Raw genomic sequence first — 40,473 nt, 5'->3', positions numbered from 1 at the left:
AAGTTGAACTTCTAACTAATACAATAGGTAGAGACCCGTCACGACTGCGTTTATGGAATTGTTCGCACACCGTGACACATCTATGACACATAAGCTCTCTTAATAGCTCGCTAGGCGGGCTATTTTTTTCGTGGGTCTGGGTCACCGGTAGCGGCTTCCATTCCTTCAGTAGTCACAACCAGCTGGCGGCCAAACAAGCGCCAACTACCCGCAGGCCATTTGTCCGGCGTCTGGCGCAAGCTCGTTCTCACGTACGTTGGGTTCTTCCCCCAAATTTCTGCCGCTTCAGTCGCCGCCATCAAATCGGGATCGTTTAAATTAATTTTTACCATTACGTTCACCCCTAATCCAAAACACAACAGTAACGATTAACGCAAACGCGCACACGTCCGCAACATTCTTGAATACTTCGGACCAATTAACTACGTACTTTTATCTATTATAATAACTCTCCTAGGCGCTGCCGTCAGCTCCTAGGGGAGCTTTTTTTTCATTTTTACATACAAAAAAGCCCCACTCTCCGGAGAGGGTGAGGCTTAATTTAATGAGTTTTTACCAGGTTGTAATGAGCTAAAAGAGCTTGGCAGCCGTCCTAGGTCCAAAGATGCCATCAGCGGACAACCCATGTGCACGCTGGAATTTAGCAACCGCCGCACGGCAACCACTGCCGTATACCCCGTCAAAGCCGTCTGGGTCGTACCCCTTACAGATGAGGGCACCTTGCACAATGCGCGTGATGTTGCCTCGAGCTCCCTGCTTGACTACGATGCTGGCTTTTTGTGTTTTAGCTCCCCAGAGGCCATCAAGCGACAAGTGCGAGCCCGTCTGCTTATTGAGCTCGCGCTGGTATGCCTTCAGCAGTGCGCGGTCAGTCTTCGGACCATCGAAGCCGTCGACTGTGAGGCCGGCGCCATACGTACTGTTTAACCAGGTCTGCACTGACTTCACTTTGGCTGAACCACTCGGCTTCTTCGGCTTGGCCACTGGCTTCTTTGCTGCTGTCTTGCCCGCCTCAGTGCTCTTCCCGCCCGCTAGCTTCTGCCAGTCGCTCCGGTTACCGTAAAAGACGTCCAGGTCGAGGTTGCCGCCACCGTTTGGTAGCTTACCCGTGCTGGTATACTGAAACATTGCCATCTTGCCAAAGTGCTTGAGGGACCCAAGCAGAGGCCGCGGAGCGTAGCTGTAAACCGTGTTGTAGTTATTGTACTGAGCAATCCATGCGGGGTAGCCTGCCTTCGCAATCGCGGACAGGTCGCGCGTGTTTTCCCAGCTCCGCGACAAGTAGATGACCGGAGCCACACCCGTGGCCTTCTTAATGTAATCCAGAAACTCTTTAGCACCGGTTACACCTGGGGCGGACTTGTCCTCGTAGTCCAGTACCAAAATAGCCTCTCCGATATAGGCTTTGGCCACTGCCAGAAAGTGCTTGGCTTCAGCAGTTGGACTATTACCACGCATGTAGTGGTAAGCGCCGATAAGCTTGCCCGCCTTCTTCGCAGCAGCGATGTTAACTGCAAACCTTGGGTCAGTGTACGTCACGCCTTCAGTAGCCTTGACAATGACAAAGTCAGCTGACACTTTAGCCACATCAGTCGAATTGTGATGGCTGATGTCGATGCCGTTTAGTTGTGCCATTACTTGGCCTCCTTAGGCTTGGTATAACCTAGTGCTTCCTTGCTGTCGCTTGCGCCGGCAGTAGTCGGGTCTACAGCCCACACATAAAAATTAACCGCGGCAGTCATTAGTACATACGGGTTACCAATAGCTTTCAGCAGTGTGTCTCCCAGCACACTCCAAGAGGTGATGTCTGCGGAAGTAATCCCATAGTAGCCCAATACTGGCACAATCACAGCCACAAACAGCCGGCCGATGTTCTTTGGATCAGTGAAGCGTACCTTCCAGTTAATGGACGGCAGCGCCTTTGCAATAGTGCTCCATACTTCATTCATCGATTTCTATTCCTTTCCGTTCAAGCAGCCGCTTTAGCTGGTCGATTTGACCAGTTAGAGAACTGACTTGATTCTGCAACTGCTGGTTTTGCAGCTGAACATCAGTGAGCTGGCGTGATAGGCCATTACGCTCTTTGTTCAACTGCTTAATTTGCTCGATTAGTTCTGGCAACTCCTTAGCGTAGATACCCTCAGTGCCAGCGTTTGCTGACTTGACTGTGGCTCTACCACTGGCGAGAGCTACCGCAAACGAGGTGGCGCCACCAATCAGTGCGCTAATAATTGCTACGTTCACTTTTTGGTGCCTCCTCGTCTGTGTTGTGTGGGATCGTCATAGCGTAGCAGCGTGATGATACGCAGCATAATCACGCCGTAAAAAACTGTAGCTAGGCCAATAACCGGCGGCCTTGGGTCGTTCAAATCGCGCATAATCATCAGGGTAAAGTAAAAGCCCCACAGGAATGCCATGCAGTAAGCTGTTTCACGATTATAGTCGGGTACCACGTCGAAGACATTGTTAATAATCATGAACATGCCAAGCACTATCCAGACCAGGGCCGGCCACCAGTCATCCATAAAGCCGAAGGACATTTTCCACGGTGAGATGCCATGAATTGACCCAGGAACTGCAATAAAATAGACGCCCACCAGGAACGTCTCAAATCCGATAAATATCCAGCTATGATTTCGCTGCAGTTTGTAGAAAAACAAACGCATCAGGTTTCGCAAGCCTCTCACCTCCTTCACTGCGTGTCCATTTTACCTAGCCTACTTCTCTTTCCATGCCTGCCAATTGCCGTCGTTACAATTCCGCGTGTACATCCGATTACCGTCATCTAGCCAAATCTGGGTGCAGCTGGTGCCGGACCGTGAAAATACAATCAACAGCCCATAGTTATGTGTTGTATCCGTTCCGCCCGGCGCACCATCAGTAATCACGTACCATCCGGTGCTAGTGAGGTCGTTGTATCCCTGGGTCTTAGTCTTCTGGACTAGAAAAGACGCGAAGTTTGGCAGCGACGGCGTTATTTTCTTTCCTTGGAAGTATGCTCCCATAACTAACACACCAGCTTTCTATCACTGGCGCGGTGGTTATTTATAGCAAAATTACCCCCCCCGATAATTTCGGGGGAATACGTTATTTTATCCATTTTGAATCTCCTTATTAATCAATGGCCCAGGTCCCGCCGAGCGTCAACCATACTCCAGACTGAGCAGTCGCATTAGTGCCGCCCACCGCATAGCGAGACATGCCGAGCACACTACCTGTAGTAACACCCAAAAGCCAAGTTGCATTGCCCGAGCCATGCTGCATCATGTACTGGCCACCGCTCAAAGCAAACGGGAGCTTAGTAAAGATAGGTATAGCATCACTGCTGTAGGCAATATCTTTAGTTGTTTTTAGTGACCCAATCAGCTGAACCTCTTTGCGCGACTTGTTCAAGCGGAACTTTACGAATGAATCAGTTGTGAATCCTGACGCCAAATATGACTGGACATCGACCCAGTCACCGACCAAATCACCCGCAACTTTTTTACCTTGAAAATAGGCACCCATCTAAGCCACCCCCTTTGAGGTGGCTGATAAATCAGGCCAAAGCGAACGCTGCCCCACCAAGAGCAAGCCATTCGCCTGCCGCTGCTGTAGTCCAGCCAGACTTCCCTGGCGATGTGTGGCGGTTGAACGTGACTGTAGTGCCACTGGCGTTAGCAACCCATAGATTGCCCGTGCTCCCTGGCTGAGTAGAGTACTGATTTGTTTGCAGGCTGAACGGCAAGCCCGAAAGGATTGCGACTTCTGTTTCCCCGGCTTTGTCAGTGCCCGGCGTGACAATGCCGGCAAAGTAGACAATGCCGCCCCGAATCTTGTAGCGGAGGTAGCTACCTGAGTACACCTTGAACCCGTTAACCAGATACTTGCTTGCATCAATCCAGCCAGTATCAACGACGCCAGACACTTTTTTGCCACTAAAATAGGCGCCCATTTAGAGCACCCCACTTTCGGCAGAAACGCTGTTATATAGGGGGTTAAGTGCCCCCCCCCCGAATTTTTTCAGACAGTTTCAATTTCATGTTATTTATCCTCCTAGTTAGTTGATGAAGTAGTGGATTTCGTTCAACCAAACGCCCTTTTCGTATGTGCTGGCATAAATTAGCTGTAGCGTGCCATCAGTCTCAAGGTAGACATTAGCATTCTGCCCAGGTGTCGTAGAAAGTTGCGAGCAATTAAAGCCAAACTCATCAACTGGCTTATACGGTAATGTGGCAATTGTGCCAGGAGCAGTCATATTAATGGCTCCTTTAAGCTGTACTTCATTGCCAATTTTACGCATCATCGGAACTAGGATGGTGTGCTGCGTTACAGCACTTGTAAGTGTGATTTTTTGCCAGCCACTGTCATAGTCGCCGGCCACTTTTTTACCTTGCGTGTAAGCTCCCATAAGTTACCTCCTAAGATTCTGGGTACCAGTAGATTCGAGTTGGATCTGCGGCGCTCTTTGTTTTCGCATCTGCCTCGCTAGTGCACATCACAAACAGACTTATATCTGCCGTGCCATCAAAAGGCACACCGCTAATCTTACGGGCAGTCGCCAGCTTAGTGGCAGCTCCTGCGTTAGTCGCGTTAGTCGCACTCGTTGCTGATGTTGCACTATCGGCCTTCGTTGCATGGGCCGCGTTGGTTGCATTGGCAGCAGTCGTCGCTGATGTTGCGCTATCCGCTTTAGTGGCATGGTCTGCATTGGCAGCTGAAGATGCCTTACCATTCAACGTACCCGAAAATGTCGGTGCCGTGACTGTCCCAGGGAATTTGGTATTATTTGAAGAATCCAACAGAGTCGCCTCAGAGACCACCGCATTGTTGGTACCCCGTTTTCGGGCGTAAATAGTGGTATTAGCGTTATCAATTGCGCCCAGCTCAACATATCCGGCATCAGCACCAGTGTTGCCAACTGCGAGGTAACCACCATCCGTGGCAGAACTCTGCTGGATAAGCACTGTACGCTGGCCAACTGTATCGTTGCCTGCTATCGTAATCGGTTTAGAAAAAGTTAGCGTACCAGTCAGTGTTTTCGAGTCACCTGTATGCAAGATGCTGGAATCATTCGATGGCATTGCTGTGATGGTAACATCGCCTGTACCATCGAACGATACTCCATTAATTTTGCGAGCAGTTACTAACTTGGTAGCTGAGACTGCATTACCAGACTTAGCAAGATAACCATTGGCAACGTCGGACGTCTTCGCATACGGTGCTAGGTCAGACGTCAATGCAACTCGATTCCACCCGCCCCAGGTAGGGGGCCCAAAATACCCACGCACATAAATATCACCGATGTTGTAAAAAGTCTGCGTTACGTTTGTTATGCCACTAGTAGTAGAAAATGGGTCCTGGCCTGTTACAACTAACATGCCGTAATGTTTGCCAGAATTTGCTATTGGCCCGTTCGTAAGAGGAATTGAGTTAGCGCCGTAGTATCCATGTTGAGTAATCTTATTTAGGTCCTCACCGCTTGTCAGGTTTCTAACATACGGCATGACATCTGTTTTGCGTGGTGCACCGGCATCCACAATATTGATATCGGCCGTCCCGTCAAACGCCACACCGTTTACTTTTCGAGCCGTTGCCAGCTTTGTTGCAGTAGCAGCGTTACCAGTTGTCGTGGTGGCTTCACCAGCCTTAGCTGCATTGTCAGCAGTCGTCGCCTTGGTGGCCGAATCTGCACTTGTGGCATGGTCCGCATTAGTGGCCGAGTCAATCTTCCCTTTAATGGTGCTAGAGAATGTCTTAACCCCGGCCACAGTCTGGTCCCCAGTTAGGTGCACCGCAGAAGCATCGGTGATGGTCACATCCTTGCTACCATCCACGTCAACACCGTTAATCTTAATTGCCTTGGTCCACTTGGTCGCAGTGTCGGCCAGTGTCGCCTTAGCCGCATGCAGAGCCTCGGTGATGGTTCCTGTGACTTGCTTGGCAAAGGTAGCCAACCCGGCCCAAACGTTATCTTTGGATAGGTGGCCTAGGTCAGCATCGTTTGACGGGAACGCGTTGACAGTAAAGTCCTTACTTAAGTCCGTGGCCACGCCGTTAACTTTGATGCTGTGGTCCAATTTGCCTGCAGCATCCGCATTATCTGCGTGCTGCACCCTACCGATGATGGTTTTCGAGAAGGTCTTAACACCATCAACCGTCTCATCACCGTCTGTGTGCACCACGGTACCGCCAGCGACCGTTTTAACTGTCTCCGCTGTAATCTTCTGATGCAGAGCTTCAAGAGCCACCTGGTCCAAACCACCTGTATTATCACCATCAAGCTTGATAGACAGGTTGGCCACATCCCCAATAGCAGTAGTTAGTCGGAACGTTTGGCTTGATCCATTGTCATCAGGTGCCATAAATTGCGGGTCTTCCAGCGTGGTAATGCTGTATAAAATCTCTGCGCCGTCCTTGCTGCCATCAGTTGGGCAAGCATACAGGCCAAGTGTGTACATGTTAAATTCTTTGGTCGTCTTCGATTCATCAAAAACGACGTCAATTACAATCGAATCGGTCGACATCGTCCCATCTGACCGCGTGACAACCTCAGCTTTACCAATGGTCGTTTCTTGGGCGATATTTGTGAGCACGGTGGTTGCAGCCAATTCTTCTTTGGTCTTAGCAGACCAGTTATCAGTTGAAGCAGCACCACGTGTAAATTTGATTTGAGTTTGGCCTGATTGCACTTGTGCCATGAGGGCAAGTGCGGCGGCCGTAAAATATGATTTGGGCATCTTACACCTCCGTTGTGATACTCAAAACGCCTCTGTGCGGGCCAAGAGCAATGGCAACGTACAAAGGCGCTGCATCAGGATTAACCCGATGCGTATATATAAGATTAACCGGCAGATACCGGTTAAGTAGAACTTCCAGGCGCTGACTACTACCGCGGTCAGTAACACTAGCAGATACATCCGCTTGAAACTTATCGCCATCGACGTCAAGTGTGGCGTTGATGTTGAGCAAGCGAAGCACCTCACGCAGATACGGCTCAGTGAGCGGCTGTGGGGGCAGAAGCTCCATCAGCACATTATACCGTCGAGTTTCCAAATCCTCATTTTCCACGCCCGTAATGCCCAATAAGTCTTCAAAGACAGACAGCCCGTCCTCGTCCGCAATTGCGGCAAACTGATTAGTCTGGTACCGATTCATCAGCTCGCTCAGGGCGTCCATGGTCGGCTGCTCAACGGCTACTAGATGCTGCATCTCTACCACACCGTCATAGAAGTCCGGCAATAGTTCTTTAAGCGGTAGCAGCTGCGTCATTGATAGTCACCTCCCCAAGCTCGGCTAGCTGTGTCTCCTGACCAGTTAGCACCAGTTGCACATCTGCGTCTTTGCCCTCGAGTGTGAGTCCGGTCACGTTGATTACACCTGGCACCTTAAGTACAGCCGCAAAGACCTGAGAGCGATATACAGATTGGGCATAACTACGCGTCCCATTGTCCAGGTTGGCCCAGGCTTTGTGCACCGTAACGATGTAGTCAGCAATGGCCTGTTTAGCCGCATTAGCTGCCGTCGTGTAATCAGTCGTCTTATCAATCTCAATAGACAGGGACATATTAATTGTGCGTGCAGTTGGTGCAACCACCGTGACGGTGTGCCCAATTGGGGCAAGTCCGTAGCCGTTGCCGGTTGCATCCTGGGGGTCAATTGCTTGCTGGACCTGAGTGACTAGGTCATCAGATGGTATGTCGTAATCGTTGTCTAAGATTACCAACTTAACCGTACCGCCCCCGTTCCAGGTCGGATAAACCTGAACAGCGCCAACAGTCTCAAGCCCAGCAATCATCGCCTGGTAATCAGCGATATTGCCACCGTATGCGACTGAGGTTGATTGTTTGAGGATACGCGCCCGATAATCGTCATCCGTCTCCGTGTCCCGTGCGGGCACCGTGATATCAGTGATGACCGCATTAGCGACGTCATCATTAGGTGTAACGGGTAGTATCTGGCCCAAATAGTGATTTGGCCCTTCACCTGCAGTCTCACAAGTAAGTTGAGCCTTGCCACCATCTAGGACCTGGCTGACCGTGTAGTAATATGGCTGCGTTTCGATTGTCGCAAACCGGTCACCGTTGTCGACTCCAATCGGCTGACCCGCAACATCGGTAAATACGGCCGTCACAACCGCATTAGTCGCAGCGTATCGGGTCAAGCCTTTCTCCTGCCCACGGTAGTCCAAAAACTCGTTGTCGGCCGTCTGTGTGTAACTCTCGAGCACAAACTGCTTAAACTGCGTCACCAGGTCAACAATTGTCACCGCGGCGGGTGCAACGGCATCATAGATGATTGAGCCTTCTCGCTTATCCACAGTGTCTGGCACTCGGGACAAAATTTGTTCGATTACACCATCACGCGTCCAGCTATCAAGCTGTGCTGCGTATTCTTCTGGCGTCAAGTCGCCACCTCCGTTTCTACCTGCAGGTCGCCAAAGATAGTGGTCACTGTTGCTGTGACTGCCAGCGTATCACCAGATACTGCCTCGATGTCGGTGACATCTACATCAGTCACACGGTCATCAGCTTCCAGTGCCTCCGTCAGCATACGAGTAACTTCAGTCTCTGCGTATGGCATGTCCTTGCCAATTAACTCGATTAGGTCATTGCCATACTGCTCGGTGTAAATGGGCCACACAAAACGCTCAGTCGACAGAATCTTGCCGATTGCTTGGCGCATTGCCTCTTGACCATCAACGTTCCCCCGTACATGACCACCAGCAATTCGGTAAGTGAGTGAGGGCTGCGTAACCTCCTGCAGGTCATCTGTTTCAGTTTCTTCATCAGCCATGTTCAATCACCCACCTTTTCAAATACATAGAATTTCTGGCCACCGTCCTCGCGAATCATGGCCACAGTGTCACCAATCTTGAGAGACTCATCAACCTCAGCATCCGCACCATTAATCTCGGTATGATACTTGGTCACGTGCCGCCCCAGCTCAATTAAGGGCCCCGTCAGCAGCACATTAGCCTGAATCTGAATTGTGACCGGGTTGACGTTAGTCACCATACCAGTCACAACATCCGCGTACTCCGATGCATGGCCACCTCGGCTGCGCATTTGCTTAATTAGCCAACTGCCAGATTTAACTGCCATTACCAGGTCACCTCCAGGTCTGTTGTCCAATTGGTCGGGTCGAAATTCTGTGTGCATTTGCGCACGGTACAAACAGGTTTTAGGCCCATTTCTACCAAACTCTTTACCTGCAGCATGAAGGCCACACCAAGCTGATAATCCATACTGCCAAGAACCGTGAGCTTCATCGTTTTGGCTTCCACGTTACTGGCCCTGAGCAGATGAGCCGCTTTGGTCTTCATCTGCGCCAGATTAGTATCGTCATCAGTGACCTTCTCAACCTTCTGAAGTTTCCCCCAGCGTGAAATAGTTGATCCTGATGCCGAGGCCGACGTAATTGCCGTCGCCGTAGCGGAACCATTCTTGTCCTGCTTCGTTTTGACAACCTTTACCACGTTGTAGGCATCATCGATGTCGCGGTCATACTCCCAACTGGTTATGCCAGTGCCATCGCCGACTAGATACTGCAGGGCCTTGGTCGGCGTTTGTACCAGCTCAACTGTGTCGTAGTTACACCTCAAGATAAATCGAGCTCCAGTGCCTGTTTGTGTTGCCTCAATATCTTCCTGAAGCATGTCGAAAAATGACACGCCGTCAGATAACTTGGATGGTAATTTATACTTGCTGGCGGTGACTACCTTGTACTTAATACCCACGGATTGACATGCCGTTACGAATCGCTGGGATAAGGTGCCAATTGGCCATACTCTTGTATCTTGATTCTTCAGATACCGCATAGGGTCGTATGCAGTTATTGAAAATACTTCGTCGGATGTGTACCCGGCCTTGAAAATGTAACCAAAAAAAGTCTTGCCGTTATCCCACCCGAACCGTACTTCATCACCGTTGCTGGGCCCAAAGCCCTCGTTTACCTCTAACAGGTCAAACGTGAGCGTGCCTGCCGCAAAATCGTCATCCGTATCAAGCTTGACGTTTGTCGCCAGGTCACGCACGTCCCAGCGGTCTGTAGATCCACGATGTCCAACAATAAATTGTGTGCAAGTCATTTGAGCTTCACACTCCCCGCTGTCACCCAACCACGCCAACCGCCAGACAAAGTAGTTACATGATATGGGCACTTGCGCCCAGGCTTATAGATGCTTACCTTGCGTGTGGCATTGTGCTCAGTCTTCCCGGGCCCGGCACCATATGAGTCACGGTGCAATGTACCATTAACAATCACAGTTGACCCCACACCTATCTTCTTGCTTGGCGCAGGCCGCGAGGTGCCCTTCTTAACCGTAGTTGGTTTAGTGATAACCACTTTTACCTTATGGGCCTGCACTTGCCTGTACTCCGTTAGTCCCAGCGTGTACTGATACTCAATCGAATTGCCTGACTTAAAGCCGTATTCAAAACTTGTTATTTGCATCGATAGCGAGATCTTAGTACCCGACAGCACGACACGTACTGGCTTCTTGGTCTTCTTGGCCGCCTGAATCCAGTCAATGTAGGCCTGGGCGTTCTTTAACAGTTTCTGCGCCGTTGTGTAATGTGCTGTCTTAGGTATTAGCGGCAGTACACCGTCAAAGCTAATTGTTTTGAGCTTTTCAAGCCCAATTCGGTTGATCTCGCCTAAGCCGAGCACTGTAACTGATTCCCCGTCCAACTCGCTCGGCACCGTGAAGTCGGACGGCGCAACTGGCAGCTCAATCGTATTGTTCGAACTGTTAGTGAGGTAAACCCCCATATGCGTCGCCATTACTATCCCTTCCTTTCTAACTAAGCCCGCCGGCATCTTGTGTCCGCAGGTAATCTTCTATCATCGCAACTAGTTCGGATGCAGACTTGTCCTTTGCGTCAATCACAATGGCACCTTTTTGAAAGTTTATTGTCTTCGTGTCGCTGCTGTTAGTAGTGGTGTTTGGCCGCGTTCCAGCCCCAGTCAGCCCGCTTGGTGCACTTGCTGGTACATCGCCGGTGACTAGGCCAGAACCCGTGTAATCACCTGCTACAGCCAAGTTAGTATTCGCCGGTAATGCGCCGAGCGCACTACTAATCAATCCGACAGCATTTGCTGCTCGTTGGAAGCCACTAGCAAGTAAATCACCAGGGTTGAGGCCCATTAGCATTGGCGCTGCCAACGTCGTACCATCAGCCGCAGCGGCCACATCAGACATGGTATTTGCTACCGCGTTGATGGATGACTCCGCGCGGTCTCTAATCCCGTTGTTGTAACCTTCCAAAGTCCAACGCCCGAACTTCTGGAACAGCCGTGACGGTGAACCAATTTTGAATAGGCCTTTGACCTTGCCAACAATGCCGCCGACTACACTTGAGACTGCCTTGACCGCACTCTTGGCCATGCCAGTGACCCCTTTGATGAGCCCCTTGATAAGGTCCTTCCCAACGTTCACCAGGCCAGACCCAAACTGCTTAGCGCCAGCAACAGCTGACCGAACCCCGTTTGAGACTGCCGACTTAACCCGAGTCATCGCACCGGTAATTGCCGTCACCATCATTGTGCCAGCAGTAATAAATGACCGAGCCACAGCCATGACCCCTGCACCGAGTACAACAAGGCCAGCGCCAGCAATCACAGCACCCGCACCGACCAACGCCAGCCCAGCCGCAACGATTACGAGCCCTGCACCAAGTACCACAGCACCAGCGCCGGCAACCATTGCGGCTACCGCCAGGGCCATGACCCCAGCAGCCAGAACCATTGCCGCGGCACCACCTACGAGGGCACCAGCACCGAACACAACAAGCGCTGGCCCCAGTGCCAGAAATGCAACAGCGGCTTGTAAGCCATACGTGGCAATTAGCGGCATTGTCGCCGCCAAAATCAGCATCCCAGTAGCCACTAGCATGATGGCCACGCCGACAACTGCTAGACCGGCGCCAAATATCAGCATTGCGGCCCCCGCAAGCATTAGCTGCGGTGCAAACACGGACGCCGCCACTGCCACAGCTGCAATTACTCCAACCAGCAACGTCAGAGCCCCAACAGCACCCCAGCCGCCGGAAGCAAGCTGTGTTGCTGCTTGGACCATAATCCACATACCAGCAGCAGCTAGGACAATTGCCCCGCCAATCATCAAAGCAGCGGCAGCAAACCGTAGCATGTTGCCGGCAGATGAGCCAGCTGCAGTACCAACGGCAGTTTCACCCGCAGCCGCCGGTACAGCCGCAGCACCCATACCTGAGAACGCACCGACGAGTCCTTGCACGGCACCAGCTACCTTTTCAGCTAACATGATGCCCTTAATTGCAATTACAATCCCAGCGAGTACGTCTCCGACAAACATGAGGACGTCTGGGTCCCACGAACCGATGAACTTAGCCACACCAGCAGCAAGCCCAATAAAAAGCTCACTTTTGATGCCGGCAAAGATACCGCTAATTGCCGAATATCCTTTGAGTGCGACAAACAAAGCAAGCACACCCTTGGCTGCCGATTTGATGGTATCTGGATCTAGACTGCTGACCCAGTTTGCAAAAGATGAAACCGCGTCTGCTGCCTTAGCTACACCATCACCAGCCTTTTCGCCAAGACTAGCCATCAGACCAAGCCCGGACTGACCTGGCTTAATGCCAGTCAGTGCTGTAATCACGTGCATAATAGCTTTTTTAATATTGCCCAGTGCTAAATTGACTTCAGGCATGGCCATAGTCTGCTTAAACGCATTGCCAAACGCTGCGAACTTCGCGAGCAACCCGTTGAGGTCAAACTTAGCAATTTTATCAGTCAAGCTGGACACCATGTTGATGCCCACTTGGCTGGTACTGTCAAAGGCGGATTGAAGTTTGTTGGTCAGAGTCTCCTTTAACCCGTCAACCGCCTGGCCAACAGTTTTAAACTTTGTGGCCATCGTCATAAACGCCGGTGATGTACCGACTTTATTGATGGCATTGAAGAAGTCTTGAGTCTTAATCTTGCCGGCTTGAATCTGCTTAATCATCTGCCCTGTCGACATGTTCATCTGTTTGGCCACCGCAGCCATCCCGGCTGGCGATTGCTGCAGCATAAGCTTAAAGTCTGCCCACTGGACAGCTGGTAATGCCGCCATCTGTGTGGCTTGCTGACTAAGTGTCTTCATCGCCTGCGCGGGGTCTTCAGATGCTGCAGCCAAACCGCCAAAGCCTTTAACCAGGTCACCCGTGTTCTTGGTACCCACAGCACGCAGTTGTGCGTATGTCGATGCCATTTCAGACGCAGAGTAAATGGTTTGCTGAGCGTATGACTGCATGTCTTTCTTGGCAGCCTTAATCTGGCCACTGCCTAAGCCCAGGTTCTCCATGTTGCCCTGGAACGTTTGCCAGGTAGCAGAGGCGGCGGACAAGTCGCCTATGAGGCCAGTAATCCCGTTACGAATTACGCCTAGTCCGGCAGTAATACCACTACCAATCAAGTTAGCCCCAACCATGCTTTTGAGTAGGCCGGTTGTCTTGCCAATCTGACCATTGAGACCGCCAAAGTTGCCGCCAACCTGGCCAAGCTTCTGCAACCCAGTCAGTGCACGATTAGTACCGCCATCCAACTTGTTAAGCGTTGCAGAGAATTTATCTTGGATTGCGATTGAGCTTGAAATTGTAGACACGGTTCCTCCTTCCTAGGTTGATTACAAAAAAAGCGAGCCGCGCCCGCTACCGTCCTTTACGGTGCACTGCGTGACTCGCCTTCCTGTCAGCTTCTTTCTGCTGACGTTGTTCCTCCTCAACCTGCAAGTCGATTCCGGCTATAACCATGGCTTTCTCGCGCCTAGTTAGTGCGGTCCATGTGCGTGGTGCCCATCCGAATTCGTTCATTGCCCGAAAGTAATAGGTAAACTCCGCACCATCGCCCGCCTTAACTAGTTTTTTACTTCTTCTGCGAGATCATCAACGTCTTCTGCATCAAATCCAGACAGCTCTTGGACCTTTTCGCCAAGGTCTGCGTATTCACCTGCCCGCAACATCCGCTTAAGCATCTTGACTGGTTGCCCACTGAGACCCCAGCTGGCTTGTAGCTTGCTGTTGTTAATGTCAGGTTCAACCACCGCCGCGGCAATCATCAAGTCACTAAACTTGTTGGTGTCCACTTCAGACGTCAGCATACCCTTTTGTTTAACCCGCTTGGTTGCCTGCTTACGTAGGTCACTAACCTCATCTTCAGTTAGTGAGCGGACCACGAAGGGACTCTTAAACCGGTCAAACTTGACCTCTGCAGTCTCTTCAGTGGCGCCCACGTTTTGCATAAGAAAGTCTTCAATCGATGTAGCCATAGTTATATCCTCCTAATTTTTAGAGCTGGTTAATGCCGCTCGTAAATGGCGTAACAAGCTGGAAGTCCTCAAACGTAAAGTCTGATTCCCAATCCATGGTGCCGTCATCCGAGTTGAAGTCGATGACTGGAATGTCATCCATGTTCACATCAGACAGAGAAACGGTCTGTGAGCCCAGGGAGCTCGTTGAGTCACTCACTGTCGCGCTGATGCTGAAGTAAAGATCGGCACCGCCCTTAAGGAAGTCAGAACCATATTTAAGCCAGTTGGAGTTAATCAGGTGGCCAGAAAGTGTACCGGTCCCCTTAACGCTCGTGGTTTTGTTCATGGTGATGCGCTTGCCAATGGCTTGCACTTCTTCTTTGTTCTTTTCGAGCTTGGCAGAACATTCTGTCAACTCAATCAGCGGAATGTTCTGCCCGTCAATGGTCGCAAACAGCACACCTTCTTTTGAGGAGATGATGTCGTGTGCATTGATGTAGGTCTGCGTTGCTTTATCCAAAATTCATCCCTCCTTAAATGGTTACTGTCATGTACAGCTTTTCCATGGCATCAATCGGCTGCACGCCAAGTGTGACAATCACCTGGTCAAGTTCGTCCCCAGGGTCGACAGTGATGTCGTCATTGTCAAATGCCTGGACAGCCCCAGAGTTAACCAGGGTGTTGATGTACTGGATGCGATTAGCCTTAAACAAGTCACGCCCGGTCGTATCGTTATTAATCTTGCCAATAAAACTCGATTCGAACGTGTCCTTGGTGTTCTGTGCTAGTTCATCGAGCACGCGCATGACCCGGTTCTTACTGAGGCTAGAAGACTTGTCACTTGTGAATGTGTGCAAACTGTTGATATCCTGCTCAATCACAACTGTGCCATCACGGCGGACGGTGAACATGAGCTTGCCGGCATTCAGGCCTGCAATGGTAGATTCATCATCATAGCGTGGAGTGACATCAATCGCATTCGGGTACTCTGCATAAGTGAGCGATTGGTTAACTGCCGCCGCGGCTTCCGCACCAGCGACCCAACCCGCTGCCTCACTAGCAGACAACACGGTGCCATCTTCAAGAGTTACCCCGTTAGCGACCACAATGAGCCCTTCATAGTCAGCATCAACGGTGGTCCCATCCGGAATCACAGCGGTAACCTTCTGGCCTTCATCGTCGCGTAATCGTTCAACTGTGGATGCAATCAGCGCATGAATGGTGGCTGTGGGCTCTTGGCCCGCTGCAACTACGGTGTTGAATTCCTGCACTTCCATAGACGCAATCAGTGAGTCTGTATCGATATCCGCTGAGGTATCAGTAGTCCCACCAGTTAGGGACTTCGTGCTGGCTGCATCAAATGCGTCTAGCAATGCTGCACCATCATCAATTGAACCATCAGCAGATACAGTCACATCAACATAGTCGTTACTGAGCAGCTGACTAGCAGCAGTAACCGTCTGACGGTCAACTGCAACGGTTCCAAAGTAGGTTGTCACAATAAACTGACCGTCTACACTGGCATCCTTGGCCACGCCCACCTGAATAGTGTTGCCACGTTCACCAGGGTATTTTGCAGTGAAGACCCAGGGCCATGCGTTCTCCGCCAATGCTGCCTTTTCACCAGTGTTGATATTGTAGAACAGGACCTTGCTTGCAGCCTTGATGGTCTCACGCAGACCGTGTAGCATTGCAATTTGTTTCTGATCAACACTGATTTCAGCGCCACCCTGAGTAGGGTTAACCGTGAGCCCTGGCAAGTCACTGGTAAGGTCAACCCCAAGCAACTTCTGGAAGTCACTTGCTGAGTTGAGCGTCACAATACCAGTGGCACCCCAGCCGAGATAATTTCCACCAACAAAAAACACGACCCCTCGAGTCGTGTCTGCTGAGGGCACCGCAGTAGTGGGTGCCTTAATGTTGATATAAGCGCCTGGGCGCTTCTTGTTTGTTTGTGTAAAAGTTCCGCCTGCCATTTAAAACATGCCTCCCTTAAATTTCTGAATGGCCAACTTTGCTTCGTCGGTCGTATACGTTTTATCTGAGCGCAGTGCCGCAGCAAGTACGTCACGTTCACGTCCAGTTAGATTGGACGCGCCAAGTAATTCGGCCTTGCTGTAACGTGGCTCAAGCTTTGGCATTGTTGCCTGTTCGTTCGCCATTAGCGATACCTCCTTGATAATCTAGTTTACCTTGTAGTGTTGGGTTGAGTACTGGAGCTGCATGAATCGTGACGTTAAAGGTTGCTTGCACGACTAGTTGCTCACGCTCCACGGTGACGTCTAGCTGTTCAATATGAGCAAGCGCATCACCCAGCATCGTAAGGCTATCAGCCATCTGTTCAGCCATGTTGTCCAGCTCGCTATAAGCATGTACACCGTCGTCGCTGTCATCAGGGAAGTAGTCCACCTCAAATGCATAAGTGCGCCACTGGTACTGCATACGACTGCGTGTACTACCCAGGCTAATCCGATGCACAAAAAAGCTCGGCGTCACAAAACCATCGGGCTGATTCTCACGGTAGACGGTCATGTTCGGCCAGTACTTGGCCAAGGTCTCGCAGACCTGCTGCGTAATGTCTTCCATAATCAATCCCCCTCAAAAATCTTAGCCGCGGCTTCCTCAACACCTTTTCTCATCACATTGACAGCATAAGGCATCGCGTAATCAGTTCCTTCTTGTAGCATATGCTGTCCAGGAACCCACTTGGCCTTTAACTGCTTACCCAGCTCGGGTACATAACGGCCAGGCTGTTGACGGTGGCCATCCTCAACAAACGATGCGTATTCAGCACTATTTGCAATCTTAATTACAAATTTACGGTGCTCATAACCCGCGCCAGTCAACCGCCATTTACCCCTTAGGAAACCGGTATCTACTGGAGTACGTGCGTCGACCTCACGCAAAATTATATCTCCGGCCTTCCTGACTGAAGTTTCAACATCATTCTTAAATCCGCCTGACGCTTCTACATGCACACGCTTAGCAAACTGCTCAAATTCTTTTGTGTCGACCTTTGCCCAGCCACTCATACTCTCACCCCTTTGCGCTCAATACCATCGCAACCTCCTGGTGTGAGACGTACCCAGCATATCCACGAGTAGCCCGCTTGTAGTGGGTCACTGATCCATCCGGTCCAGTAGCATCGATAGTACATCCAGTAGGTATGGTAATTCCGGTGTCAATCACCAGAACAGCATCATATTCGTCAGGTAAAAACTCAGCTTGCGTCTTGCTGGCAAGACTACCTTTGATTACCCGTGCTGGATAGTCAGTCACAATCGCAACTGGATCACCCACACCAGTAACTGCTCCAGTCTTGACCGGCTTGCGTGTTGAGATAGTTACCGTCACGTTATCGAGCAAATGCTTGACCTTAGCCAGACGTTTGCCAGCACGTGCAATACGAGAGCTCACCATTGGACCACCCGGAAGCTATTGAGCTTACCCTTGTAGTCCGTGGTGATAGTGCTGCCCGCTGCCAGTGTCTTATACGCATCAGTTGGTGACAGGAATGAAACCGACGTATCACCTTCAGACAGGCTGGTCACCGGTCCATCTTCGCCAGCTGACACCTCCTGTAGCAGGCCCATCTCGGTGATGGCGTTGAGCGTCATGGCCACAATAGTCGTGTCGAGCTCAGCGGGTAGGTCGGCAATCGCGATATGGCAATAGTTGGCCACATCGTCGATCGTCTTGTCGAGCGCAAACTCGGTAATGGCCTGGTACTCCTCAGCATCCTGGTCATCGGGCTTGGGCGACAGTTGCCGCACCTTGGCAAGCAATCCCGTCATGCGTGGATGTGCCATCTATGCCGCCTCCTTACGCTGCAGCTGCCACGGTAACCTTGCAGTCGCCGGTGAAGGTGCCGCTGGTTGCCGTGATGGTTGCTGTGCCGACCTTAACCGCTGTGATGGTGCCGTCAGCTGCGACTGTGGCAATGGTCTCATCGCTAGACTTGTAGGTCGTAGCAGCAACCACAGCGGCCGCGTCCTTGGCATCGGATGGATCTGCGGCGAGCGTTGGCTTCTTGGTGTCACCCACCTTGAGTGACATCGTAGCCTGCAGCTTAATCCCAGTTGCTGGCTTAGGCTGTGCTGCATCGTAGGCCGCCTTAGCTGGCGTGTATGCTGCAGTGTAAGCATCCTGGTAGTCCTTAGACTTGCTGCTGTTATCCACTGCCGCCTTCCCAGCGTCACCGTCAGCCTTACCCGCAGCGGTGCCATCAGCCTTGTCCTTGGCCGCTTGTTCAGCCGCAGCTTTATCAGCGGCAGCCTTCTGGTCAGCATCGTACTTAGCCTTGGCCTCAGCATACGCATCATTGTAGGCTGCCACGTATGCATCATCCTTGCCAGTCATGTCTGAAGCCTCTTTACCTGCAGCACCATCAGCCTGTCCGTCAGACGTTCCCTGTGCAGCGTAATCGGGCAGGGTTGTAAATCCAGGTACATCAACCTTGCTCCCAACCTGGCTACCATCAGTGAGCGCTGCCTGGTAATCTCCAGCGGCTACTGTTTGATTTGGCTGCAAGCCTGTGATGGCTACAGACGTATCATCACCGACGGCCAACGGGGTGTCAGACCCCTTTTTGTAAATTGCTAGTTTAGCCATTCTGATTCTCCTTTCTAACCTATTTGCCTACCGTAACGATGGCCCCATCCTGTGTAGGCTCCGCGTTAACGGAGGATAGGGCTAGGCTTCCCCCGATTCAGTACCAGAGTCTGGCGTAGTGGTGCCAGTATCTGGCGTGGTGGCCGCTGGCTTGTCCGCAATCACAAACTCAATCCCCTTGGTCTTGGTAGCAAGCAAGAGCACATCATCGTAGGACTGTTCGTAGTACAGGTAGTTCCCGGAGTTCTGAGCACTTGGCTGATCGAACCCGACAAAGCTGTACTTCTGAGGAGCAATCTGGACACCGTTGTAGATCATGAACATCTGAATCTGCTTGGCATCGTCAACTGGCTTGGAACCCACGGTGAAGTCGAACTTGGTCTGCATCAGGTCAGAAGGAACGACGTTGATGTTTACACTATCAAGACTGTAGACAGAGCGGGCAATGTTGCCGTTGCCTGCAAGCTGCAGCTGGCGGTTGAGCGCTTCTGCGCGCTTGAGCATGGAGTTGATGACAGGGGTGACGTACAGTTCACGACCGACCTGCGGAATGCGCTGCTCGTCCATGTTGACCATCATCTGGTCAAACGCGAGCAGAATGTTCTTCTCATCGAGCGTGTCGGTGCTGATACCACCATCATTAGCGGCCTGCTTAGCTGCAAACAGCTTGCTAAACATTTCGCGGTCCATTTCTGGCATCTTCTCGTCCAGGTTGAACTGCTTAGTGATGTTAGCGATGCTGATGACCATGTTGGATTCATCGACGTCGGACGGGTCAACCAAGGTGCTCCAGTAGCGTTCGTTGGTCAGCTCGTAGGTGTCCCAGTCGTTGGAGTAGTTCGGTACAATCTCAGTGATTGCGCGCCGTGTCCGGTCCTTACGACCTGCTTCAATGGTGAGCCGTGGAAGCTTGATGTGCTTTGCACCGTCAAACTTAATCAGGCTGTTAGATGGGCTGTTCCAGAGCTTAGCACTGAAAAGGTGCCCGTCGTAGAAGGCCTGCTGAATTGCTTGCTGATATGCTTCAGCGTAATTAATTGTTGCTGCCATTTTGGTACATCTCCTTATTTTTTATCGTCTGAGCCGGCAGCATCTGTACTTGCTGTCTTGCCCGTAAATGCGTCAATCATGGCTTGGGTAGGATCTGGGGTCCCAGGCTCACCACCAGCCGGCGTGTAGTTGGACTTGGTGCCTTCGTCAAACAGATATCCGTCGCTCTTGCGCAGTGCCTCAATCTGCTCGCTGAGGTCAGGCGCATTGCCCTCATCATCGAGCTTGAGCACATCCTTTGGGAGCAACGCCATAGCGGCCTTAGGGTTTCGTACCTTAGCAGCAGTCAGCTGGTTAGTAACGGCACTGTCCAGCTTGAAGCTAGTGAGCTTACCGTTTGCTTCATCCAACTGTTTGCTCAGGTCATCAGCCTGGCCGGCCTTCTTTTCGAGCGCCTTAATCTGTTTCTGGGCATCCTCCAGCTTGGCTGCTGTATCGGTACTGCCTGCAGTCTTGTCTGAAAGCTCTTGGCTGAGCTTGCTGTTAGCATCACGCAGTTTCTGAGTTGCCTGGCCATGTGCAGCCATCACCTTGTCAATCTGTTCGTCTGTGAGTCCGAGACCCTTTAATTCTTCACGGTTCATGATTAAGTCCTTTCTCCCTAACGCAATTTTTAACGTGGGGCGACCACGGCCGGGTACAAAAAATAGACCTTTTAACGCCATGTCCAGGGCGAAATTATTAGAGTGCCAAGTACCGCTTTGCTAGGCAAAAGTGCCAACGCAGTAGGTCGATTTGTAGCCATGCGACCGCCTTGTGCTGACCGTCTTCCTCATACTTCGTGATGTAGTGATGCAACATGCTTACACCTCCTCTTGGGTAAAATAAAACACCCACCGTATGGCGAGTGTACTGTTTTATTCAAGCGAGCGATTATGTGGTACGTCAAAATGGCTTTTACAATTTGGACACATAGACTGAACTCCGTGCACCCTTAATGTAGAGGTTGTCAGATGAATAAGCTTCTTTTCTGACTCCCAACAACTAGTGCAAAACGGTCCTTCCAAAGTCTCCTTGTTGTAATAGGCACCCCCTTGAAAAACAACTTTGTGTGCTAAGTCCTGTTCGCTTTGCATGTCAGCCAACTGTTGCTTCAAATCCTGATTCTCAGTAAACAGTTCAAGCATCTTCTGTTGCAAATCCAGCAAATCATTTGTTAATTCCAGGTTACGAGTTTTCTTTACGTGCTCGCTGATGTCCTTAAATAATGTACTCAAATCACTGTACCCCACAATCATCACCTCGGCAGTATCATACCGCATGAGGTTAAAAGAAAACACCCACCAACTGGCGAGTGCTACATTCCTGGCATAAGGGATTTGATATCCTCAAGCGCGTTCTTTACACGCTCCATCATGCTATTACTAAACAGATACTCAATTCCCTTTGTAGTGATTTTAACGTTATGGTATTTAATCCCAGACGTTTCTCCAATGCTGATTGTCGGTTTTACTTTGTACACCCCAGTAATATATCCGTCATCAGACATATTCTGAACAATAAAATTCCAATACTGCTCATTCAGTGCCAAAAACAAATTGCCAAAATCTTCATCAGTGACCGGTTGACCTGTTTTTAGGGCATCATACAGTACCCGGAGAATTTTATACATTACAACAAAATAATCATCTTTGGCCATGCAATCATCTCTCTTTAAATGTCATTTCCAACAGTGACAGAGACTACATCTTCAAGCCAGACATCATCTTCCGGCTCTGAAGCCATAAACAAAATACCGTTGTCCTGATCATCCTCATTCTCAATATCCTCAACGTGAACAGTTCTAGTTTTACCGTTCTTCAGCTTGAACTGAACGCGGCGGTCATAAAACTTCTCGTTCAACTCTCCGTAACTCATCGATTTTGGAATGAATGTTTCAGTTTTCATTTTATGCCTCCTAGGGTAAGTAATCTGGACGTGAAGGTGTAATGTGCGAACCTTTGCCTTTACGGTAAGAAATACGGCCTTGATACGTTGGCCACCGGTTGCCATCTATATCAACAAAATAGCCAATCGGTTGATCATGTGTGAAGCGAATTTGGTTTCTTGTATCCTGCTGTCCAGTTCGACCATATTTTGCAATGATTGAATCAACTTCACTTGGTGATAATGTGACCTCACTCGGTGGCCGCTTTTTGGCCTTCGCATAATTAGCATATTCAGGAGAACCCTTTACATGCTTATTATACTGCTCCGGATTAATCTCATTCCACTCATATTGCTTACCAAGCTTTGGTTTCATTCGTTGCGCATGGTTTTCAACCCTAATGGTATCTGCATGTTGCTTAGCCTCGGACATAATTTTTGCTTTTTGTTCTGCTTCCGATTCACGACGCTCTTCAGCAAGAGTCCTATGGAGTGAAGCCTCATGTTGACGAGCCCATTCTTTATAACTCATGCCGTCAACCAACTGTCTCTTTCCGGTTTCCGGATCTCTGCTCCAGCGTTTACCGATTGGCGGGTAATCCGAGTCCCAGGCCGCCGTTGTGCACCGACAGTATGGATGAATGGGCGGATAATTGCCCCCAGGAACGCGGTCCGATAACCTGAAGTGCCTCATATCAAGGTGGCCGCATGTCTCACACGTCCTGCTTTCGAGGGTGGCCATGTACTCGTACCACTCAACACCACTGTCGTCGTAGCTTTGATATGTCGCTTCTTCCGTAATGTGGGCCATCTCAGTCTGAATCAGTCGATGCAGGTCTTGCTCAGCAAACTGCCGGTTAGCGTTTGCCACTGCTTTAGCGACCTTACGTGGATTTTCACCAAGAATAACGCCGTGTAGAACCGACTTCATCAGCATCTCAGGTAGCTGCTTTTGCACATTACCCCATAGGCGCTGGCTAAAGTCAGACCCTTGCCATGGCTTGGCCAGTGCCATCTTGGCGGCTGTTTCGTCAAAGTTACCCCAGTTGGTAATAACTCCAGAAACAGCTTCATTAAGGTACATAGCTTGTGAATATGTCCGCTGATATTGGTTCTGCAGAGCTGAACGCATCGAATCAGTAATACCTGGTAGAGCCGGCGTAAGTGTACTCAATATCTGGGCCTGCAACTCCTGCAGTCTGGCCACCTGCTGCTTGATGTAAATGAGGTCAAGTTCGTCATCGTAGCCACCCAGTTTAGCTTTACGAATGAACTCATCAAGAGTCATCTCCCAGGTCTGACCATGAGCATTCCGGAGCACACTGGCAGCTGTTTCAGCATCGATGTGTGCCGTCCTGGCGTACCGCTTATACCACTTTTCAATGATGGACCCAATGTAATCGTTAATGTCTCGCATTTGCGTGGCTAGCTGCCGTTCATATTCAGCAGACGAGCGCTCGCTGACTGCCTTCAGCTGTAGATACCGGCCTTGCCAGTAATCCTTGCTATTCATCGCCTACGCCGTCCTGAGACTTATCTGGGGATTTACCCCCGTTGTCATCTACAGTGGCCCCAGGCTCATTCTTCGAGCCTGGTTGGTCGGTTGTGAAAGGAGCAAACGGGTCAGGGTGCTCAGCCTTGGTCTTAGCAGCTTCGTCAGCCTCTTTCTTCTGCCGCTTGAGTTCTGCCTGCCAGTCCTCGACCAGTGGGTTGTTCTTGGCCACGGACTCCTTGCTGGTGTACTCAGCCAATTTGGCCACGATGTCGGCCTGTTCTGTGTCGTTGCTGATGAGGCTGCGGGTCCAGGTCTGAGCAATCTTGCGGTTGTCAGCATCGGGCACCTTAGCCCATCGCATTATCATGCGGACTAACCGTGCAATCGCCTGACGGAACCACACCTCTGTGGTCGAAGCCTTGAGCTCCAACTGCCCGTACAATAGCTTAATGGCCACACCGGACAAGCTGGTGCCCGTGCTCAACTGCTTTGGGTTAACACCTTCACCATACACAAAGATGTTGTCAAACGTGAGGTCCAGTAGCTTCTGCCGAGCCTCGACCGGAATGTCGATGGTTAGCGTGCTGACCCCTGATTTATCCTGGGGATCAATGCTGTCAATCTTGATGGCCTTATCCTTCTGCAACTGGTCCATGAACTCATGGAGCTCTTGGCCACCGTAATTGGTGAGTACCAGGATGACCTGCTGCACGTCAGCCAGGTCATTAGCAAAACCGTTGTATACCTGGTCATATACATCAATCAGGCCCTTGTACTTGGGCAGGTCTGGCTTCTCACGTTTGCCGTTGCGGAAGGGAATGAATGGAACTTCGCCCAGACCATGCTCGAGGACAGACGTCGGGTCGCCAGTTTCCTGACCAGTAGAAACGTCATACAGCGTGAACCGCTTGAGCTCGCGCAGGTCTTCATAGTTGGGTCTGTCAGTACGGTAAGCAGTGACGGTCTTGTCGTCCCAGTACTCGATGCAAGTGAACTGCTTGCCCGTCTTAGGGTCAATCTGGGCGTACCTGCGGCAAATACCCAGTAGAGTGCGATCCGTGTCCCCCGCATAGAGTGGCAGAATTTGCTCAGGCGGGATTGCTGCGTACCGGAGCTTACTTGTGTCCTGGTCAATCCAAAGGTGTAGCCAGCCAATGCCGGCATTCGAGGCGTCCACACAGAGCTCCTGCAGCGTGGCCGCAAAGTCATCCCCGAGCACCTCCTGGACCGTGTCGTTGGTGGCCTTGTCGCCCACGTCGATAGACGGTGGCGTGCTTGTCAGGTAGTCAGCCTTCTGGTCCACGAGAATCTGGTGGAAGTTGCTGCTGACCCGATAGTCCGCCCGGCGCAGTGCACCCTTGGACTTATCAGCGCCGTTGTTATTAATCTTGGACTCTCCGTCATTCCGGAGAGTAATGTCATTTTGATTGCTGTAATAGCGTTCGCTGCGCTTGGCCCGCTCCACAAATTGCAGTTGGGTCGTCGCTGTATTACGCAGCAGTTGCTTTAGGCTACCTATTTCCAATTCTTAGCACCTCGTCTCATATCGTTTTGCAGGCTATATCTGATTGCGTCAATTGTATGGTCGTTGCCGTCAGGATAGCCGGCCTTGAAGCCCCCGGTGGCGTCCCTGGCGAGTTCATAGCTGCCGAACTCACGGGCAGCGTTAGGGCAACGTACGGGGTCAATGATGATGGCACGCAAGTCCTGCAGCCACTTCATGCCGTGCTCACGGCTGCCTGGTCCTTTACGCGCGCCAAAGAGATTGAGACCCGCGTCATGGAACTCATACACTGTCCGTGGCTCGGCTGAATCGGCGAAGATGACGTCATTATCGGGGTTGTGTGCCTTGATGGCCTGAATCGCGTTAGCATTGCTCATACCCACCTTGTAAATCTCGCCGTAGATGTAAAGACGGCGGTACGTTGGGTCATAATTGGCCATTACGTAGGCCAGCGGGTCATGTGCAAAACCAAAGTCCAACCCACGGCGCGTGTGGTCAAAGGCGGCCACCTCGTCGTCGCTAAGCTCGCGCAGCGTGAGATTGGTAAAGACCTCGGCCCCGGTACCCGTAACCTCACCCAGGTACTCATGTGCGTACGCTGTGGGGTTGTCACGCTTGAGCTGCTCAGCCTCAGCAAGGAATCCTAGGCCCAACCACTTCTTTGGTACTGTCAGATAGTTTGACGAATGAACCAACGTATCATGCCGTAACTTAGCTTGCTCAGCAGCCTGGTTTGTCCAGTTGTTCTGGCTCGCCGGTGGATTGTAACTGTAGAACGTAATCACGTTCGAACCGCCACGATTCAAGGACTGGTTGACGTTACGAATCTCGGCTAGGCCTGAGAACTCATCTGTTTCTTCGTAGTGGATATATTTGGCATAGCCAACACGGAACTTCTGAGACTTAATCTTCTTAGGCTTATCAACGCCTTTAAAGCGAATTTGCTGCCCTGTTGGTGTGTATGTCAGCACCATTGGGCTAACTGAGGCGTGCCAGTAATCATCCACACCCAGCTCGTCAATAGCCCAGAGGTATTGATCAAACACAGAATCACGTAGCGTGCCAGCAACCTTCCGCAAGATAACCGCATTGGCCTTTGGATTGTTCACCATGCCGAAGACCACCATCAGTGAGATGAAGCTGGACTTTGTGGAACCACGGCCGCCCCGCAACCAATAGGAGCTATGCCGCTCCTCGACAATGTCCCAAGCCAGGTCGTGGAAGGCCGGTGCGATTCGCTGAACTACACTAATCTCCATTCTTGTCACCCCCTGGTCTTGGTACATCAAAGTTAATAACGACCTTACCATCATGGTCGGGGTCAGCCTTCACGTCGTTAGCATGTGCTTCCGCAATATCAGCGTCAGCATTTAGCTTCCTGAGCTGAGCCTTGAGCACCTCGTCATCGGCAGGGTAACGCTTGAGCAGCTCTTTACCTGCTGTCATGCGGTCCTTGATGGTCGGAGGGTTGTCCTCAATGGTCACAACCCCCTTGGGAGTGCCAACGTTCACCGTCTCCGTCGCATCTCCACGCAGCACCGACGTCAGGAACTGCAGCACTTCATCAGCCCTAGCAATCTTGTGAGATTCCAGTTCAGCAGTACGCTCATTAATTGCATTTTTAATGTCAGGTTTTGTCAGGTTTTCGGACCCGACTGAACGTGCGGTTCGCTTGCTATATCCCGCGTCCAGTGCGGCCTGAGTGGCGTTTCCGCACTCAATATAAGCAGCAACAAACTTGTCCTGCTTTGCTGTTAATTTATGTCTCATTACATATCACCACACCTCCGATTTGGCATAAAAAAAGCCACCATCTCTGGTAGCAAGTTACCACTCACATACGTTTGTGGTTATGTATAGCCCCTTACTCAGGGGAATTATCCGAGCAGCCTTGGGATGTGGCTGCAATGACGTGCATCAGTTTGGTCCGAATGCACGCCAGAAAAAAATAGATTGGAGGACTGCTAAGGTTTTGTACCAAATTTCTTACAGTACTAATTATGACCCTTGACACGTGCGACTACTACCCGATTTTGTTGCAACTTTACGCAATCCATCCAATTTCTTTCGCCAGGATTGACAGTAACCTGTATCTTTTGCGGTAAATAGTGCTGCGATCATAGTTGAGCACGTCCGTCAGCTCTTTCCAGTCATAGTACTCCTGTGTCCTGTATCTAACCTTATAAAGCTTACATTGTTCGTCACTCATGTTGGCACATGCAGCGTCTCCCACCTTCTTGAGATGCCTGAGATAAATCATACGTGGGTCACACTCAAGCGCCTCAATGACCTTCTGCTCGCTATCCGCCCGCATTGCTGACCTGCCGCCACCAACATTGTCATCCTTTTCGCGATATGGATAACGGACTTCAAATTCCCGCTTGGCGAGCAGGTAGTCAACGCGTTGGTACTCCTCAAACATTTCGTCCAACCGCCCTAGCTGCCATTTGCTCAACTCTTCCATGGCTTCACCTCCTGTCTTTAAAAATTGCCTGCCAGGTTGCTACGCCGAAAATGTAGATGATAAAGACTACCATCAGCATCCCCACTGAGAACATCGTCCAATCACCCCAGAGTGCATGTAGCAAGCTAAAGCAGCCAAGCACAACTAGTGCATCAACGATACCGTACACAACGGCTTGAGCATCCATATGCACCCTCCTTAATCAGCAACCTTCGCAGCCTGCGCCAGCGCTTCATCGCCGGGGCAATAGGCTTGGCGAACAAATTTGGGAAATATTTCGCGCCATCTATCACCATCAACACTTCCCAATCATGCTTTGTAGGACAATGATTTTTCGTCATCGCGCGCCTCCGTTGGATATTTGTTTTCGATGTAATCATGATACTGACGATCAATCTCACCAATCGGCCAGTTGTCTAAATGCGCACCGCATATTGGGAAACCACCGTATAGCCCCCAGAGCTCGGTATGACCATCGGCGCATAGAAACCAGCAATCAGTCATTTCACCACCTCCAGTAGTTCCGGATTATCGTACACGTTGCCAATGACGGTCAAATATTTATCCGTCTCCTTATAGGCAAAATTGCCGTATTCAAATCGGCCAATATAAGATTCAAAACAAATATCTGGGTCAAATTTAACCAGAGCAATTCTTACTGGAGTCTCAATGCTATTCGGTGTATCACCCCAACGCACCATATCGCTCTCGAAGATTTCTCGTCCATTCTTGTCGTGCAGGCCCGTGTACTGCATCAAATGAACTTCATCTCCAATCTCTTCAATAGGGCCACTATCTGGATGTATTACATAAACCCAAAGTGTGCCATCATCGTCCCACCCAATGTCTTCAATTGGCATCATTACTTTGAAATGATCACTGTATGCTCGGAACTTAATTTCTCTCATCGCGCACCTCCGTTCGAATCCGCTGAACCGTCGTGGGTGAAATGTTTAGCTGCTTGGCTGCTTCACGAACTGACAGATCAGGCAAGCTCTTAATTTTCTTGTACAGAGCTTCCTTCTGCGAAGCAGCAAAGTGGACGCCGAACTCGCGAGCTGCCTGCTGAATCGTGGATAGACCGACTCCTAGACGGTCAGCCACCTGCTGCCGCGTCATGCCTGCCTGAGCCATCTTGACGATTTCCATACCACGCTGCCGGCGTTCCTCAAGGGTTGTTTTGTGTCTTTTCGGTGTCTCTACTTTCGGCTGTGGCTTGTGCTTCCTTGGCCTCGTATACACGTCGCGGTTTGGGTTGGCGCCCTCATGCGGTCCTGACTTTCTCATCGCTACCAAGCGCACGGAGACGTTGTGGTACATTCCCCATTCGCGTCGTGCCCACTCGGGAAACTCGTCCGTACACACGACAATGCTATTTTGACCATGGGCTGTGTGCACCTTAGCTGGCCACTCGCCGTGCTGCGTACCCACATGATCACCATGCAGCTCATACACCGTGACAACATCCCCAGGCCAATATGTTTTGTCAGCGCCCAGGTTAGTCATCTCTCTGCTAATCTCTTCCACGGCTGTCCTCCTCAAACCTCGCCAACCAGGCACCCAGTAGGCCACGCAGCATTCGTACCCTTTTGGCACCCAGGTATATACGCTTACCGCCAACCTCGAGACTAATATAGTCATGTCTGAGGTAGGTTGTGAGGTAAGCCTTACCTGGAATAAGTGCCTGTTCATACTGGTGCTCATAATCTTTTTCCGTCATCGCGCTCAATCCTCACAATCCGAATCAGTCCTGGGTACGTGCGTACAATGTGCGTCTTAATTCGGCCGGTTGCGCCAACCGATGAGCTCTCATGCTCGTACTTGCTGTGCATCCACCGGTTAGCCTCACCGCGGGTTTTAAAGACCTCGCTGTAAATGATTCGGGTAGTGTAGCTCATCACCACGTACCCGACCAACGGCCCATGCTCATGCCCTGGTACCCACATGTGTTCGGCATTTAAGTCAAATTTTGCATCCCATCTGCTCACTTAAATGCCTCCCTAGAACGGTAAGTCTTCGTCTTTGATTGTTGGCGCTGATTGATGAGCAAACGGATCAGTATTGGCTTGCTGCGGGCGCTGTGCGGCATTCTGGCTGCTCCGGTTATAATTACCCCGGCCAGGGTTCTGAACGCCCTGCTGACGCTGCTGCGGGCTCTGCTCGCCTCGTGGCCGTGCCTCTGTGGTTGCTCGGCTTTCCAGCAGCGCAAAGTTATCAACCACTACCTCTGTAATGAACACACGCTGGCCCTGGGCATTATCGTAGGAACGCGTTTGTAAGCGACCCTCGATACCAACCAGTGACCCCTTCCGCGTGAAGTTCGCGAAGTTTTCAGCACTCTTCCGCCAAATTACGCAGTTTAGGAAGTCTGATTCACGTTCGCCCTGGGCATTCGTGAAGTTACGCTCAACTGCAAGCGTGAAAGATGCCACCGCAGTGCCACCTTGTGTGTAGCGCAGGTCAACCTCCTTGGTCAGCCGTCCTGTTAATGCAACTTGATTAATCATTAGCATGTACCTCCGTGCGGTTAATCGCCGCGTAGTGTTTTATCATGTTTTCACGTTCAACTCGCAAGTCTGTAGTGTTTGCGCTCTTCCCCTGACATACAGGGCAAGGAATGCATGTGTTGCACGCCCCTTCGTCAATCCAGAAGATGCCTCGATTGCTGCAGTAAGAACAATTCATCAATACACCTCCCGCATATCCTTGGTCGCATCAGTAAACCGGATTACTGCATCGTTAGCTTTTACCCCGCGATATAATCGACTCAACAACTTGGGGTTATACATGCGGCTCATCTCCTGGCTGGTTAGGTTGGTTGTGACGATAGTGCGACCATGGCGCTTATTAAGAATCCCAAATAGTAATTGTTGCACCCAATCCGTAGCTTCATTTTTTTCTGAGCGCATTGATGCCTCACTGCCTAGATCATCAAGTACTAGCAGATTGACTGACCCCAGAAGCCGTGTGACATTGGATTCGCTATACCAGCTGGTTCGGTCATTGAAGCTCTGCTTAACACGCCGCATTAGTTCATTAACGCTAACAAACATGCAGCTTGTCGACGGCTGGATGTGCTCATTTACCGCCGTAACCATAGCAACAGCTAGATGAGTTTTCCCTCGTCCTGGCAGTCCAGAGATGATTGTGTTGGCATTGTAATCACGCCTGAGATACCGTCCGGCAATGTGCCGTGCTTTGTCCTTGTTGACTTGTGCTTCACTGTTAGGCTTAACCTCATAGCTTTCAAACGTTGCACTGCGCATCTCGATATCGTCCCAGATTGAACGTGCCTGCAGCACGCCATGGAACCCTGCTTCGTAATCGCGCTCGGCTGCTAGCATAGCCATGGCCTCGTTCTGCTTATCGCGGCGTTCGATTACACACTTCTTGCAGAACGGTTCACGGTCAGCAATTTGCCACATCGGCTCAGTTGGATGCTTCTCGCAGAACAAGCCTGGAACCTTGTGAGTAGCCAGATTCACACGGCGATATTGCTTGTAAGCATCTGATCCAGTAATCGCATCAGAACTCAACTCCGCCATAGCTTTCACCTCCTGCCTTCCTGCGATGTGTTTCGTTTAAATACCCTTCAAACTTAGAGGCCTGAAACAATGTTAATGGCCGAATATATTCACGCATTTTGTCATCATCGCCCCAGGCCGTCACCTTGTTATCAATCACTGTCATGCAATCATCGAGCGTAAAACCCTCTTTAAGACGTGCAGTAATCATCCGTTCAGTAGCCTTCGTGTACTTAAAATGCTTGTCTGCCTTGCTATTCAAATAGTCAACAACAGAGGTCCAGAGACCCGGTTCGGCTTTAGCCGGACTATGTTCTTTAGTCTGGTTAGTATTTAGTTCGTTAGTACTTAGTTGATTAGTATTTAGTAGTGTGCCCTCACCGTACATAGGATTATCGGACATAGGTTTTTGGTACATAGGCTGGTCGTCAATATTCCAATCACTCCCAGCAAGTTGACCATTCGTTCCTCTCACACGTTTGCGTTTGAGGTAACCATACTTTTCTAGCTCTTTCAGGCCTGATCGCAATGAGTCGCGGCCGTCCGTTGCATGTTTACCAACCTCAGTCTCGTAAAAGTCCCAATCCTTGGGCTGCGACCAGAGGTAAAGGAAAATTCCTCTTGCTTTCCAGCTAAGACGTTCATCACGAATGACGCTGTTGCTAGCTACTGTGAAGCCGTTACGTTTAGGCTTAATCAGTTTTCCCATGTTTTGCCTCCTCATCGAATTCTCGGAGCTGTTTGCGGCTGTTGAGGCGAAGGCTGACAATCGTGTCCTCATCGAGGCGTACTGGCTTGATGTGGTAGAACTCCATAAACCATTTGATTCCCTTGCTGTGCCGCAGCGTGTGATGCGCTCGACACAGCGGGAAGAACTTAAACTTGCGATTGTCGATGCGGTTACGGTCATACCCACGCCCAATAGCGGGCTCGTGGTCAATGTCAGCGTGTTTACCACATATGACACAGATGCGATGTTTGAGGCACTGCATCATCAGTGGGTAGTCGCTGGGAATTGCATCCATGTTCTTAAACCGCCACGGAATCTCGTTATCAAACCCGTAATCCAGAATCGAGGTAATGAAGCCCGCTGCGGTTTCCATACTCGTGTCAGCCATCGAGAAGTAGTCGGTGCCCGTCTCAGCCATGTAGTGCGCCTTGAGCACTTCTTCCATCTCGAACGGGCTGTAGCCTGTGTAGTACGCGAAGTCGTTAATCAACGCCCACGCCTTTCTCCGCTGGTCAGGGCTAATACTGCGCCCGTCCTCAATGTCAACCTGCACGCTCGGCTGTCTATGATTGCTGAGCTGTCGTAGTCGCAGAACATCCGGCTTGTCATCGAGCTGTACCGTTATTTTATTTGCCTCGATATTTGTCAGCTTGCCGTTTAGTCGCATAAACTCACCTAGTCATCTGGGCGATAGTCTTGTCAATCCGCCGGTACTCATCCTGTGTGAGTAAATCAAGCCGCTTAATTTGTACCTGGGATGCAATGAACGCATTCTTGAGTAAGGTCTTGTAATCAGCGCCCATCTTCTGTGCTGTGTCCTGCGCCAACTGTTCAAGGGGCGCAACCATTGCTGGGTCAATTAGTGGTGCAGTCTGCTGATTGTCGGCGGAATTTTCGCCGTCTGGATCCTGGTCACGGTCCGTAATGTGAAAAAGCTGCTTGTAAAAGTACTTCTCACAAGTTGTGCAGGCCTTAGCAGTTGCCTTCTCGAGCGTGTCCGCACCACTGGCCACCATGGAGCCAAACATGCTTTCAATCCCGTCAGTAATCTCAAATTCGCCCTGTACGTCAACGACATGCTGCACGCCTTTTTTGGTTTGTACGTCGCGCTGATTAATGATTGTGTATCGAGGTATTACGCTCAAGCCGTTGTTATTTAACGCTGGCTTAACTGCATCCTTAATGGCACCCTCGGACTGGAAAACATAGTGCTGAAAAGCGTTCTCACCATCTTTAACAACGCCATGCACCATCTTGTCTGCTGCCACCAGTTTGAGCACCAATCGCTGCTTTGCGCTGGTTGGCTCAATTACTTTTTCAGTCTTTGTCTCTACCAATGTAAAAGCCCTCCATGAATTCCCTGCTGAACTGCTCCAGCACCAGTTGATCAGTTACCTTAAACTCGGTTTGCACCATGTGGACCAGTGCCACTGAGGCCTGCAACGCGTCTCGGCCTGTGGCACCGCTAACGTTCATCGTCAGGCCATCATCGCTAAACTCGATTAGAATATGTTTAGTCAAGAAGGGTCACCTCAAATCCTTGAGTAGTAAGGTAGTCAGCCAGCTTAGTGACCCGGCCTGCAGCGCCCGTAATGCGGAGTGTGTGGGTTTCGGTCGTAATCTCACCGGTTTCCTTATCCACACCCTTAACGAGCGCCTCGTGATGCTGCTCCGCCTTGGCTGCGTCCATTTGTGCAATGACTTCGTCCGTGTTGGTGTCAGCCGTTACTTGCTGAGTCCAGCCCGCAGCATCCATGTGCGTAGCGGCTGCGTGTTCCTTGATGCGCCGCTCGCGTTCTCGACGCAGTTCTACTTGCTGGGCTGCATACTTGACGGCTGCGTTAATCTGGCGGTGCCGCTCAAGCTGACTCATTGACGCGTTAAGCCAGTGGTCATCAAACTCGACTTCTGCAGGATCTACGTCAAACTGTTCGGAGATAAGGACAACGTCTGCTTCGGCAACCTTGCGCCGTTCCTCTCTTTCTTGTTCCTCAATCGCAGCGATATCGCTGACATAGCTCGCCTTCAAATCGGTTAGTGGACGCGTGACGTCCTTAAATTGAGCTTCGAACTCCTTGAGGGGTGCTTCGTACTGTCGCTTGATGGCTTTGCGCCGGTCATCGAGCTGCTTGAAGAACTGTCCAACCTCGTTCTTCGCCTTCTTGACTTCCTTCTTCGTCTCTGGGGTTACGACTAGGTTTGAGTGCTGGTCAGTAAATACTTGAATTTGTGCCTTGAGCTGAGTTAGATTCTCAAAGCTAACTGCAGCCGGCGTAAACTTAACTAATTCGGGTTCATTCATGTTATAATTACCTCGTAAATAGCTTTAACGTGTTATTTATCTGAGTCCGTAGCGGTTGCGCCCGCTGCGGGCTTTTTGTCTTCTAGGAATGCAGCGACTCTAATGTGTTCCACGCTGGCTCCAAGCCACATTGTTTCTGCAGATTGGTAAACTTTAGTTTTAGCCCCAATTTCGACAAGTGGCGCTACCCTAGCCTCACAGTGTGCTGTATCTGGACACTTGTAGAAGTAGGCGCAAATATCAGCTCCATCTCGAAACATGTCAATAAGTGCTTTCTCTTGCTTGCTTAGCTTCATAGCTTTAACATCTCCTTGTTCTTTTGTAACTCAACAATTTCAAACACAGTCACACGTCCCATGGCGTCGGCCATGGTGTCCTTTGCCTGGCTTGCAGCATAGTGTGCATTCACGGTCTCAAGTGGACCGAGGTCGAGAACTCCGCTGCTCTCTGCCGCATCCTTGGCGTGACTTGCTAGACGGTATCGAGCCATCTGGTACCGTGCATTATTCAGTGTGCTTCTCATCACGCTGCCTCCTGCTTCCTACGACTGACCGAATCGCCAGTATTGCAAGGATGAGAATCACCCAGGTACCGACAACTCGAGGGTGCACCATGAGCCACACAAGCGGTTCTATCAGTAGGGTAGCGACGTCAATTAGTAGATTGATCATTGTGGTAGCCTCCCAATTGCCAGGTCCAGCTCATCGGTGCTGTAGAGGCCGTCATGTGCTTCGAACTCACCTTCACGCTTCATCGCGTAGAACTTAGACCGGCTACGTCCGATGTACTTGGCTGCCTCAGTAGCCGTAAGCCACCGAGATTTACTCTGCTGTCGATTCGCCTTTAGCTCAGCGACTACAGCCTTCGCGATGCGTTCTACATCTGTTTCCGTTAACATGCGCTACACCCGCCGTTCTTTAGCAATTCCAGCCAGCCGGTCATCGTAGAGTTTTACAAACAAATCGCGGAACTGAGAATAGTTGTCCCGCACCCGGTCGAAGTCTACGCGAGCAACATTGCTGTTCTTGGTCTCGCCGCATACCATCATTGCAAGCCGCTTGAGTGGTTCGTGGATTTCGCGTTCAAATGGGCCTTCGTCCCTGCTGAACCCCTGAGCGTCTTCATACTGGCTGCGCCGGTATACAGCACAGTTGTGGCTCGGGCTGTGGCTGCTACCGGTCTCTATGCCATGCCTTTCGTTGATAGTCCTAATCTCGCTATCATCAATTGCAACACCGGCAAATAGTGCTTGCGGTGTAGTAGGCTTCTTCTTGGTAAGTGCCTGGGCGATGCTGTCAGCAATCATCTGCTGCAAGTCTGAACGCTTGATTGATACCAATTCATCGTCTGCCATCGCTATACCTCCATATCCACGGATTCGGTACGTACCTGCATCGCTACTGCCGTCGATGGCGTCCAGTTGCTGATGAAGTCACACGCCTTGTCGAAGTCTTTTGCTTTAAGCTGCGTCCGTGTGCGAATGCCCAGGTAAGTGTTAAGTCCGTGGTTAATGTCGTGGTACAGCGCCCCACGTTGCTTCTGCGTCAGCTGTAGTCCATGTAGCGCGACATACTCCGACACTGCCAGGTTGGCGTGCTTACCGACATACGCGTACTGTCCCGCAGATGCGAGCTGGTTGTCCTTGAGGTCTTTCACGTCAGCCTCAATCTTCTTCACGCGCTTAACGGTGCGGTTAGCCACATCCATCGTGAGCATGAGGCGCTCTTCTGGAGTCTGTGGCAATGCCTTGCGAGTCTGCTGTTCAAGCTGGTTGAATGCGTTGATGTAATCGAGCTTGAACTGGTCAGCCTTTGCTCCGGTGAACCCAAACGCGATGAAAGTGAAGCCGTCGCGATTCATGTAATACATCTTGTTGCTCTTGCCTGAACCATCAACGTATTCGCCCGCTGCGAACATGTCGGAGTACTGAGCGCAATTTTGCGTTGAGTTCAGTTTTGCCTCAATGGCTCGGATTACATCTCCGTGCCGCTTGCCGAATGATTCCGCTACCTGCAGGCTGGATGTAACTGCCTGCTGATTGTGCATGATGACTAACTTTGTCATTGCTCTTCCTTCTTTCTAAATTCATCCATGCTGACACCGAGAGCATCAGCAATTCGTTCCATTAGCTCAAAGCTGGGCTTCTTAATTGCTCCGTTCTTCAGTCGGTATATAATTCCTGTCTGGTCGTACCCAGCAGCCTTTGAGAGTTCATAAGCTGACATTCCTCTTTGAGTTAGAAGCTCTTGAATTTTGTTCCACACATTTGTTCGCCTTCCTATATGTGTTCCACGTCCTTGCTACCCGCCTATATGTTGTGCACACGTGCATTGCGTGTTAGCATATCTTGTGTACCGGTGCCAATTAGCCCTGGTAACTTTACGAAAAGAGGATTTGCTAATGTCAAAGCCTATTAAGCCCGGCTCGGACAATCAGTCAGCCGGCAAGTACAAAGAGGTAGGCCCTCGCGGCGGAAGCGTCCCACACGGACACAATGCCACGATTCAACAAGGAGACCGCCTACCACCAACTTCTAAGCCCGGCAACGGCTGGACAAAGAAGTAACTCTTAACAGTCACGCTACTTACGAGAAGGGGTAGCGTGATTTTTTTGTCGAAGCTCTCGTTTAGAGAAGCAGATTGGGAAGAACCCAAAAAAGTTGATTTGGAGCCAGGCCACAATCTTCTCCTCCCCGTCTTCCTCATACTTAGTAATGTAATGGTGGATCATGCCTACACCTCCTTTTCGTTCATTCCGAGAATCTTGTAGATGTCAGTGCGCAGACGAATGGCCTGTGGGCTAACGTCACCGCGAATCGCGTTGGTCAGAATCGTTTCACTCACTCCCAGCATCTCTGCTAGTTGGCGTTGACTGATTTCGCGCTCATTGAGCTTATTTTTGATGCTGACTTTCACGTCCTTAGCGGCTCGCTGTAATACTTGTTCTGGCATGTATTCACCTTCTTTCTTCGAAAGTACGAAAAACTTCATCAAGTAGTTGCATAATCTTATCCCATGGAGTAAGATTTGTGCATAGGAAATAGTCGAACATAGACGCTACCCCACTGGTCGTTCTCGCCAAAGTACTTATCAGTAGGGCTTGGTTAGCTGTTCGCTTGATTACTTGATGAACAAAGCATAACTCGATTGGATAATTTAGTCAACTGATTTTTAAAACTTTCGAGTAACTTTTTTCATCAGGGTTGGAGGAACCTTGATATGGCTTTATTTGACAGGGTAAAAGAAACATCGAAAAAAAGAGGATGGTCTCTTCAAGAAACCGCAACTCACGCAGGATTGGGATTAAACTCTCTATACGCTTGGAAAAAGAAAACTCCATCTGCTGACCGCATTCAGGCCGTGGCCGATGTGCTCAACGTCTCGGTAGACTACTTGCTGGGCAACACGGATGACCCACAGGTACACAGCTCCTCAACTCCATCCTGGGCGACTGATGACGACAAGGCCGACCTCAAGAAGTTCCTCGAGGACGACGCGGCAAGCAGCCTTAATTTTGGTGGCCGCGAGCTTACCCCTGGTGAACGTCGGCAGCTCAACGTTGCCCTCACTCAGATATTCTGGGAGGAATTGGAGGGAGAAAAGGCACAGAAACGAGGCGATGCTGAATGAACTTAGAAACACCGGCTACCCCAGACGGCACCGCCGAATACATTGAGCACAGGTACCACACAGCCGACCCCTGGACACTGTGCGACCATCTCAACATCGGCGTTCACTGGGCTTGGATGCCCACCACGCTGCTTGGCCACACTGTGTACATGCATGGTCGGCCCGTCATCGCACTAAGCCAAGAGATACGATACACACCGCAGGCCTATGCTGTCCTGGCCCATGAGCTTGGCCACGTCATCATGCACGCAGGAATTGCCACCTTCTACAATCGTACGGGGCGGCGTAACAAGTTGGAGTATCAGGCTGACAAGTTTGCCAGCACTCTCCTCACCTTCCTATACGTAGAGGAGCACGACAGGCTGCCTGAAACCATCCATGATCTTGAATGCGAGTATGGAGTTAAGTATCGAGAATAAAAGTAGCTCTGCATGGGCGCGGGGTGCGTTAATGGTTAAGCCGCAAGAATTAGCCATACCACATCTAGTCAGCAGTTTTACACCAAAACACAACATGCATTCACTATCGCTTTTGTCAAGAGTTAATATAGAAATGTGTTGACAATCACAGACGGGTTCCATTATCATGAGGATAACGAGAAGCGGCGTAATCTCTACGGGGACCGCTGCGGAGACTCCTCATGTAAAAATGAGGAGTTTTTTTATGTCGAAAAAACGTGAGTTCAAGACCATTGATGAACAGCTACAGTTGCTGCAAGAACGCGGCCTCACCATCAACGATGAAGTACGATCACGACGGTATCTTTTAACAAATAATTACTACAACATTGTCAACGGCTACAGCAAGTATTTCCAAGAAGAGACGGATAGGTTTATCGAAGGCGCGGACTTTGATGAAATAAGTCATCTTTATTTTTACGATAAGGAAATAAAGGAAATTTTGCTGAACGGAATTTTATCGGCTGAACATCATCTAAAATCAGCGCTCGCATACAGGTTTGCTGAAGCATACCCAAACAAGCGTTACGCGTATTTGAATGTTGGCTGCTACCGCGACGATGTCATTCTTGAGGTTATCTATACAATTTCCAAGATTTCAAAGCTCATAAAGCAAAACAAAAAATACAAGGGTAACTCCATCAATTACTACGTTACTCACTATGATGATGTCCCAATCTGGGTACTAGTTGATTATCTCGATTTTGGAGATGTTCAGTCTTTAATTTCGTGTCTTCCTGTAAAAATTCAAAATAAAATTGCAAAAGACATGACTGGATTTCTTGAAGAGAACTTGCAGATGCCGAACCTCGTATTACCGCCGGAAACTTTAGTATCTTTTATTAAGAACGTTCACGAAACCAGAAACGTTTGCGCACATGGAAACCGCCTTTTGGGATTTACTACTCGTGCAAGTGGAAAATATTATGAACCATTACATTCAAAGTACAATATTAGGGAGCAAGATGAAAGAAAGTCCGTTTACCCAACGATTCTTAGCCTTAAATGTTTTTTAAGCAGGACCGAATACTGTGTTCTGTATAATTCACTTCGCAAACGTACAAAGATACTTGGAAATAAACTACATTCAATTGAAATTAATGATATTTCAAAATTACTAGGTTTTCCCGATGGCTGGCAGGCTAAGCCACCTCTCAACCAATAAAAAAAGCCCACTCCCCTACCGACCAAAGTAAACAGGAGTGAGCTATCACACAAAACTACATAGGGTATACCCTTCGAAAATGGAATCCATTCTCGTGTGGTTTTTGTATACCCAATTTTACCACATTAGGAGGTTTGCACCATGAAAAAACGCACTAACACAGCGATTGAGGAGTATGTCGATGACGACGGCAAGACAAAATACAAGTTTCGGCTGAGCCTTGGCACCGATCCGCGTACAGGCAAACGAGTTGCACGTAAGCGTCAAGGATTTCCGACATACACCAAAGCAAACATGGAGTACCAGCGACTGCTCAAGGAAGGTATACCATCCGTGCATCCAGACGGTAAGACGTTCGAGGACGTGTATACAGAATGGCTTGAAACGCGTAGCAAGTCAGTTAAGCCGTCCACTGTCTATAACATCAAATCGCGGTACCGCAATCATATCAAGTCATTTATGGGCGACGTACTAATTGACAAGGTTACCCCGGCGGACTTGCAGGGATACGTCAACGAACTTCCCGCGAAGCTTGTTAACTACACCACGATAACAGCCTACGTTAACAGCATTTTTGACTTTGCCACGCGTATGCAGTACATCGATGATAACCCCATGAAACACGTTTTTATTCCACAGAATGCGGTCAATCCCCACGGCGACACCAGCGAAAATTATCTAGATTCCGAAGAAATCTCGCAGCTACTACTTGCTGCTAAAAAGGTCAGCCCCCAGGTATTCACCTACTTCACCGTACTGGCACATTGTGGGCTACGCATGGGTGAAGGCCTTGCCCTCAGATTTAGCGACTTCAACGGCGACACGGTGCATATATCTCAGACCGTCACAAAGGACGCTAACGGCAAACAAATCCTAGGGCCCACGAAATCAAAAGCCGGCAACCGCACACTTACTGTTTCACCAGAGTTGCGTGCAGTCGTTGACGACTGGGAACAGCAACGCCTATTTAAAGACAGTGACTACCTGTTTGCCAACAGATACGGACAGCCCCTAACCGTACAACAACCACGATACTGGCTGCATGATGTGTACGCCCATCTCGATGCTGATTTCAAACACATCACACTTCACGGATTCCGGCATAGTTTTGCCAGCCGCCTGTACGCATCCGACCCGAACATAACCATTAAGGACGTGGCTAACATGCTCGGAGACGGCACTACCAAGGTCGCGGAGCAGGTCTATGTCCACACAGTCAAGGTACAGAAAGAGCGCATTGCTAAGGCCATGGCGGCCACTTCCTTCATGACACCGAGTGACACCGAAAAAAATAAGGAGTGACACCGATATGACACATAAATATTGCACAAACAAAAACGCCTATGCACAACGAACGCCGTTATATCAGCGTTCGTGCACATAGGCGCACATCACAGAACTACTTTATTAAAAGTTGAACTTCT

The 40,473-nt window shown here is 50.3% G+C and carries 58 protein-coding genes; 5 read left to right on the top strand and 53 right to left on the bottom strand.

What is annotated here, in order from left to right:
• Positions 1–119 precede the first annotated feature (119 nt).
• The 52 genes from EKN00_RS08685 to EKN00_RS08430 form a co-directional block, all read right to left on the bottom strand.
• Positions 120–332, bottom strand: a complete 213-nt coding sequence (locus EKN00_RS08685) for a helix-turn-helix domain-containing protein (RefSeq protein ID WP_127849740.1) — start codon at positions 330–332, stop codon at positions 120–122.
• Between the two features lie 238 nt (positions 333–570).
• A complete protein-coding gene (locus EKN00_RS08680; protein ID WP_127849739.1) occupies positions 571–1,635 on the bottom strand; it encodes a GH25 family lysozyme in 1,065 nt (354 codons plus the stop codon).
• On the bottom strand, positions 1,635–1,949 hold the full coding sequence (locus EKN00_RS08675; protein WP_127849738.1) for a phage holin: 315 nt from the start codon (positions 1,947–1,949) through the stop codon (positions 1,635–1,637). Before EKN00_RS08675 ends, EKN00_RS08680 begins: the two co-directional genes overlap by 1 nt.
• Positions 1,942–2,244, bottom strand: coding sequence for a hypothetical protein (locus EKN00_RS08670; RefSeq protein WP_127849737.1), 303 nt, complete (start codon positions 2,242–2,244; stop codon positions 1,942–1,944). The genes EKN00_RS08675 and EKN00_RS08670 overlap by 8 nt, the downstream gene beginning before the upstream one ends.
• On the bottom strand, positions 2,241–2,678 hold the full coding sequence (locus EKN00_RS08665; protein WP_127849736.1) for a hypothetical protein: 438 nt from the start codon (positions 2,676–2,678) through the stop codon (positions 2,241–2,243). The genes EKN00_RS08670 and EKN00_RS08665 overlap by 4 nt, the downstream gene beginning before the upstream one ends.
• A gap of 436 nt (positions 2,679–3,114) precedes the next feature.
• On the bottom strand, positions 3,115–3,507 hold the full coding sequence (locus EKN00_RS08660; RefSeq protein WP_127849735.1) for a hypothetical protein: 393 nt from the start codon (positions 3,505–3,507) through the stop codon (positions 3,115–3,117).
• A gap of 31 nt (positions 3,508–3,538) precedes the next feature.
• Positions 3,539–3,934 carry a hypothetical protein gene (locus tag EKN00_RS08655; RefSeq protein WP_127849734.1) on the bottom strand — a complete coding sequence of 132 codons (396 nt, stop codon included), beginning with the start codon at positions 3,932–3,934 and terminating at the stop codon, positions 3,539–3,541.
• 105 nt (positions 3,935–4,039) lie between these two features.
• Positions 4,040–4,390, bottom strand: a complete 351-nt coding sequence (locus tag EKN00_RS08650; protein WP_127849733.1) for a hypothetical protein — start codon at positions 4,388–4,390, stop codon at positions 4,040–4,042.
• A gap of 10 nt (positions 4,391–4,400) precedes the next feature.
• On the bottom strand, positions 4,401–6,719 hold the full coding sequence (locus EKN00_RS08645; RefSeq protein WP_127849732.1) for a pyocin knob domain-containing protein: 2,319 nt from the start codon (positions 6,717–6,719) through the stop codon (positions 4,401–4,403).
• A gap of 1 nt (position 6,720) precedes the next feature.
• Positions 6,721–7,251: a putative phage tail protein gene (locus EKN00_RS08640; protein WP_127849731.1), complete on the bottom strand. Its 531-nt coding sequence runs from the start codon at positions 7,249–7,251 to the stop codon at positions 6,721–6,723.
• Positions 7,229–8,386 carry a baseplate J/gp47 family protein gene (locus EKN00_RS08635; protein ID WP_127849730.1) on the bottom strand — a complete coding sequence of 386 codons (1,158 nt, stop codon included), beginning with the start codon at positions 8,384–8,386 and terminating at the stop codon, positions 7,229–7,231. Before EKN00_RS08635 ends, EKN00_RS08640 begins: the two co-directional genes overlap by 23 nt.
• Positions 8,383–8,775, bottom strand: a complete 393-nt coding sequence (locus EKN00_RS08630; RefSeq protein ID WP_127849729.1) for a DUF2634 domain-containing protein — start codon at positions 8,773–8,775, stop codon at positions 8,383–8,385. The genes EKN00_RS08635 and EKN00_RS08630 overlap by 4 nt, the downstream gene beginning before the upstream one ends.
• 2 nt (positions 8,776–8,777) lie before the next feature.
• Positions 8,778–9,083 (bottom strand): DUF2577 family protein, encoded by a 306-nt coding sequence (locus tag EKN00_RS08625; protein WP_164848085.1) that lies wholly within the window; start codon positions 9,081–9,083, stop codon positions 8,778–8,780.
• Positions 9,083–10,069 (bottom strand): XkdQ/YqbQ family protein, encoded by a 987-nt coding sequence (locus EKN00_RS08620; RefSeq protein WP_127849727.1) that lies wholly within the window; start codon positions 10,067–10,069, stop codon positions 9,083–9,085. The genes EKN00_RS08625 and EKN00_RS08620 overlap by 1 nt, the downstream gene beginning before the upstream one ends.
• The gene (locus tag EKN00_RS08615) at positions 10,066–10,764 is read right to left on the bottom strand and encodes a hypothetical protein (RefSeq protein WP_127849726.1); all 699 of its coding nucleotides are present in this window, start codon (positions 10,762–10,764) and stop codon (positions 10,066–10,068) included. Before EKN00_RS08615 ends, EKN00_RS08620 begins: the two co-directional genes overlap by 4 nt.
• Positions 10,765–10,780: 16 nt before the next feature.
• Positions 10,781–13,606, bottom strand: a complete 2,826-nt coding sequence (locus EKN00_RS08610; RefSeq protein ID WP_127849725.1) for a tape measure protein — start codon at positions 13,604–13,606, stop codon at positions 10,781–10,783.
• 252 nt (positions 13,607–13,858) lie between these two features.
• Positions 13,859–14,269 carry a phage tail assembly chaperone gene (locus EKN00_RS08605; RefSeq protein WP_127849724.1) on the bottom strand — a complete coding sequence of 137 codons (411 nt, stop codon included), beginning with the start codon at positions 14,267–14,269 and terminating at the stop codon, positions 13,859–13,861.
• 19 nt (positions 14,270–14,288) lie between these two features.
• The gene (locus tag EKN00_RS08600; protein WP_127849723.1) at positions 14,289–14,771 is read right to left on the bottom strand and encodes a phage tail tube protein; all 483 of its coding nucleotides are present in this window, start codon (positions 14,769–14,771) and stop codon (positions 14,289–14,291) included.
• A 13-nt stretch (positions 14,772–14,784) separates the two neighbouring features.
• The gene (locus EKN00_RS08595) at positions 14,785–16,227 is read right to left on the bottom strand and encodes a phage tail sheath subtilisin-like domain-containing protein (protein WP_127849722.1); all 1,443 of its coding nucleotides are present in this window, start codon (positions 16,225–16,227) and stop codon (positions 14,785–14,787) included.
• Entirely contained in the window at positions 16,228–16,413 is a 186-nt protein-coding gene (locus EKN00_RS08590; RefSeq protein WP_127849721.1) for a YqzN/YkzM domain-containing protein, read from the bottom strand.
• On the bottom strand, positions 16,379–16,837 hold the full coding sequence (locus tag EKN00_RS08585) for a phage tail terminator family protein (protein ID WP_127849720.1): 459 nt from the start codon (positions 16,835–16,837) through the stop codon (positions 16,379–16,381). The genes EKN00_RS08590 and EKN00_RS08585 overlap by 35 nt, the downstream gene beginning before the upstream one ends.
• A gap of 2 nt (positions 16,838–16,839) precedes the next feature.
• Positions 16,840–17,283 carry an HK97 gp10 family phage protein gene (locus EKN00_RS08580; protein WP_127849719.1) on the bottom strand — a complete coding sequence of 148 codons (444 nt, stop codon included), beginning with the start codon at positions 17,281–17,283 and terminating at the stop codon, positions 16,840–16,842.
• A gap of 4 nt (positions 17,284–17,287) precedes the next feature.
• The gene (locus EKN00_RS08575; protein WP_127849718.1) at positions 17,288–17,671 is read right to left on the bottom strand and encodes a hypothetical protein; all 384 of its coding nucleotides are present in this window, start codon (positions 17,669–17,671) and stop codon (positions 17,288–17,290) included.
• Positions 17,665–18,060 (bottom strand): head-tail connector protein, encoded by a 396-nt coding sequence (locus EKN00_RS08570; RefSeq protein WP_127849717.1) that lies wholly within the window; start codon positions 18,058–18,060, stop codon positions 17,665–17,667. Before EKN00_RS08570 ends, EKN00_RS08575 begins: the two co-directional genes overlap by 7 nt.
• 13 nt (positions 18,061–18,073) lie before the next feature.
• Positions 18,074–18,862, bottom strand: a complete 789-nt coding sequence (locus tag EKN00_RS10995) for an Ig-like domain-containing protein (RefSeq protein WP_241559483.1) — start codon at positions 18,860–18,862, stop codon at positions 18,074–18,076.
• An 81-nt stretch (positions 18,863–18,943) separates the two neighbouring features.
• Entirely contained in the window at positions 18,944–19,912 is a 969-nt protein-coding gene (locus EKN00_RS08560) for a capsid protein (protein WP_127849716.1), read from the bottom strand.
• 14 nt (positions 19,913–19,926) lie between these two features.
• Entirely contained in the window at positions 19,927–20,496 is a 570-nt protein-coding gene (locus EKN00_RS08555; RefSeq protein WP_164848084.1) for a phage scaffolding protein, read from the bottom strand.
• 273 nt (positions 20,497–20,769) lie between these two features.
• A complete protein-coding gene (locus EKN00_RS08550; protein ID WP_127849714.1) occupies positions 20,770–21,129 on the bottom strand; it encodes a hypothetical protein in 360 nt (119 codons plus the stop codon).
• A gap of 80 nt (positions 21,130–21,209) precedes the next feature.
• A complete protein-coding gene (locus EKN00_RS08545; protein WP_127849713.1) occupies positions 21,210–21,551 on the bottom strand; it encodes a YjcQ family protein in 342 nt (113 codons plus the stop codon).
• Positions 21,552–21,565: 14 nt separating this feature from the next.
• Positions 21,566–21,799, bottom strand: coding sequence for a hypothetical protein (locus EKN00_RS08540; RefSeq protein ID WP_127849712.1), 234 nt, complete (start codon positions 21,797–21,799; stop codon positions 21,566–21,568).
• A gap of 10 nt (positions 21,800–21,809) precedes the next feature.
• Positions 21,810–23,291 carry a minor capsid protein gene (locus EKN00_RS08535; protein WP_127849711.1) on the bottom strand — a complete coding sequence of 494 codons (1,482 nt, stop codon included), beginning with the start codon at positions 23,289–23,291 and terminating at the stop codon, positions 21,810–21,812.
• Entirely contained in the window at positions 23,284–24,798 is a 1,515-nt protein-coding gene (locus tag EKN00_RS08530) for a phage portal protein (protein ID WP_127849710.1), read from the bottom strand. The genes EKN00_RS08535 and EKN00_RS08530 overlap by 8 nt, the downstream gene beginning before the upstream one ends.
• Complete coding sequence (locus EKN00_RS08525) at positions 24,789–26,036, bottom strand: PBSX family phage terminase large subunit (RefSeq protein WP_127849709.1); 1,248 nt, start codon at positions 26,034–26,036, stop codon at positions 24,789–24,791. The genes EKN00_RS08530 and EKN00_RS08525 overlap by 10 nt, the downstream gene beginning before the upstream one ends.
• Positions 26,026–26,547, bottom strand: a complete 522-nt coding sequence (locus EKN00_RS08520; RefSeq protein WP_127849708.1) for a terminase small subunit — start codon at positions 26,545–26,547, stop codon at positions 26,026–26,028. The genes EKN00_RS08525 and EKN00_RS08520 overlap by 11 nt, the downstream gene beginning before the upstream one ends.
• 274 nt (positions 26,548–26,821) lie before the next feature.
• A complete protein-coding gene (locus EKN00_RS08515; RefSeq protein WP_127849707.1) occupies positions 26,822–27,241 on the bottom strand; it encodes a hypothetical protein in 420 nt (139 codons plus the stop codon).
• A 4-nt stretch (positions 27,242–27,245) separates the two neighbouring features.
• Positions 27,246–27,428, bottom strand: coding sequence for a hypothetical protein (locus tag EKN00_RS08510; protein ID WP_127849706.1), 183 nt, complete (start codon positions 27,426–27,428; stop codon positions 27,246–27,248).
• Between the two features lie 122 nt (positions 27,429–27,550).
• Positions 27,551–27,745, bottom strand: coding sequence for a hypothetical protein (locus EKN00_RS08505; protein WP_127849705.1), 195 nt, complete (start codon positions 27,743–27,745; stop codon positions 27,551–27,553).
• Positions 27,742–28,149, bottom strand: coding sequence for a YopX family protein (locus tag EKN00_RS08500; RefSeq protein WP_127849704.1), 408 nt, complete (start codon positions 28,147–28,149; stop codon positions 27,742–27,744). The genes EKN00_RS08505 and EKN00_RS08500 overlap by 4 nt, the downstream gene beginning before the upstream one ends.
• On the bottom strand, positions 28,136–28,528 hold the full coding sequence (locus EKN00_RS11170) for a helix-turn-helix domain-containing protein (RefSeq protein ID WP_421825723.1): 393 nt from the start codon (positions 28,526–28,528) through the stop codon (positions 28,136–28,138). Before EKN00_RS11170 ends, EKN00_RS08500 begins: the two co-directional genes overlap by 14 nt.
• A gap of 713 nt (positions 28,529–29,241) precedes the next feature.
• The gene (ssb, locus tag EKN00_RS08490) at positions 29,242–29,748 is read right to left on the bottom strand and encodes a single-stranded DNA-binding protein (RefSeq protein ID WP_127849702.1); all 507 of its coding nucleotides are present in this window, start codon (positions 29,746–29,748) and stop codon (positions 29,242–29,244) included.
• 177 nt (positions 29,749–29,925) lie between these two features.
• Complete coding sequence (locus EKN00_RS08485; RefSeq protein ID WP_127849701.1) at positions 29,926–30,786, bottom strand: ATP-binding protein; 861 nt, start codon at positions 30,784–30,786, stop codon at positions 29,926–29,928.
• The gene (locus EKN00_RS08480) at positions 30,767–31,474 is read right to left on the bottom strand and encodes a conserved phage C-terminal domain-containing protein (RefSeq protein WP_127849700.1); all 708 of its coding nucleotides are present in this window, start codon (positions 31,472–31,474) and stop codon (positions 30,767–30,769) included. The genes EKN00_RS08485 and EKN00_RS08480 overlap by 20 nt, the downstream gene beginning before the upstream one ends.
• A complete protein-coding gene (locus EKN00_RS08475) occupies positions 31,458–32,162 on the bottom strand; it encodes a putative HNHc nuclease (RefSeq protein ID WP_127849699.1) in 705 nt (234 codons plus the stop codon). The genes EKN00_RS08480 and EKN00_RS08475 overlap by 17 nt, the downstream gene beginning before the upstream one ends.
• 4 nt (positions 32,163–32,166) lie before the next feature.
• A complete protein-coding gene (locus EKN00_RS08470) occupies positions 32,167–32,832 on the bottom strand; it encodes an ERF family protein (protein WP_241559482.1) in 666 nt (221 codons plus the stop codon).
• Positions 32,813–33,016: a hypothetical protein gene (locus EKN00_RS08465; RefSeq protein WP_127849698.1), complete on the bottom strand. Its 204-nt coding sequence runs from the start codon at positions 33,014–33,016 to the stop codon at positions 32,813–32,815. Before EKN00_RS08465 ends, EKN00_RS08470 begins: the two co-directional genes overlap by 20 nt.
• Positions 33,009–33,797, bottom strand: coding sequence for a DUF1351 domain-containing protein (locus tag EKN00_RS08460; protein WP_127849697.1), 789 nt, complete (start codon positions 33,795–33,797; stop codon positions 33,009–33,011). Before EKN00_RS08460 ends, EKN00_RS08465 begins: the two co-directional genes overlap by 8 nt.
• A gap of 32 nt (positions 33,798–33,829) precedes the next feature.
• Positions 33,830–34,093 (bottom strand): hypothetical protein, encoded by a 264-nt coding sequence (locus tag EKN00_RS08455; protein WP_127849696.1) that lies wholly within the window; start codon positions 34,091–34,093, stop codon positions 33,830–33,832.
• The gene (locus tag EKN00_RS08450; protein ID WP_127849695.1) at positions 34,090–34,320 is read right to left on the bottom strand and encodes a hypothetical protein; all 231 of its coding nucleotides are present in this window, start codon (positions 34,318–34,320) and stop codon (positions 34,090–34,092) included. The genes EKN00_RS08455 and EKN00_RS08450 overlap by 4 nt, the downstream gene beginning before the upstream one ends.
• Before the next feature lie 144 nt (positions 34,321–34,464).
• Positions 34,465–34,695: a helix-turn-helix transcriptional regulator gene (locus tag EKN00_RS08445; protein WP_127849694.1), complete on the bottom strand. Its 231-nt coding sequence runs from the start codon at positions 34,693–34,695 to the stop codon at positions 34,465–34,467.
• Between the two features lie 3 nt (positions 34,696–34,698).
• On the bottom strand, positions 34,699–35,151 hold the full coding sequence (locus EKN00_RS08440) for a hypothetical protein (RefSeq protein ID WP_127849693.1): 453 nt from the start codon (positions 35,149–35,151) through the stop codon (positions 34,699–34,701).
• A gap of 2 nt (positions 35,152–35,153) precedes the next feature.
• A complete protein-coding gene (locus EKN00_RS08435; protein WP_127849692.1) occupies positions 35,154–35,861 on the bottom strand; it encodes a Rha family transcriptional regulator in 708 nt (235 codons plus the stop codon).
• Positions 35,858–36,061 carry a helix-turn-helix domain-containing protein gene (locus EKN00_RS08430; protein WP_127849691.1) on the bottom strand — a complete coding sequence of 68 codons (204 nt, stop codon included), beginning with the start codon at positions 36,059–36,061 and terminating at the stop codon, positions 35,858–35,860. The genes EKN00_RS08435 and EKN00_RS08430 overlap by 4 nt, the downstream gene beginning before the upstream one ends.
• Before the next feature lie 136 nt (positions 36,062–36,197).
• On the opposite strand from EKN00_RS08430, the gene EKN00_RS08425 reads away from it, so the two are divergent.
• On the top strand, positions 36,198–36,362 hold the full coding sequence (locus tag EKN00_RS08425) for a YjzC family protein (RefSeq protein WP_127849690.1): 165 nt from the start codon (positions 36,198–36,200) through the stop codon (positions 36,360–36,362).
• 167 nt (positions 36,363–36,529) lie between these two features.
• Here the strand turns inward: EKN00_RS08425 and EKN00_RS08420 are convergent, their stop codons facing one another.
• Positions 36,530–36,748, bottom strand: coding sequence for a helix-turn-helix domain-containing protein (locus EKN00_RS08420; protein ID WP_164848082.1), 219 nt, complete (start codon positions 36,746–36,748; stop codon positions 36,530–36,532).
• 267 nt (positions 36,749–37,015) lie between these two features.
• On the opposite strand from EKN00_RS08420, the gene EKN00_RS08415 reads away from it, so the two are divergent.
• The 4 genes from EKN00_RS08415 to EKN00_RS08400 all read left to right on the top strand — a co-directional run bounded on the left by EKN00_RS08415 (position 37,016) and on the right by EKN00_RS08400 (position 40,351).
• Positions 37,016–37,426 carry a helix-turn-helix domain-containing protein gene (locus tag EKN00_RS08415; protein WP_127849688.1) on the top strand — a complete coding sequence of 137 codons (411 nt, stop codon included), beginning with the start codon at positions 37,016–37,018 and terminating at the stop codon, positions 37,424–37,426.
• A complete protein-coding gene (locus tag EKN00_RS08410) occupies positions 37,423–37,845 on the top strand; it encodes an ImmA/IrrE family metallo-endopeptidase (protein WP_127849687.1) in 423 nt (140 codons plus the stop codon). The genes EKN00_RS08415 and EKN00_RS08410 overlap by 4 nt, the downstream gene beginning before the upstream one ends.
• 244 nt (positions 37,846–38,089) lie before the next feature.
• Complete coding sequence (locus tag EKN00_RS08405) at positions 38,090–39,049, top strand: Abi family protein (protein WP_127849686.1); 960 nt, start codon at positions 38,090–38,092, stop codon at positions 39,047–39,049.
• A 141-nt stretch (positions 39,050–39,190) separates the two neighbouring features.
• The gene (locus EKN00_RS08400) at positions 39,191–40,351 is read left to right on the top strand and encodes a tyrosine-type recombinase/integrase (protein ID WP_127849685.1); all 1,161 of its coding nucleotides are present in this window, start codon (positions 39,191–39,193) and stop codon (positions 40,349–40,351) included.
• Positions 40,352–40,473 lie beyond the last annotated feature (122 nt).

The sequence above is a fragment of the Lacticaseibacillus hulanensis genome, assembly GCF_004010095.1.
Taxonomy (GTDB): Bacteria; Bacillota; Bacilli; order Lactobacillales; family Lactobacillaceae; genus Lacticaseibacillus; species Lacticaseibacillus hulanensis.
Note: the sequence above shows the minus strand (reverse complement) of the source record. Positions and strands in the feature narration are given on the sequence as shown.

What these genes read in the sequence shown, in the direction of transcription:
- EKN00_RS08685 (WP_127849740.1), bottom strand. Translation starts at nt 332, where the DNA reads ATGGTAAAAATTAATTTAAACGATCCCGATTTGATGGCGGCGACTGAA.
- EKN00_RS08680 (WP_127849739.1), bottom strand. Translation starts at nt 1,635, where the DNA reads ATGGCACAACTAAACGGCATCGACATCAGCCATCACAATTCGACTGAT.
- EKN00_RS08675 (WP_127849738.1), bottom strand. Translation starts at nt 1,949, where the DNA reads ATGAATGAAGTATGGAGCACTATTGCAAAGGCGCTGCCGTCCATTAAC.
- EKN00_RS08660 (WP_127849735.1), bottom strand. Translation starts at nt 3,507, where the DNA reads ATGGGTGCCTATTTTCAAGGTAAAAAAGTTGCGGGTGATTTGGTCGGT.
- EKN00_RS08655 (WP_127849734.1), bottom strand. Translation starts at nt 3,934, where the DNA reads ATGGGCGCCTATTTTAGTGGCAAAAAAGTGTCTGGCGTCGTTGATACT.
- EKN00_RS08650 (WP_127849733.1), bottom strand. Translation starts at nt 4,390, where the DNA reads ATGGGAGCTTACACGCAAGGTAAAAAAGTGGCCGGCGACTATGACAGT.
- EKN00_RS08645 (WP_127849732.1), bottom strand. Translation starts at nt 6,719, where the DNA reads ATGCCCAAATCATATTTTACGGCCGCCGCACTTGCCCTCATGGCACAA.
- EKN00_RS08640 (WP_127849731.1), bottom strand. Translation starts at nt 7,251, where the DNA reads ATGACGCAGCTGCTACCGCTTAAAGAACTATTGCCGGACTTCTATGAC.
- EKN00_RS08630 (WP_127849729.1), bottom strand. Translation starts at nt 8,775, where the DNA reads ATGGCTGATGAAGAAACTGAAACAGATGACCTGCAGGAGGTTACGCAG.
- EKN00_RS08625 (WP_164848085.1), bottom strand. Translation starts at nt 9,083, where the DNA reads ATGGCAGTTAAATCTGGCAGTTGGCTAATTAAGCAAATGCGCAGCCGA.
- EKN00_RS08620 (WP_127849727.1), bottom strand. Translation starts at nt 10,069, where the DNA reads ATGACTTGCACACAATTTATTGTTGGACATCGTGGATCTACAGACCGC.
- EKN00_RS08615 (WP_127849726.1), bottom strand. Translation starts at nt 10,764, where the DNA reads ATGGCGACGCATATGGGGGTTTACCTCACTAACAGTTCGAACAATACG.
- EKN00_RS08605 (WP_127849724.1), bottom strand. Translation starts at nt 14,269, where the DNA reads ATGGCTACATCGATTGAAGACTTTCTTATGCAAAACGTGGGCGCCACT.
- EKN00_RS08595 (WP_127849722.1), bottom strand. Translation starts at nt 16,227, where the DNA reads ATGGCAGGCGGAACTTTTACACAAACAAACAAGAAGCGCCCAGGCGCT.
- EKN00_RS08590 (WP_127849721.1), bottom strand. Translation starts at nt 16,413, where the DNA reads ATGGCGAACGAACAGGCAACAATGCCAAAGCTTGAGCCACGTTACAGC.
- EKN00_RS08585 (WP_127849720.1), bottom strand. Translation starts at nt 16,837, where the DNA reads ATGGAAGACATTACGCAGCAGGTCTGCGAGACCTTGGCCAAGTACTGG.
- EKN00_RS08580 (WP_127849719.1), bottom strand. Translation starts at nt 17,283, where the DNA reads ATGAGTGGCTGGGCAAAGGTCGACACAAAAGAATTTGAGCAGTTTGCT.
- EKN00_RS08575 (WP_127849718.1), bottom strand. Translation starts at nt 17,671, where the DNA reads ATGGTGAGCTCTCGTATTGCACGTGCTGGCAAACGTCTGGCTAAGGTC.
- EKN00_RS08570 (WP_127849717.1), bottom strand. Translation starts at nt 18,060, where the DNA reads ATGGCACATCCACGCATGACGGGATTGCTTGCCAAGGTGCGGCAACTG.
- EKN00_RS10995 (WP_241559483.1), bottom strand. Translation starts at nt 18,862, where the DNA reads ATGGCTAAACTAGCAATTTACAAAAAGGGGTCTGACACCCCGTTGGCC.
- EKN00_RS08560 (WP_127849716.1), bottom strand. Translation starts at nt 19,912, where the DNA reads ATGGCAGCAACAATTAATTACGCTGAAGCATATCAGCAAGCAATTCAG.
- EKN00_RS08555 (WP_164848084.1), bottom strand. Translation starts at nt 20,496, where the DNA reads ATGAACCGTGAAGAATTAAAGGGTCTCGGACTCACAGACGAACAGATT.
- EKN00_RS08545 (WP_127849713.1), bottom strand. Translation starts at nt 21,551, where the DNA reads ATGGCCAAAGATGATTATTTTGTTGTAATGTATAAAATTCTCCGGGTA.
- EKN00_RS08540 (WP_127849712.1), bottom strand. Translation starts at nt 21,799, where the DNA reads ATGAAAACTGAAACATTCATTCCAAAATCGATGAGTTACGGAGAGTTG.
- EKN00_RS08535 (WP_127849711.1), bottom strand. Translation starts at nt 23,291, where the DNA reads ATGAATAGCAAGGATTACTGGCAAGGCCGGTATCTACAGCTGAAGGCA.
- EKN00_RS08525 (WP_127849709.1), bottom strand. Translation starts at nt 26,036, where the DNA reads ATGGAGATTAGTGTAGTTCAGCGAATCGCACCGGCCTTCCACGACCTG.
- EKN00_RS08520 (WP_127849708.1), bottom strand. Translation starts at nt 26,547, where the DNA reads ATGAGACATAAATTAACAGCAAAGCAGGACAAGTTTGTTGCTGCTTAT.
- EKN00_RS08515 (WP_127849707.1), bottom strand. Translation starts at nt 27,241, where the DNA reads ATGGAAGAGTTGAGCAAATGGCAGCTAGGGCGGTTGGACGAAATGTTT.
- EKN00_RS08510 (WP_127849706.1), bottom strand. Translation starts at nt 27,428, where the DNA reads ATGGATGCTCAAGCCGTTGTGTACGGTATCGTTGATGCACTAGTTGTG.
- EKN00_RS08505 (WP_127849705.1), bottom strand. Translation starts at nt 27,745, where the DNA reads ATGACTGATTGCTGGTTTCTATGCGCCGATGGTCATACCGAGCTCTGG.
- EKN00_RS08500 (WP_127849704.1), bottom strand. Translation starts at nt 28,149, where the DNA reads ATGAGAGAAATTAAGTTCCGAGCATACAGTGATCATTTCAAAGTAATG.
- EKN00_RS11170 (WP_421825723.1), bottom strand. Translation starts at nt 28,528, where the DNA reads ATGAGAAAGTCAGGACCGCATGAGGGCGCCAACCCAAACCGCGACGTG.
- ssb (WP_127849702.1), bottom strand. Translation starts at nt 29,748, where the DNA reads ATGATTAATCAAGTTGCATTAACAGGACGGCTGACCAAGGAGGTTGAC.
- EKN00_RS08485 (WP_127849701.1), bottom strand. Translation starts at nt 30,786, where the DNA reads ATGGCGGAGTTGAGTTCTGATGCGATTACTGGATCAGATGCTTACAAG.
- EKN00_RS08480 (WP_127849700.1), bottom strand. Translation starts at nt 31,474, where the DNA reads ATGGGAAAACTGATTAAGCCTAAACGTAACGGCTTCACAGTAGCTAGC.
- EKN00_RS08475 (WP_127849699.1), bottom strand. Translation starts at nt 32,162, where the DNA reads ATGCGACTAAACGGCAAGCTGACAAATATCGAGGCAAATAAAATAACG.
- EKN00_RS08460 (WP_127849697.1), bottom strand. Translation starts at nt 33,797, where the DNA reads ATGAATGAACCCGAATTAGTTAAGTTTACGCCGGCTGCAGTTAGCTTT.
- EKN00_RS08455 (WP_127849696.1), bottom strand. Translation starts at nt 34,093, where the DNA reads ATGAAGCTAAGCAAGCAAGAGAAAGCACTTATTGACATGTTTCGAGAT.
- EKN00_RS08450 (WP_127849695.1), bottom strand. Translation starts at nt 34,320, where the DNA reads ATGAGAAGCACACTGAATAATGCACGGTACCAGATGGCTCGATACCGT.
- EKN00_RS08445 (WP_127849694.1), bottom strand. Translation starts at nt 34,695, where the DNA reads ATGTTAACGGAAACAGATGTAGAACGCATCGCGAAGGCTGTAGTCGCT.
- EKN00_RS08440 (WP_127849693.1), bottom strand. Translation starts at nt 35,151, where the DNA reads ATGGCAGACGATGAATTGGTATCAATCAAGCGTTCAGACTTGCAGCAG.
- EKN00_RS08435 (WP_127849692.1), bottom strand. Translation starts at nt 35,861, where the DNA reads ATGACAAAGTTAGTCATCATGCACAATCAGCAGGCAGTTACATCCAGC.
- EKN00_RS08425 (WP_127849690.1), top strand. Translation starts at nt 36,198, where the DNA reads ATGTCAAAGCCTATTAAGCCCGGCTCGGACAATCAGTCAGCCGGCAAG.
- EKN00_RS08420 (WP_164848082.1), bottom strand. Translation starts at nt 36,748, where the DNA reads ATGCCAGAACAAGTATTACAGCGAGCCGCTAAGGACGTGAAAGTCAGC.
- EKN00_RS08415 (WP_127849688.1), top strand. Translation starts at nt 37,016, where the DNA reads ATGGCTTTATTTGACAGGGTAAAAGAAACATCGAAAAAAAGAGGATGG.
- EKN00_RS08410 (WP_127849687.1), top strand. Translation starts at nt 37,423, where the DNA reads ATGAACTTAGAAACACCGGCTACCCCAGACGGCACCGCCGAATACATT.
- EKN00_RS08405 (WP_127849686.1), top strand. Translation starts at nt 38,090, where the DNA reads ATGTCGAAAAAACGTGAGTTCAAGACCATTGATGAACAGCTACAGTTG.
- EKN00_RS08400 (WP_127849685.1), top strand. Translation starts at nt 39,191, where the DNA reads ATGAAAAAACGCACTAACACAGCGATTGAGGAGTATGTCGATGACGAC.